Source organism: Pseudomonas sp. W17, assembly GCF_040268305.1.
GTDB classification, from domain to species: Bacteria; Pseudomonadota; Gammaproteobacteria; order Pseudomonadales; family Pseudomonadaceae; genus Aquipseudomonas; species Aquipseudomonas protegens.
Genome location: NZ_CP158490.1, coordinates 3,218,693 through 3,276,363 on the forward strand (window position 1 = coordinate 3,218,693; position 57,671 = coordinate 3,276,363).

Below are 57,671 nucleotides of genomic sequence, written 5' to 3' on the forward strand. Positions count from 1 at the left end.
GCGCTGCCGAAATGGCTCAGGGCGTCGCGGATCTGGCTGGCCATTTCCTGGGGCGCAGGGCCTTGGGGGCGGGCCTGGCTGTGTTGCCAGTGCTGCTCCATCAGCGGCAGTACCCAGGCTGAAAAGGTGGTGAGTAGGCCGATCTCGTCGTGGCTGAAGACGCGCTGGCTGCCCAGGGAAAGCGACAGGGTGCCAGCCTCGGGCAGTTGCAGAATCAACTGCACTTCGTCTTCCAGGACGTTGTCGTGGAAGTAGCTGAGAAAGTATTCGCTCTGGCGGAAATGGTCCGGGGCCACCTCTTCCAGGCGGTACAGGCCGCTGGGGTAGCCTTCGCGACAGGCCTGGAAGAAGGGGTCCAGCAGGTACAGGCCGTTGAGGTAGGTGAGCATGGACGCCGGTTTGCTGCTGGGTTCGGCGTCATATTCCTCCAGGGCCCGGGGCGGGCCGTCCAGCGGGTAGAAGATCGCCAGGGCGTTGTCGAACGGCGTAGCCTGGTGCAGCAGCAGGATCAGCTGTTTCCAGAAGCGTGGATTGCCGATCAATGTGAGGGTGCGGCCCAGGCCGGCATGCAGGCCCACTTCCCTGAACAGGTTACTCAAAGGCGTTGCTCCGTTGATCCGCTGAAATGTCGTGGCCCGGTTTCGTCGATTTAACCGCCGTCGTCAAGGGGAGTACTCCAATAGGGGAATTGGGTGATGGTCTGCATCTGCCTAGAGTAGCTCCCAGCAAGTGCGCCCCAGAACGCACCCGCCCGATGAATTTCGTTTCTGCCTCAGACCAACAATAAACACGAGGATAACGATATGAGCTCTCCCTCTGCGCCCGACGGTGCGCTGAAACCTACCTTGAGTGTGTTCGATGTGGTGGCCATCACCGTGTCCGGTGTGACCCCCGCCAGTTCAGTGTTCGTGATCGCCCCCTTCGCCATCCATCAGGCCGGTAGCGGGGTGTTCCTGGCCTTCGTCATGGCCGGGTTGCTGGCCCTGATGTTCGCCTTTTGCTACGCCGAGCTGGGCCGCGCCCACAACAGCGCTGGCGGCGAGTATGTATACGCCAAGCGAGTGTTCGGCGGCATGGCCGGTTATGCCACCTTCCTCACGGTGCTGGTGATGCTGCTGTTCATTCCGCCGGTGCTGGCCACTGGTGCCGCCACCTACCTGAACAACGCCCTGGGCACGAACTTCGATTCCCAGACCGTGGCCCTGGTGATCGTGGTCTGCAGTTACCTGCTGGGCATCCTCAATATCAAGCTCAATGCCTGGATCACCGGCACGTGCCTGCTGCTGGAAGTGGCGGCCTTGCTGGTGATTGTCTGGCTCGGCTTCGGCAATGCCTCGCAGCCGGTGAGCATTCTGCTGCAACCGCAGATCGTCGATCACGGCGCCTTGCAACTGGCGCCCTGGGCACTGGTGATCGGCGCGGTGGGCATCGGCCTGTTTTCCTACAACGGCTACGGCCCGGCGGTGCTGCTGGCCGAAGACATGAAATGCAAGGGCCGCGGGGTGCACAAGGCGGTGCTGTGGTCCCTGGTGCTGGTGGTGATCATCGAACTGGTGCCGCTCACCGCGCTGCTGATCGGCGCGCCATCCTTGAGCGCGATGCTCGCCAGCCCCGACCCCATCGGTTACCTGCTCACCAGCCATGGCAACGAGACCCTGGCCCGGGTGGTCAGCGGCGGGATTTTCCTTTCGGTGTTCAATGCCATTGTCGCCATCGTCATCCAGATCGGTCGGGTGGTGTTCAGCAGTGGCCGCGATGCGCTGTGGACGCCCACTGTCAATCGCCTGTTCACCCGCATTCACCCGCGCTGGGATTCACCCTGGCTGGCGACCCTGTTCCTGGCCATTCCCTCGGCGGTGCTGAGCTTCAGCTCGAACCTGGCGGACCTGACGTCCTTCAGCGTGCTGCTGATCATGCTGGTGTACCTGATCGTCGCCCTCAGCGCGCTGATGAGCCGGGTACTGCTGCGCGACCGCGAGCATCCCTACCGCATGCCGCTATGGCCGCTACCGGCCTTGCTGGCGGTGCTCGGCGCGGGTTACCTGCTGGTCAATCTGTTCCTCGAAGCGTCCCTGCGGGACATCATGGTCATCATCGGGCTGCTGGCGCTGTCGGTGATTCTTTATGGCACCAACGGCCGGTACAGCCCGGCGTTTCAGAAACTGTAAGGAGTGGTTATGCGAGCACGTCAATTGGGCATCCGCCTGGGCCTGGGGACGCCAGGCCCGTTCAATGCGATCACCGATGTTCCCGGGGTGCGGGTTGGCCACAGCACCTTGAATACCAGCGTGGACGGCAAACAGGTGCGCACCGGGGTTACCCTGGTCCAGCCCCGCGCCGGGCACGCCCGCCAGCAGCCGTGCTTTGCCGGTTGCCATGTGCTCAACGGCAATGGCGATGCCACGGGCCTGGAGTGGATTCGCGAGGCCGGCACCCTGACCACGCCGCTGGCGATCACCAACACCCACAGTGTGGGCGTGGTGCGCGATGCCTTGATCGCCCTGGAGCGCGAGGCGTTGCAAGACCCGGCGGTGTACTGGTGCATGCCAGTGGTGATGGAAACCTACGACGGCCTGTTGAATGACATCTGGGGCCAGCATGTGGGGGTGCAGCAGGTGCGCGAAGCCATGGCCTGCGCCGAGTCCGGGCCGGTGGCCGAGGGTGCGGTCGGCGGCGGCACCGGGATGATCTGCCATGAGTTCAAGGGCGGCATCGGTACGGCGTCGCGGCGGCTGACGGTCGAGCAGGGCGGCTACACCGTCGGTGCCCTGGTCCAGGCCAACCACGGCAAACGCGAGGAACTGCGGGTCGATGGCTATCCAGTGGGGCGCCGGCTGGGGCATATCCCTTCGCCGTTTGCCGAGCGCGGGACCCCGGGCATGGGCTCGATCGTGGTGATACTGGCCACCGATGCGCCGCTGTTGCCGCACCAGTGCCAGCGCCTGGCCCAGCGCGCATCCATCGGCATCGCCCGCACCGGCGGAGGCACCGAGGATTCCAGCGGCGATATCTTCCTGGCCTTTGCCACGGGAAACCGGGACTTGCCGACGGCGGACTACGGGCGCAAGGGCCTGGGTTTCAGCACGCCGCTGGCGATGCTCAACAACGATCACATCTCGCCCTTGTTCAGCGCAGCCGCCGAAGCGGTGGAGGAAGCCATCATCAACGCCCTGCTGGCGGGGGTGCCCATGACCAGCACCGACGGCGTGCAAGTGCCGGCCCTGACTGCGCAAGTGTTGCTGGAAACATTGGAACTAACTGGTTGGAACAGAAGTTAACGGACTAAGAAGTGCGACGCGGTCGACATAACTGTTTATATGGATATTTAATAATTAAATTGTAGATTGTCGGACAATGACTGCCGTTAATCAGTTGGAAAAGAATCTTTCGACTGTACAGTCATTGTTTGCTGGAGTTCGCTGGAACAGTGAGATTTGACGTCAAAAAAGTAGTGGACGCCTGATTTCAAATTGTGTCAGTTTTCTTGCGCCTGCTTAGGGCGAGTGATAGGACGATCTCGCCAGGGATTGTCGCTATCTGACAAAAACTGTTCCATTGATTACAAGGAAGTGTGTTTATGTCGAAAGTAACAGAGAACGCTATTGCATCTGCCGAACAACAACTGGTGCCTTTGGCCGCAGCAAGTTCGGCGTATAACCAGATCAATAGCTTCAGCCACCAATACGATCGTGGCGGCAATCTCACGGTCAATGGCAAACCTTCGTTCTCGGTCGATCAGGCCGCCACGCAACTGCTGCGTGACGGCGCTGCCTACAAGGACCTGAACGGTAACGGCAAGATCGATCTGACCTATACCTTCCTGACCTCGGCTTCCTCGAGCACCATGTATAAGCATGGCATCTCCGGGTTCAGCCAGTTCAGCGCCCAGCAGAAGGCCCAGGCAGTCCTGGCCATGCAGTCCTGGGCTGACGTGGCCAACGTCGTGTTTACCGAGAAAGCCTCGGGTGGCGACGCCCACATGACCTTCGGCAACTACAGCGGTGGCCAGGATGGCGCGGCGGCATTTGCCTACCTGCCAGGTACCGGCGCCGGCTACGACGGCACCTCGTGGTACCTGATCAACAGCAGCTACACCCAGAACAAGAACCCCGACCTGAACAACTATGGCCGTCAGACCCTGACCCATGAGATCGGTCACACCCTGGGCCTGGCTCACCCTGGCGACTACAACGCCGGCGAAGGCAACCCCAGCTACAAGGACGCCAGCTACGGCCAGGACACCCGTGGCTACAGCGTCATGAGCTACTGGAGTGAAAGCAATACCAGCCAGAACTTCAGTAAGGGCGGGGTCGAAGCCTATTCGTCCGGCCCGCTGATGGACGATATCGCGGCTATCCAGAAACTCTACGGTGCCAACTACAGCACCCGTGCCGGCGATACCACCTACGGCTTCAACTCCAACACCGGGCGTGATTTCTACAGCGCCAGCTCGTCTTCCGACAAGCTGGTGTTCTCGGTGTGGGACGGTGGCGGCAACGATACCCTGGATTTCTCCGGTTTCACCCAGAACCAGAAGATCAACCTCAATGAAGCCTCGTTCTCCGACGTTGGCGGCATGGTGGGTAACGTTTCCATCGCTCAGGGCGTGACCGTGGAGAACGCCATCGGCGGTTCGGGCAACGACCTGTTGATCGGCAACAACGCCGCCAACGTGCTCAAGGGTGGTGCCGGCAACGACATCATCTACGGCGCCGGCGGTGCAGATCAGCTGTGGGGCGGCTCGGGCTCGGACACCTTCGTGTTCGCCGCCAGCACCGACTCCAAGCCGGGTGCGGCCGACCAGATCATGGATTTTGTCAGCGGCCTGGACAAGATCGATCTGACCGGGATCACCAAGGGCGCCGGCCTGCACTTCGTCAACGCCTTCACCGGCGCGGCGGGTGACGCGATCCTCACCACCTCCGGGGGCGTGAGCACCTTGTCCGTGGACTTCTCCGGGCATGGCGTGGCGGACTTCCTGGTCAGCACCGTGGGCCAGGCAGCGGTCAGCGACATCGTCGCCTGAGTGAAATGAGCACAGGGCCGCGCAGTCGAGCGGCTCTGCGTTCTTGCTTTGGGCCCTGGCCTGAGCGAGTCTACCGGGCGAACGGAGCACCCTATGACCCTGCATATTTCCTGTTGCCGGGCGGCCCGATGGCTGCTGGCGACACTGATGATCTTTTATGGAGCAATCACCATGGCAAGCAGCCTGCGCTTGGCGGACCCCTCGGAACTGGTTGGACATTGGCAACTGCAACAGGCAGCCGCACCCGCTGAAGGTTGCACCCTGGACCTGCTGCACAACGCCGCCCTGGGCGACGGCGCCGACTGCCTGTCGAAATGGCTCGGGGAAGCCGCGGTGGGCTGGTTCCCGGAGCCCGATGGCATTGCCATTACCGGCCGCGAAGGCTCGAAAATCATTTTCTTCAGTCGCCAGAAAGAGGGCCTCTACGAAGCCCGCCTGAAAGCCGACGGTCTGATTGTGTTACAACGCGCCGCTAATTAAACGATGAGTGTGTTCGTCTAATAAACGACGGCCATTATATCGCCACTCTCTTGGCCGGCAGGAACATGTTCGGGCTGCTGTTGGATACAGCTGTCCGAATTATTCGTGTCCGCAGGATTCAGCAACTAAGTAGTGCGGGTTGTTAGTTGTAGGCTACATTGGTTCCACGCTAGCGGGCGCGGATTAACAGCTCAGGGAAAATGTTAGAAATGGTGAAGAACAATCATCCTGCACCACTGTTCAAGGCACTGGGCGAATATAAGGGCATCCTCATCAGTGTCGGTTGTTTCACTGCGTTGATTAACGTGCTGATGCTGGTGCCTTCCATCTATATGTTGCAGGTCTACGACCGGGTACTGTCGTCGCAGAATGAAACCACCCTGGTGATGCTGTCGTTGATGGTGGTGGGCTTCTTCGTCTTTATCGGTCTTCTGGAAGTGCTGCGCAGCTTTATCGTGATCCGCATCGGCAGCCAGCTGGAGCGCCGCTTCAACCTGCGGGTCTACCAGGCCGCGTTCGAGCGCAACCTGTCGCGGGGCGAGGGCCATGCGGGGCAGTCCCTGGGGGATTTGACCCATATTCGCCAGTTCCTCACCGGGCCGGCACTGTTCGCCTTCTTCGATGCACCCTGGTTCCCCATCTACCTGCTGGTGATCTACGCCTTCAACGTCTGGCTCGGAGTGTTCGCCACTGTAGGCGCGTTGTTGCTGATTGCCCTGGCGTACCTCAACGAAGCGATGACCAAGAAGGACCTGGCCGAGGCCAGCGGTTTTTCGCAGCGTTCCACCCAGCTGGCTACCAGCCACCTGCACAACGCCGAAACCATCCAGGCCATGGGCATGCTTGGCGCCTTGCGCAAACGCTGGTTCGCCGTGCACTCGCGCTTCCTCGGCCTGCAGAACCAGGCCAGCGATACCGGCTCGGTGATCAGCTCCCTGAGCAAGACCTTGCGTCTGTGCCTGCAATCCCTGGTGCTGGGCCTGGGTGCCTTGCTGGTGATCAAGGGCGACATGACCGCCGGGATGATGATTGCCGGTTCGATCCTCATGGGCCGGGTGCTGAGCCCCATCGACCAGTTGATCGCGGTGTGGAAACAATGGAGTTCGGCCAAGCTGGCCTATGGCCGCCTGGATGCACTGCTGCGCGAGTTCCCGCCCAGCGATACGGCGATGTCCTTGCCGGCGCCCAAGGGCCAGGTGAGCTTCGAGCAGGTCAGCGCCGGCCCACCCGGACGGCGGATGGCGACCCTGCAACAGGTGAACTTCAGCATCAATGCCGGCGAAGTGCTTGGCGTGCTGGGGGCCTCCGGTTCCGGCAAGTCGACCCTGGCCCGGGTACTGGTGGGCGTATGGCCGACCCTGGGCGGCACCGTGCGCCTGGACGGGGCCGATATCCATCGCTGGAACCGCGACGAACTGGGGCCCTACATCGGCTATCTGCCCCAGGATATCGAGCTGTTTACCGGCAGCATCGCCGAGAACATCGCACGCTTTCGCCAGGCCGACCCGGAGCAGGTGGTCCAGGCCGCGCAGATGGCCGGGGTGCATGAGCTGATCCTGCGCCTGCCCCAGGGCTACGACACCGTGCTCGGCGATGACGGCAGCGGCCTGTCCGGTGGCCAGAAGCAGCGGGTGGCCCTGGCCCGGGCGCTGTATGGCAGCCCGAGCCTGGTGGTGCTGGACGAACCCAATTCCAACCTCGATACCGTGGGCGAAAGTGCCCTGGCGGCAGCCATTGCCCAGCTCAAGGCCCGGGGTACTAGCGTGGTGCTGGTGACCCACCGGTCCTCGGTGCTGGCCCTGGCCGACAAACTGCTGGTACTCAACGAAGGCCGCTTGCAGGCCTTCGGCCCGAGCCAGGAAGTGCTCAAGGCCCTTGCCGGCGGCCAGCAAGCCCAGGCCCAGGAGGCGCCCAAGCCCGTTGCAGCGGCACCCGGCGGCCTCAGCATGAGCCGGCAATACCAGGCTCCGACACGGAATTCAGGCGCATGAGCAAGGACAGCAACATGATGATCGAAGAGGGGTACGCGCCGGAACGGGTCGAGCGTGACGCGGGCTTTTTCGCCCGCATGGGCTGGATCCTGGCCCTGGTGGGGGCGGGCAGTTTCTTCGTCTGGGCGGCGCTGGCGCCCCTGGACCAGGGCATTCCGGTGCAAGGCACGGTGGTGGTGTCCGGCAAGCGCAAGGCGGTGCAGTCCATGAGCAGCGGAGTGGTCAGCCGGATCCTGGTGCGCGAGGGCGAAAGCGTGAAGCAGGGCCAGCCGCTGTTTCGCCTGGACCAGACCCAGGTGGCGGCGGACGTGCAATCGCTGCAAGCCCAGTACCGCATGGCCATGGCCAGCCTGGCGCGCTGGCGCAGCGAGCGCGACAACCTCAAGCAGGTGGATTTCCCCGCGCCCCTGAGCGACAGCGACGATCCGCGCCTGGCCCTGGTGCTGGAAGGCCAGCGCCAGTTGTTCAGCAGCCGGCGCGAGGCATTCTCCCGGGAGCAGGCGGGCATCCGTGCCAATATCGAAGGCGCCACCGCGCAACTGGCCGGCATGCGCCGGGCCCGCACCGACCTCGGTAGCCAGGCCGAATCCCTGCGCCAGCAACTGAGCAACCTGCAACCCTTGGCGGACAACGGCTACATCCCGCGCAACCGCCTGCTGGAATATCAGCGCCAACTGTCCCAGGTGCAGCAGGAACTGGCGCAGAACACCGGGGAAAGCGGGCGAGTGGAGCAGGGCATCCTCGAATCCCGGCTCAAGCTGCAACAGCACAGCGAGGAGTACCAGAAAGAGGTGCGCAGCCAGTTGGCCGAAGCCCAGCTCAAGACCCAGACCCTGGAGCAGCAACTAACCTCTGCCGGTTTCGATTTGCAGCACAGTGAGATCATCGCCACCGCCGACGGCATTGCGGTCAATCTCGGGGTGCACACCGAGGGCGCGGTGGTGCGCCAGGGCGAGACCCTGCTGGAAATCGTGCCCCAGGGCACTCACCTGGAGGTGGAAGGGCGGCTGCCGGTGAACCTGGTGGACAAGGTCGGCACCCACTTGCCGGTGGACATCCTGTTCACCGCCTTCAACCAGAGCCGCACGCCACGGGTGCCGGGCGAAGTCAGCCTGATTTCCGCCGACCAGATGCTCGACGAGAAAACCGGCATGCCCTACTACGTGCTGCGCAGCAGTGTCAGCGACCAGGCCATGGAGAAGCTCAACGGCCTGGTGATCAAGCCCGGCATGCCGGCGGAAATGTTCGTGCGCACTGGCGAGCGTTCCCTGCTCAATTACCTGTTCAAGCCACTGCTCGACCGGGCAGGTTCTGCACTGACCGAAGAATAAGGATGTCGCGTCGTATGAGTAAGCTTTCCATTCTCGCGGCGGCTCTGGCGCTGTTGGCCTGCCAGACGGCCCAGGCGGTGGGCCCGTTCCAGATCTACGAACAGGCCCTGCGCAACGACCCGGTGTTCCTCGGCGCCATCAAGGAGCGCGACGCCGGCCTTGAAAATCGCGCCATCGGCCGTGCCGGGCTGCTGCCCAAGGTCGGCTACAGCTACAACAAGGGCCATAACAACTCCAAGGTCAGCTACCTGGATACGGTGCGCGGCACCATTACCGAAAAACGCAACTACGACAGCTACGGTTCGTCCCTGACCCTGCAGCAGCCGCTGATCGACTACGAGGCCTACGCCAATTACCGCAAGGGCGTGGCCCAGGCGCTGTTTGCCGACGAGAACTTTCGCGGCAAGAGCCAGGAGTTGCTGGTGCGGGTGCTGAGCTACTACACCAAGGCGCTGTTCGCCCAGGACCAGATCGACATCGCCCTGGCCAAGAAAAAGGCCTTCGAGCAGCAGTTCCAGCAGAACCGGCACATGTTCCAGCAGGGCGAGGGCACCCGCACCGACATCCTCGAAGCCGAGTCGCGCTACGAATTGGCCACCGCCGAAGAGATCGAAGCCCGGGACGAGCAGGACGCGGCCTTGCGCGAGCTGGCGGCCCTGACCGGCGAGCCGAACCTCGATGTGCGGGATCTGGACCCCTTGCAGGAAGACTTCCAGTCCTTCTCCCTGACCCCGGCCAACTACGACACCTGGCACGAGATGGCCCTGAGCAACAACCCGGTGCTGGCTTCCCAGCGCCAGCGGGTCGAGGTCGCGCGCTACGAGGTGGAACGCAACCGCGCCGGGCACCTGCCCAAGCTCAGCGCCTACGCCACCCTGCGCCAGAACGAATCGGAAAGCGGCAACACCTACAACCAGCGCTACGACACCAACACCATCGGTATCGAAGTCAGCGTGCCGCTGTATGCCGGGGGCGGGGTCTCGGCCTCGACCCGCCAGGCCAGCCGCTCCATGGAACAGGCCGAGTACGAACTGGACGGCAAGACCCGGGAAACCCTGATTGAACTCCGCCGCCAATTCAGTGCCTGTCTATCGGGGGTGAGCAAGTTGCGGGCCTACCAGAAAGCCCTGACTTCGGCCGAGGCCCTGGTGGTCTCGACCAAGCAGAGCATCCTGGGGGGCGAACGGGTCAACCTCGATGCACTGAACGCCGAACAGCAGCTCTACACCACCCGCCGCGACCTGGCCCAGGCGCGCTATGACTACTTGATGGCCTGGACCAAGCTGCACTACTACGCAGGCACTCTGCGGGAAGAGGATCTGGCCAGGGTCGACGAGGCTTTCGGCCAGCGCGCGCAGCCTTAGGAGGCCTTGCCGACCGCAGGCTCAGGGACAATAAAAAAGAGGAATGAGCATGAGTATCTTCGATTACAAGACCGCCCTTGGCGGTGACGGCAAGGCCCTCTACAGCGAAGCCATTACTCTGGCGCTGTACGCCTCCACACCCACCGGCGAGGCGCTGCCGGGCACCGCCTGGCGCCCCATCAGCGCCAGCCAGCTGGGCTACCAGGGCAACGTCAGCGCCCAGGGCACGATTTCCGGCGAGCAGGCGATTGTCAGCGACGCCCAGGTCGAGGTGCTGGGCAAATACGACGCGGCCGGGCAACTGCTGTCCATCGGCATCAGCTTTCGCGGCACCGACAGCCTCAAGGACGGTATCAACGACCTGCAGGCGGCCTTTGTGTCGGGCTTTGCCGACAACTACAGCCGCCTGGCCTTCGACAACCTGCTGGGCAAGGTGGCGGCCTTTGCTGCGGCCCAGGGCTTGAGCGGCAGCGATGTGCTGGTCACCGGCCACAGCCTGGGCGGCCTTGGGGTCAACAGCCTGGCGGCCATGAGCAGCGATCACTGGGGCGGCTTCTACCAGGACGCCAGCTACGTGGCCTTCGCTTCGCCGACCCAGAGCGCCAACAGCTCGCAGGTGCTGAACATCGGTTATGAAAACGACCCGGTGTTCCGCGCCCTGGACGGCACTCATTTCAACGCCTCGTCCCTGGGCACCCACGACAAGCCCCAGGAATCGGCGACCAACAACATCGTCAGCTTCACCGATCACTATTCATCGTTCCTGGGCAAGTTGATTCCCCAGAGCATCCTCAATCCGCAGTCCTGGTCGGCCCACAGTGCGGTGGACTACGCCGGCGGCCTCAACCGCCTGATCAACTCGGATTTCTATGACCTGACCAGCCGCGACTCCACGGTGGTTATTTCCAACCTGTCCGAGGGCAAGCGCGATCAGGTCTGGGTCAAGGACCTCAACCTGTACGCGGAAAAACACACCGGCAGCACCTTCATCATCGGCACCCAGAGCAACGACCTGCTGCACGGCGGCAAGGGCAACGACTACCTGGATGGCGGGGCCGGCGATGATCGCTTCCGCGATGACGGCGGCTACAACATCATCCATGGCGGGCAGGGCCATAACGTGCTGGAACTGCAACAGCCGCTGAAGAACTTTTCCATCGCCAATGACGGCGACGGCACCCTGTATATCCGTGATGCCTACGGCGGCATCAGCATGACCCGGGACGTCGGCGCCCTGGTCAGCCACGAGACCGGAAGCTGGTGGCAACTGTTTGGCAAGGACGTGAGCCACAGCGTCACCGCCGACGGCTTGCAGAACGGCAACCAGTGGACCGCCTACAACCATTCCCTCAACGGCGATGCCTACGGCAATGCGCTGGTAGCCAGCGTCGATGGCGACTGGCTGTTCGGCCATGGCGGCGATGACCTGCTGAGCAGCGACAAGGCCAACGTGACCTTCGTCGGCGGCACCGGCAACGACGTCATGCACTCCAGCGGTGGCGGGGGCAATACCTTCCTGTTCAGCGGCAACTTCGGCTTCGACCTGATCCACGGCTACCAGAACACCGACAAGCTGGTCTTTATGGGCGTGCCCGGGGTCGACGCCCATTACGACTACAGCCAGCATTTGTCGCAGAACGGCAACGACACCCTGCTCAGTGTCGGCGAGTTCTCGGTGACCCTGGTGGGGGTCGGCATGGACAGCCTTTCGGGCTCGGGCCTGGTCTTCGCCTGACCCTCACCGATATCCAGCGCTAGAGGCCCCGCAGCCCCCTGAAAAGGGCTGCGGCGGCGACAGCTTTGCCCGCAGCAGGCGCCCCTGGGCGTGGGGCGCGAACCCTCAAGGAGCCAGTCCCATGAAGTAAGCCGTGGTTGCTGATCGGTTACGGAAAGTCGATCCCAGAACAACAACAAGAGAAGTCATCAACATGGATGTGAATGTTCATCAGCTCAATGTGCTGGCGGCCGGGGTGTTCCTGGCGTTTGCCGTGAACCTGCCGGTTGGGGCCCAGGCGGCCTACCAGGAAACCGGTCGCCCCGGTGATGCCGCCAGCTGGCGCTCCGCCGAATACCTGCAGGACTGGGGCCTGGACCGGATGCAGGCGAACCAGGCCTACGCCGCCGGCCTTACCGGTAGCGGGGTCAAGATCGGTGCCCTGGATTCGGGCTTCGATGCGGCCCATGCCGAAGCCTCGTCCCTGCGCTTTCACCCGGTGATCGCCAGCGGCAGCTACCAGGACGGCAGCGGGTTCCAGGTCTCCGGGGTGCTCAACGCCAACAACGACACCCACGGCACTCACGTCACCGGCACCATGGGCGCCGCCCGCGACGGCAATGGCATGCACGGGGTGGCCTTCAATGCCCAGGTCTACGTCGGCAACACCAACGGCAATGACAGCATGCTCTTCGGCCCGGGCCCCGACCCGCGCTATTTCCAGGCGGTGTACGGTGCCCTGGCCGACGCCGGGGTGCGGGTCATCAACAACAGCTGGGGCAGCCAGCCCAAGGACGTCAGCTACCAGACCCTCCAGGGCCTGCACGCCGCCTATGCCCAGCACTTCGGCCAGGACACCTGGCTCGACGCGGCGGCGCAGGTCTCGCGCCAGGGGGTGATCAACGTCTTCAGCGCCGGCAACAGCGGCTATGCCAATGCCAGCGTGCGATCGGCACTGCCGTATTTTCAGCCGGAGCTGGAAGGGCACTGGCTGGCGGTCTCGGGCCTGGACAAGAACAACCAGCAGAAATACAACCAGTGCGGGATCGCCAAGTACTGGTGCCTGGCCACGCCCGGCGCGGCCATCACCAGCACTGTGCCCGGGGGCGGCTACGCCACCTACAACGGCACTTCGATGGCCGCGCCCCATGCCACCGGGGCCCTGGCCCTGGTGATGGAGCGCTACCCCTATCTGGACAACCAGCAGGCCCTGCAGGTGCTGCTGACCACCGCCCGCCAGCTCGATGGCTCGCTGACCCAGGCCCCTGGCAGCCTGGTGGGCTGGGGCGTGCCGGACCTGGGCCGGGCATTGCACGGGCCCGGGCAGTTGCTGGGGGCATTCAAGGTCAACCTGGAGGCCGGGCAGGGCGATGTGTGGAGCAACGGCATCTCCGACCAGGCCCTGGCCCAGCGCCAGGTGGAGGATGCCGCCGAGCACCAGGCCTGGCAACAGACTCTCAAGGATCGTGGCTGGGAGCAGGGCCCGGGGGCCCAGGCCAGCCAGCAGGAACTGACCGACTACGCGGTCGGCATGGCCCGGGATGCGGCGGCCGCGCAGCGCCTGTACCAGGGCAGCCTGGTCAAGTCCGGGGCCGGCTGGCTGTTGCTCAGCGGTGACAGTAGCTATCGCGGGCCGACCACGGTCGATGGCGGGCTGCTGGTGGTCAATGGCAGCCTGGCATCCGCGGTCACGGTCAACAGTGGCGCGAGCCTGGGTGGCAGCGGGCAGGTCGCGGCGCTGACCGCGACCCGCGGCGCGCGCGTGGCCCCGGGCAACTCCATCGGCACCCTGAATGTGGCCGGCGATGTGAGTTTCCAGCCAGGTTCGACCTACGCCGTGGAGCTGTCGCCGACCGCCAGCGACCGTATCGTCGCCGGCGGCCGGGCGCATCTGGAGGGCGCCCAGCTCAGCCTGAGCCTGGAACACAACGCCAACCTGCTCAGCGCCGGGCAGGTCCGGGGGCTGGTCGGGCGCCAGTTCGACATCTTGCAGGCCGCGGGCGGTATCGATGGCCAGTTCGCCCTGGTGCAACCCAACTACCTGTTTCTCGGCGCGGTGGTCGATTACTCCGCCAGCGGCGTGCAACTGGGCCTGGTGCGCAGCGCCGCGACCTTTGCCAGCGTGGCCGCCAGCCCCAACCAGCGCGCGGTGGCCTCGGCGGTGGAGCAGTTGGGCACGGCCGACCCGGTCTACGAAAGCCTGCTGCTGTCGGCCTCGCCGGCTTCGGCTCAAGGGGCGTTGCAACAGTTGTCCGGGGAGATCTACCCGGCCCTGGAGCAGACCCTGCTCAATCAGGGCCGCGACCTGCGCGAGGCCTTTGGCCAGCGCTTGCAGCGCCCGGGGCCAAATGCCGGGGAGGGCGAGGCGAGTTTCTGGATCAAGGGCCTGGGTGGGCAGGCGCGCACTGACGGCGACTCGGGCCACAGTTCCTACCAGGGCAAGGGCAGTGGGGTGCTGCTGGGGCTGGACCGCGACCTGGACGCGGACACGCGGGTCGGCCTGGCCGCCGGCTACAGCGACACCTCGCTGCGCATGGGCGGCGCCAGCCACTCCAGCGCGCAGATCGACAGCTACCACTTGGGCGCCTATGCCGGGCGCGACCTGGGCGACCTGCGCCTGAGCCTGGGGGCCAGCCACAGCTGGCATAGCGCCCAGGTGCGCCGCGACCTGCAATACGCCGAAGCCAGCGCCAAGCAGAAGGCCCGGATCGACGGCCGCAGCAGCCAGCTGTTCAGCGAGGTAGCGTATCGGCTGCAGCTACCGGCCCTGACGTTGGAGCCCTTCGCCAACCTGGCCTACCTGCACCTGCAGCGTGACGCCTTCCACGAGAAGGGCGACGCCGCGGCCCTGCGCGCCGGGGAGGACAGCGCCGAGGCCCTGCTGGGCAGCCTGGGGGCCCGGGGCCTGAAGCGGCTCAGCCTGAGCCGCGGCCAGCCCCTGGAGCTGTCCAGCAGCCTGGCCTGGCAGCACCGCCTGGGGCATGACACTTCCAGCCAGCACCTGGCATTCGCCAGCGGCGGCCCGAGCTTTGCCGTGGACAGCGCAAGCGCGTCCCGGGATGCGGCGCTGCTGGGGCTTCAGGCGCGCCTTGGAGTCACCGCCCAGCTGGACCTGAGCCTGGATTACCAGGGCCAGCTGGGCAATGCCGAACAGTTCCACAACGTGGGGCTGAACCTCGACTGGCGCTTCTGAAGCGCCGGTCGCCATACCCCGGCGCAGAGCGTCGTCGCGCCGGTCGATTGCCCATACAACTAAGGATGGTCGTAGTGAAGCAGTTTCAACCTGGACAACCGCATCTTCGCAATACCCGCTCCGGATGGCCTCGCTGCCGGCAGCTACCCTGGGCGTACAGCCCGCTGGCCAGCGCCCTGGCCGGTTGCCTGGCCCTGGCCACTGGTGCCCAGGCGGCGCCCTATGTGGAAACCGGCAAGCTCGGCGACGCCGCCAGTTGGCGCAGCGCCGAATTCAAGGCCGACTGGGGCCTGGGGGCGATACATGCCGACAGTGCCTATGCCGCCGGCTACACCGGCCAGGGCATCAAGCTGGGGATCTTCGACCAGCCGGTGTATGCCCAGCACCCCGAGTTCGCCGGCAGCGACAAGGTCATCACCCTGGTGACCAGCGGCATCCGCCAGTACACCGATCCCTACATTCCGGTAAAGGCTGGAGACGCCTTCCGTTATGACGGCACGCCCTCGGTAGGCTCGGACGGCAAGCTCGGTTCCCACGGCACTCACGTGGGCGGTATCGCCGCCGGCAGCCGCGATGGCGGCGCCATGCATGGGGTGGCCTTCGACGCCCAGATCATCAGTGCCGAGAACGGCGACCCCGGCCCCGAGGACGGCATCATCCTGGGCAACGATGGGGCGGTGTACAAGGCCGGCTGGGACGGCCTGGTAGCCAGTGGCGCGCGGATCATCAACAACAGCTGGGGCATCGGCATCACCGACGCATTCGCCAAGGGCGGGCGCGATCCGGCGTTCCCGCACTTCGGCCTGAGTGACGCCCAGGCCCAGTTCAGCCAGATCCGGCCCTTGCTCGGCACCTTGCAAGGCGGTGCCTATGACGGTGCCATCAATGCGGCCCGCAGTGGCGTGCTGACCATCTTCGCCGCCGGCAACGACTACAACCTGAACAATCCGGACGCCATCGCCGGGCTGGGCTATTTCGTCCCGGAAATCGCCCCGCAGTGGCTGACAGTGGCGGCCTTGCAGCAGAACCCGGACACCAGCAGCGCAGAGCCTTACACCATCAGTACCTTTTCCTCACGCTGCGGCTACACCGCGAGCTTCTGTGTCTCGGCCCCGGGTACACGGATCTACAGCGCCGTGATCGGCGGCACCAGCCTGGAAGACATGACGGTCGGCTACGCCAACAAGAACGGCACCTCGATGGCCGCGCCCCATGCCGCCGGTGCGGCAGCGGTACTGATGGAACGCTTTCCCTACATGGATGCGGCGCAGATCGCCGGGGTGCTGCGCACCACCGCCCGGGACATGGGCGCGCCGGGCATCGACGAGCTGTATGGCTGGGGCATGATCGACCTGCAAAAGGGCATTCGCGGCCCGGGCATGCTGGTCACCGAGCAGGACATCCCCCAGGAACTGCGGATCGATGGCGCCTATGGCTCGTCCCAGTGGCTAGCCAACCTGCCGGGGGTGGGAGCGCTGCTGGACGCCGGCAAGCCCACCCAGCGGCGCTGTACCCAGTTCAACTGCGGCTTCGACATCTGGAGCAACGACATCAGCGGCCATGGCGGCCTGACCAAGGAGGGCATCGGCACCCTGGTGCTCAGCGGCAACAACAGCTACGCCGGCCCGACCCTGGTCAACCAGGGCCGCCTGGCGGTCAACGGCAGCCTGACGTCGGCGGTGACGGTGAACCAGGGCGCAACCCTCGGCGGCAATGGCCGGATCGGCGGGCTGACGGCCAACGCCGGGGCCACGGTAGCCCCAGGCAACTCCATCGGCACCCTGAACGTGGCCGGCGACGTGACCTTCCAGCCGGGCTCGACCTACGCCGTGGAGGTGTCGCCGACCGCCAGCGACCGGATCGTCAGCAGCGGCCAGGTGACCATTGCCGGGGCCAACCTGGCCATGGTCCTGGAGCCTTCGGGCACTGGCAGCGGCAGCGTGCTGGGGCGCCAGTTCGACATCCTCGATGCGGCGGGCGGGGTCCAGGGCAGCTTCGGCACGGTGTTGCCCAGCTACCTGTTCCTTGCCGGCAGCCTGGACTACTCGGCCACTGGTGTGCAGTTGGCGGTACAGCGCAGTGCACGCTCGTTCGCCAGTGTCGGCCTGACCGACAACCAGGTGGCGGTGGCGGCTGCCGCCGAGCAACTGGGGGCCGGCAGCCCGCTGTTCGAAAGCCTGCTGCTGGCGCCGACTGCCGCCAGTGCCCAGCAGGCCTTCCAGCAATTGTCCGGGGAGATCCACCCGGCGGTGGCCAGTGTCCTGATCAACCAGGGCCGTCACCTGCGCGACACCATGGGCGAGCGCCTGCGCCAGGACGCCGGGGCTGTCGGCAACGGCACCCAGAGCCTTGATGAAGGCGCCTGGTTCAAGGTCCTGGGCGCCTGGGGCAAGGCCGATGGCGGGCATTCCCAGGCCGGCTACAACACCTCCATCGGCGGCTTGCTGGCCGGGGTGGATGGTGAAGTGGGCGAGGGCCGGCGCCTGGGGCTGTTCGGTGGCTACAGCGACAGTTCCCTGAACATGGGCGACGGTACCCATTCCTCGGCCAAGGTCGACAGCTACCACCTGGGGGCCTATGTCGGCCAGCAACTGGATGCCGTGCGCCTGAGTGTGGGCGGTTCCTACAGCTGGCACCGCATCGACGTCAAGCGCGAGTTGCAGTTTGCCGGGGAATCCGAGCGGCTCAAGACCAAGCGTGACGCCCAGAGCGCCCAGCTGTTTACCGAGGCCGCCTGGAGCCTGGACCTGCAACCCCTGGCGCTTGAACCCTTCGCTAACCTGGCTTATGTCAATGTGGCCAGCGACAGCTTCAAGGAGAAGGGCGGCGACGCGGCCTTGAGGGGCGCGGCTGACCACCGCGAGGCCTGGCTCACGACCCTGGGCCTGCGCGCTGGCCAACGCCTGCAACTGAGCTCGACCCGAAGCCTGGAGCTGTCGGCTACCCTGGGTTGGCAGCACCACCTGAGCCCCACCGACGCCACGATGAACCTGGGGTTCGTCGAGGGCGGGCAGGGCTTCAAGGTGCAGAGCCTGTCCCTGGATCGCGACGCCGCGGTCATTGGCGCCCGGGCCGGCATGGCCGTGGGCCGAGGGACTCGGGTCAACCTGGATTACAACGGGTTGCTGGGGGCCCGGGACAAGAGTCATGGGGTCGGCTTGACCCTGGACTGGCAGTTCTGAAGGCCGGGTAGCCAGCAGTCCCCCGGCCCTTCACCGAGTTGCCCGAGTCCCGCCATGGGGCTTGGGCGGCATGCGTTTGCTCTGACAATTCCAACAACAGAAGAGGCAATACCATGGGTGTGTTTGACTACAAGAACTTCACTGCAAGTGACTCCAAAGCGCTGTTTTCCGATGCGCTGGCGATCACCCTGTACTCCTACCACAACATCGACAACGGCTTTGCCGAGGGCTACCAGCACAACGGCTTCGGCCTGGGCCTGCCGGCGACCCTGGTCACGGCGCTGATCGGCAGCGGCAATTCCCAGGGGGTAATCCCCGGCATTCCCTGGAACCCCGACTCCGAGAAGGCCGCGCTGGATGCCCTGCACCAGGCCGGCTGGTCCACCATCAGCGCCCAGCAACTGGGCTACGACGGCAAGGTCGATGGCCGGGGAACCTTCTTTGGCGAGAAGGCCGGCTACGGCACGGCCCAGGTGGAAATCCTCGGCAAGTACGATGCCCAGGGCCACCTGGAGTCCATCGGCATTGCCTTTCGCGGCACCAGCGGGCCACGGGAATCGGTGATCAGTGACACCATCGGTGATGTGATCAACGACCTGCTGGCGGCCCTGGGGCCCAAGGACTATGCGAAGAACTATGCCGGCGAGGCGTTCGGCAAGCTGCTGGGAGATGTGGCGGCTTTCGCCCAGGCCAATGGCCTGTCGGGCAAGGATGTCCTGGTCAGCGGCCACAGCCTGGGCGGGCTGGGGGTCAACAGCCTGGCGGACCTGAGCAGCGAGCGCTGGTCGGGGTTCTACAAGGACTCCAGCTACATCGCCTACGCCTCGCCGACCCAGAGCGCCAGCGACAAGGTGCTGAACATCGGCTATGAGAACGACCCGGTGTTCCGCGCCCTGGACGGCTCAACCTTCAACCTGTCGTCCCTCGGGGTGCATGACGCCCACCAGGACTCGGCGACCAACAACATCGTCAACTTCAACGACCATTACGCCTCGACCCTGTGGAATGTGCTGCCGTTCTCGATCCTCAACATTCCCACCTGGCTCTCCCACCTGCCCACCGGCTACGGCGACGGCCTGAGCCGGGTGCTGGAGTCGAAGTTCTACGACTTCACCAGCAAGGACTCCACCATCGTGGTAGCCAACCTGTCGGACCCGGCCCGGGCCAGTACCTGGGTCCAGGACCTCAACCGCAATGCCGAGACCCACAAGGGCAGCACCTTCATCATCGGCAGCGACGGCAACGACCTTATCCAGGGCGGCAGCGGCAACGACTACCTGGAAGGCCGTGCCGGCAACGATACGTTCCGCGACAGCGGCGGCTACAACATCATCCTCGGCGGCCAGGGCAGCAACACCCTGGACCTGCAGCAGTCGGTCAAGAACTACAGCTTTGCCAGCGACGGCGCCGGGACCCTGTACCTGCACGACGCCAATGGCGGTATCAGCATGACCCGCGACATTGGCGCGATCCAGAGCAAGGAGCCGGGCTTTCTCTGGGGCCTGTTCAAGGACGATGTGATCCACCAGGTCACCGACCAGGGCCTCAAGGCCGGCGGGCAGGTTACCCAGTACGCCTCGTCGGTCAGGGGCGATGCGGGCGACAATGTGCTCAAGGCCCATGCCGGCGGCGACTGGCTGTTCGGCCTGGACGGCAACGACCACCTGATCGGCGGCCAGGGCAATGACGTGTTCGTTGGCGGTGCCGGCAACGACCTGATGGAAGCCGGAGGCGGCAACAATACCTTTCTGTTCACCGGGCATTTCGGCCAGGACCGCATCCTCGGCTACCAGGGTGGCGACAAGCTGTTGTTCATGGGGGTGAGCGGCGTGCTGCCGGACCAGGACTATCGGGCTCATGCCAGCAGCAGTGGTAACGACACGGTGCTGACCTTCGGCCAGGACTCGGTGACCCTGGTGGGGGTCAGCCTGGAGCACCTCAACGGTTCCGGCATCGTTCTCGCCTGATGCCGGCGCGGCGCGAGGCCTGCAATGGGCCTCGCACCGTTCATTGCCGGGGGGGAAGTGACCTGCCAGTCGATTTGCGACTCCAATAGCGGTAAAGCTGAAACGTGTCAGCTCGTTAGTACAGGCAGGCATTCACGCTACGGCAATGACAGGAGAGTTTTGACGGTGAGTAACAGCAAGAGGTATGCGAGCGGTGTGGTGCTGGCCCTGTGGGTGGTCATGGCATCCGCCGAGGAATTGCCTCACAGCTCGATTTTGAAGCGCTATGGGGTGACCCCGGACCAGTTGCCGGCCGGCCAGCCGGCGCCTGAAGTGAAGGAGGAGCCGGCCCCGAGCCGCTTCCATGTGCAACCCGAACAACCCTGGGCCCAGGTGCGTCTGGGGGACGACAAGAGGCCGGATACCACCGGCAACATCAGCATCGACAACGCCGAGGCCCGGGAGCGCGAGCGTTGCCAGCAGGTGCGTAACGAATTGTCCAGGCGCGGCAAGCCCCTGGGGATTTTCTGCGAGCCAGGGCAGGGGCCCTTTCCCTGGTCGCACTGACTTCAACCGCAGCGGATCATTTTTCCTGGCGGACGGTGGCCACATCGTCCGCCTTGACCCGGATGGTCTTGCCGGAAATGTCCTGGAATTCATAGAAGCCGTCGGCGGTCTTGGTCTTGGGCTGGTCCCGGGTCAGGTATTGGGTGCCGTTCTGCAGGGTCACCACAGTGGGCGAGGCGCAACCGGCCAAGGCCATGGCGCCGCAAGCGGCCAGAAACAATCCCAGGTTCTTCATTTTCATACAGACCTCTCATCAATGATGCGTACGCGCATTGGCGCCGGACACTATAGCCATGGGCCCTTGGTGTAGTGAAGACGACGAAAGTTCGCCAGGGAATTGTAAAAAACTTCGCTGTGCCATTTATCCAATAGTGTTTGCCAGACCCGGTCGCCGGCTGTTATCTGTATGCATAACCAGTATCCGATCAGCCGTGGCGCTTGCGTTCAGTGACTTCCAATCCCCTCGAAAACCCCCTCTATTACCTGCACAACTTCCGCCAGGTATTGAACTGGCTGCAGCTGCGCTATGCCGATGTGCTGAGCGCCGATGAACAGCGCTTCATCCTTGATTTCGCGCAACTGGCCGAGCCTTCCCAGGCCTTGCTGGTGCGCATGGTGATGCGCAAGGGCCGGCACTTTCGCCTGAGCAAGCTCAGCTACCCGGAGATCGGCGACAGCGCCGTGGCCCTGGAGCCGTTGCTGGCGCTGGGCTGGGTCGATGAGCAGGCGCCGCTCTGCCTGGAAGAGCTGTTCGGCCTGCTGCAAAAGGCCGAGATCCTGCAGTGCTTCACCGGGCTTGCGGCCAAGGCCAGGAAAGACCAGTGGCTGGAAGAGCTGACCCAGCAGGGCCTGGCGCCCCAGGCATTCGCCCAGTGGTGCCCGGCGCTGCCCGACCGGCTACTGAGCCTGACGCTGATGCCGCTGTGCGATCGCCTGCGCCTGATGTTCTTTGGCAACCTGTATCAGGACTGGTCGGAATTCGTCCTCGCGGACCTGGGCATCTACAGCTACGAGAAGGTCGAGATCAGTGCCGATGCCCGTGGCCTGCGCAGCCGCGAAGACGTGGACGGCTTCCTCTATCTGCATGAGTGCCAGGAAGCGTTCGAGGCCGGTGCCGAATTGCCCGAGGTGCTGGCGCACATTGCCCGCTTCCAGACCCTCAACCCCTGGCTGGAAAAACGCCGGGCCAAGCTGCTGTTTCAGCTCGGCCAGCAGTGCGAGCGCCTGGCGCAGTGGGCGCTGGCCCGGCAGATCTACCAGGAGTGCGCCTACCCGGGCGCGCGATCGCGATTGATCCGGGTGCTGGAGCGCAGCGCCCAATACCAGGCCGCCCTGGCGCTGGCCGAGCAGGCCGCTGCCGCGCCCGAGAGCGCCGCCGAGGCCCAGCATCTGCTGCGGATCATGCCCCGGCTGCGGCGCAAGCTGGGCGGGCCGCCGGCGCCCCGGGCGGCCAACCGCGAGGTGCAGCGCCTGGACCTGTGCCTGGCGCGTGACGCCGACGGCCTGGCGGTGGAACTGCATGTCCAGGCCCATCTGCACCAGCCCCAGGCGCCGGTGCACTACGTGGAGAACAGCCTGATCAATTCGCTGTTCGGCCTGCTGTGCTGGCCGGCGATCTTTGCCCCCTTGCCCGGTGCGTTTTTCCACCCGTTCCAGCGTGGGCCGGTGGACCTGTTCAGCGAAGACTTCTATCAGCGGCGCAGCGAACTGTTCCAGGCCTGCCTGGCAGAACTCGACGATGGCCGTTACCGGCAGAGCATCCGCCAGCGCTTCGTGGCCAAGTGGGGGTTGCAGTCGCCCTTCGTGTTCTGGGGTGCGCTCAGCGAAGAGTTGCTCGATCAGGCCCTCGACTGCCTGCCCGCTGAGCACCTGAAGCACTGGTTCCAGCGTCTGCTGCTGGACATCAAGGCCAACCGCGCCGGCATGCCGGATCTGATCCAGTTCTGGCCCGAGCAGAAGCGCTACCGGATGATCGAGGTCAAGGGCCCGGGGGATCGCTTGCAGGACAACCAGCTGCGCTGGCTGGATTTCTGCCAGGAACACCGGATGCCGGTGGCGGTGTGCTACGTGCAGTGGCAGGACTCCAGCGCGTGAGTTATCGCATCGCGGTGCGCGCCCTGTGCGAATTCAGCGCCAAGGTCGGCGATCTGGACCTGCGCTTCACCCCATCGCCCACGGCGCTGGAGGGCATTGCCGGGCACCGTACCGTGGCTTCGCGACGCAATCCCGGCTACCAGAGTGAAGTGGCCCTGGAGGGGCAATACGCCGAGCTGCTGGTCAAGGGCAGGGCGGACGGCTACGACCCGGCGCAGAACCTGCTGGAGGAGATCAAGACCTACCGTGGCGACCTTGAGCGCATGCCCGACAACCATCGGCAATTGCACTGGGCCCAGGCCAAGGTCTATGGCTGGCTGCTGTGCCAGCGCCTGCAACTGCCGAGCATCCGTGTCTCGCTGGTGTATTTCGATGTGCTCAGCGAAGGCGAAACCGCGCTGGTGCAAGAGCACAGCGCCGAGGCGCTGGAAGAGTTCTTCAATCGCCAGTGCGCGCTGTTCCTGCACTGGGCGCAACAGCAAATGCACCATCGCGCGACCCGGGACCAGGCCACCCGGGACCTGCGCTTTCCCCACGCCGAGTTTCGTCGCGGCCAGCGCCCGCTCGCCGAGTCGGTGTACAAGGCGGTGAGCACCGGGCGCTGCCTGCTGGCCCAGGCCCCCACCGGCATCGGCAAGACCCTGGGCACGATCTTTCCCATGCTCAAGGCCATGGCTGCGCAGCAGTTGGACACACTGCTGTTTCTCACCGCCAAGACCCCGGGCCGACAACTGGCCCTGGATGCCGCCCGGGTGCTGTTCTCCGGGGTGCCGGGGTTGGCGTTGCGGGTGCTGGAGCTGGTGGCCCGGGACAAGGCCTGCGAACACCTGGACAAGGCCTGTCACGGTGAGTCCTGCCCGTTGGCCAAGGGCTTTTACGACCGCCTGCCGGCGGCACGCCAGGCCGCCAGCCTGGTGCCATTGCTGGATCGTCAGGCGCTGCGCGAGGTGGCCCTGGAGCATCAGGTCTGCCCCTACTACCTGAGCCAGGAAATGGCTCGCTGGAGTGACCTGGTGGTGGCCGACTACAACTACTACTTCGACTTCAGCGCCTTGCTCTTCGGCCTGGCCCAGGCCAACCAGTGGCAGGTGGCGGTGCTGGTGGACGAGGCCCACAACCTGGTGGAGCGCGGGCGTGGCATGTACAGCGCGAGCCTGGACCAGCAGCAATTGGCCAGCGTGCGCAGCAGCGCGCCCCAGGCCTTGAAGAGCCCGTTGCAGCGGCTCAATCGCGAGTGGAATGCCTTGCACAAGGAGCAGGTGGTCGAGTATCAGGCCTATGCCCAGCTACCTGCCGCGCTGCTCAAGGCCCTGGCCCTGTGCGTAGCGGCCCTGGGGGACTATTTCAACGAACAGCCCCGGGGCCTGGACAGCGGTTTGCAGGGCCTGTATTTCGACCTGCTGCAGTTTGCCCGGGTGGCGGAGCTGTTCGATGAGCAGCAGTTCATCTTCGACATCAGCAAGCGCGCCCTGGGCGCCAAGCGCAGCCTGTCGCGCCTGAGCCTGCGCAATGTGGTGCCGGCGGCGCTGCTGGGGCCACGCTTGGCGGCGGCCCGCAGTACGGTGCTGTTCTCCGCCACCCTCACTCCCCGGGGTTACTACGCTGACCTGCTGGGGCTGCCGGACAACACCGTGTGGCTGGATGTGGAATCGCCGTTCGACGCCGGGCAGTTGGAGGTGCAGATTATCAGCCGCATTTCTACCCGCTATGCCCACCGGCAGGCTTCCCTGGCGCCGATTGTCGAGCTGATGGCCCGGCAGTTCGCGGCGCGCCCGGGCAACTACCTGGCGTTCTTCAGTAGCTTCGACTACCTGCAACAGGTGGCCGGGTTACTGGCGCGCGAGCACCCGGACATTGTGCTCTGGTGCCAGTCCCGAGGCATGGACGAGGCTTCGCGCCAGGACTTTCTCCAGCAGTTTCGTCCAGAGGGGCAGGGTATCGGTTTTGCCGTACTCGGCGGTGCTTTCGGCGAGGGTATCGACCTGCCGGGGTCGAAACTCATCGGGGCCTTTGTCGCGACCCTCGGCTTGCCCCAACTCAACCCGCTGAACGAGCAGATGAAGCAGCGCATGGCGGCGCTGTTCGGCTCCGGCTATGACTACACCTACCTGTACCCGGGCCTGCAGAAAGTGGTGCAGGCGGCAGGGCGGGTGATCCGTGGCCAGTCCGACCGTGGGGTGCTGATGCTGATCGATGATCGCTTTGCCGAACCCAGGGTCCGCCAGCTGCTGCCGAGCTGGTGGGCCCTGGATGCGCCGCCGGCTGGCGGCTAGGGGGCAGGAGGGTTGCGCCGGTTCAGGCCTGGCGAGCGCGGACAAAGCGGCGCAGGGTCTGGCCCGGGCCCGTGTGGAAATGGCTTGGCCGGGGTTGGCCGGCATCGGCGGCGATGAATACGAACTCATCGTCGCTCAGCTGGTAGCTGGCCGGCAGCGCCTGGCCGGCGTCCGCGCCCATGGAGTCGGTCCAGGTGATCGACTTTGGATGGGTGCTGCTGTCGAGGGTAAAGGTGCCGGCCAGCAGCAGTTCACCGGCCGGGGTCACCACGCGAAAATCCTGCCCTTCGATAAAGGTCAGGGCGCCGGGGGCGCTGTGTTCGTCCGGTGGGTTGAGCACGCCGCTGTCTTCCATCGCGATCTGTTCCCAGGCCCCTTGCAAGCGTTGCAGCTCCAGCAGGTCGGCGGCTTCGGGTGAAATCAAATCCATTTTCAGGCAGTTCCTTGGGCTGGAAATCAGTTGAATATATTGCGGCCAATGCAGTAGGTCAGGAGATCCTGGTCGCTCTGCACCTCCAGTTTACGCATGGCGGAGATCTTCTGCGCGCTGATGGTCTTGGCGCTGCGGTTCTGGCTGCGGGCGATCTCGCTGACACTCTTGCCGGAAACGAACAGGCGCAGAATCTCGAATTCCTTGGGCGACAGGGTGGAGATGCGCTCGTCGATGGCGACATTGGATTCCAGCACCGAATTGGGGGCCGGCTCCAGGCTGCGATACACGGCTTTCTGGGCAATGGCCTTGAGGGCGACCTGGATTTCCTCGTGCAACTGGCTCTTCTGGATCACCCCGACCACGCCCAACTCCCGCAGGCGGGTGAGGATCAACTGATTGGAAATCATGGTCAGGATCAGGACCTGCACGTGCGGGAAGTTGCGCTTGAGGTATTCCACCAGCTTCAGGCCATCACCGTAGGGCGAGTCCCCGGGCATGTTGTAGTCGGTGATGACCACATCCACCTGGCAGCTTTCCAGCTTCTGGATCAGGCCTTGGGAAGACAGGGTTTCGCCGACGATCTCAAAGCGATCATCACGCTCCATCAGCTCACGCACACCGAGCAACACGATAGGGTGATCGTCAGCGATGACTACTTTCAGTTTTTCCATGGCAAACACACCCTTGCAATACGCAAATTAGTAAAGGAGCTAGGGACCGTCGGTACATTAAACCCAGCAGGTCATTATTCAAGGGGCAACAGGAGTCTGGACAAGCGTTGCATCAGTTGCCTGGCCTGGGCTTGCAAATCCGCAGTCAGAGCACCTTCCAGCAATCGGCACTCCAGTTCGGCGCACGCCTTGGCCAGTGGGGCTGCCTGCACCGCCCCCATGGCGCCGGCGATGCTGTGCAGCCGCGCGGCGGCGATCTTGCCGGCGCCGCTGTCCAGCGCCTCGGCCAGCCGCCGCAGATCCTCGTGCATGGTACTGAGAAACAGCGGGCGCATTTTCTCGGTGACTTGAATCCGGTCGCCTTGCGCTGTGTCGGGGGGAGGCCGGGACGGTGCGGCCGGCGGAATGCTGGGCGGTGCGGTCGCGGTGCCGGTCGGGCACAACTTCGACAGATGCCCCCGTAGGGTCTGCAGGTTCATGGGTTTGACTATCCAGGTGTTCATGCCGGCGGTGAGGCAGCGGATGCCTTCCTCGCGCAATGCGTTGGCGGTGACGCCGATGATCGGCAGTTGCGGGTCACGGCGACGCAGCTCCCGCGCCAACTCGTAGCCGTTCATGAGTGGCATATTGAGGTCGGTGATCACGATGTCGAAGCGCTGTGGCTGCCAGTGTTCCAGGGCCTGCCTGCCATTGGCCGACAGGGTCACCTGGCAGCCCAGGGCCTGCAGTTGTTCCTTGATGATTGCCTGGTTGATCGGGCTATGTTTGGCCACCAGGATGCGCAGGTTCAGTTGGCCCATGCGGCCGGCTCTCTGCTGCGTCTGACACAGGGGCAGGCCCTGGTGGGCCAGCACCGCGGCCTGGGCGATGGCGCGAATATCATGGGCGTCGACTTGCCAGGAGGTGGCCTGCGGCAGGCGACCACTACGGCCCCCGGAGACGGCACTGACGCATGGGCCAGGCCAGGAGGCCAGGCCATCCCGGGGCAGCATGTCGATGAGCACGCCAGTCTGCGGCTCGTCGTTCCAGCCGAGGGGGGCTGGATAGGCCGGCACTCCCAGGCGGCCGAGCCAGTCACAGGTGTTTTTCAGCAACTCCGGCACCGGAGCCCTGACATACACTGGCGCACCTTCGGGCCATGGCAGCAATGGCGGCAGCCCTCCTGGCAGGCAGCGCAGCGTCAGGCGCAAAGAGAAACTACTGCCCAGCCCCGGCTCGCTGGTCACCTGCATCTGCCCACCCATCATCTGGCACAGGCGCTCGCAGATCGCCAGCCCGAGGCCGGCCCCGGCTTCGTTGGAGGCGTCGCGTACCTGGAAGAAGGGGACGAACAGCTGGGGTTGCTGCTGGGCTGAAATGCCGATCCCGGTATCGGTGACCTGCCATTCGATACGGGCTTGCTGGTCGCGCAATTCCAGCACCCGGACCCGCAACACCACTCGGCCGCTGTCGGTGAACTTGATCGCATTACTCAGCAGGTTGTTGAGAATCTGGCTGATTCGCGCGGCGTCCCCCAGCAACAGGTCCGGCAGGTTGGGGTCGATGCAGGCATAGAGCAGCAGGCCGCGCCGCTGGGCAGAGCCAGCGTGGGCGTGCAAGACATCCTCCAGCATGTCCAGCGGGCAGAACTCCAGCGGATCGATGCTCATCTGCCCGGCCTCGATCCTGGAGACGTCGAGCACGTCGCTGATCAACTGGAACAGGGTGCTGGAGGAGCGCTGGATGGTCTGCAGGTAGTCGCTCTGGCGGCTGTCCAGGCGGGTCAGGCCGAGCAGTTCCAGGGTGCCGAGCACGCCGTACAACGGGGTGCGGATTTCATGGCTCATGGTGGCCAGGAACAGGGTCTTGGCGGCATTGGCGGCGTCCGCCGAGCGCCTGGCCCGGTCCAGCGCCTTGGCATCTTCCACATGCCGGGTGACATCGTTAAAGGCACACACCAGCACATCCTGGCGTTGGTAGCGGGTCGAGACGAACTCTACCTGCAGGTAGCGCCCGTCGATGTCGAGGCTGGTTTCGCCGCCGTCGATCAGGCTGCGGTCCTGGGCCAGCCGAGACAGCAGTTGCGCCGTGCCTTGCCATTGCTCGGCCTGACGGTTCTGCAGGATTACCTGGAGGTTGTCGCGGCTCACCACGCATAGCCCCGAGGGAAGGGTGTCGATGACCACACGGTTGAAGTCTTCGCTTTCATTGAGGCATTGCTGCGCCCGTTGTGCCGGGACCACCACCTTGTTGCGGTACCAGCGGCTGGTGGCCCAGCCGCAGGCGATGCTGCCTACCCCGAGGGCCAGCAGGCTCAGCATGGCCCACAGCGCGTAGTCGAGGTAGTTCCTGTAGCTGATTGCATAGAGCCCGGTCCACAGCTGCGGAGTCTGGCTGGTCACCTTGACGATCATCCCCTGGATGCCGAAGTTGAGGCCTTCACCCAGCACGTCGGCAGGCGCCGGGTCGCCGGTGAGGGCGGTGCCGGAAGGCTCGATGAGGGTGAAGTCGTCGTAGATCGACCAGTGTCTGGTGTGCTCAAGGTGATTGAGGTCATCCAGGCTCAGCAGTGACGCGACCACGCTCCAGTCGTTGCCTCCCTGAACATCCAGCGGTGCAGCCGGCTCATGCAGGTTGGTGTACGCCAGGAACCTGGTCGGTGGAGCTTCCGACGCGGGCGGCCTGTACTGTTGCCAATGGATCTGGTGGTCGGCAAAGCCGTCGCTCTTCACGAACTGCTGGTGCAGCACCTGGTTTGCCACCTTGGTGTCGGGCGTGGTGTTTTCCCCGGGGTGGCTGATGTCGAAATGGCCGAAGGTGTTGAACACAAAGGTTCGCGGAGCGACATGGTGCGAGCCTGACCAGAAGGCGCTGTAGAAGCTCGACAGTTGTAGCTCCAGGGCGAACATCCTGGGCAGCTCGCCAGCCGCCGGCTGTTGGGGGCACAAGCTCGGGCTGAAGGGCGTTGCGAAGGGGGATTGCTGGCCTGCGGTGGGCGGGAAGGCTTGCAGGTTCAGGTGATGAGGGGCGTGGAGGCTCAGGGCGTCGATCGAATAGCGCGCGGCCAGGCGTTTGAGAAACAGTTCCTGCTCCTGGATGTTCTCCATCAGTTGGGCGAAATGTAAGCGCACGTTGCTGTTATGTTCATCGAACAGACGCTCGAGGGTCCAGTACAAGGTGGCGAACAGCAGCAGCGCCAGGCCCAACAGTATGCCCATGTTCAATCGAGGCAAGCTGCGAGCCAGGTTCTGCAGCAAGGTGCTGCTTTCTTTCATCACTGATTTCCCAAACACATATAAGGGCCCTGCCGAGATTCCTATCTCTGGGGCAGGACCGTCAGCGATGAGTGACTGTTGCGCGGGCAGGCAATGGGTTCATCGGTTAATACACCGTGGCCGGCCCGTCTTGGGCCAGCAGTTGCTGAAACTGTTGCGAGGAGACCGCATGGGAAATCAGGAAGCCCTGCACCTGGGTGCAGTCGATCTTGCGCAACAGAGCCAGTTCGTGAGCGCTTTCCACGCCTTCGGCGACGACCGTCAGGCCCAGTTGCCGGCCCAGGGCGATGATGCAGGTCAGGGCCTGGGCTATTTCTTCATTGTTGTGGCAGCCCTGGACCAGCCCTCGGTCGATCTTCAATTCGGTGAAGGGTGTCGACACCAGGTTCATGTAGGAGCTGTAGCCCTTGCCGAAGTCGTCCTGGGACAGGCCGAAGCCCTTGATGCGCAGGCGGCAGGCTCCGGCGTAGAAGTTGCTGATGTGCTCCGGGGTCGAACATTCCATGAGTTCGAAGCAGATCCTGGCCGGCACACCGTTGTGCTGGATCACGAAGTCGTACAGGCGGTCGGCCAGGTCGGCGCTGTTGAGCAGGTGGGTCGGCAGGTTGATGGACACCGGGATGTCATAGCCGTCTTCGCGCCAGTGCACCTGGGCTTCCAAGGCCTGTTCCAGGATCAGCCACAGCAGATCTTCTTCGAGGCGGGCCACGGTGAGTGCCGGCAGGAAGTCGCAAGGCAGGAGCATGCCGTGTTGTGGGTGGATCCAGCGCACCAGGGCTTCGGCGGCGGCGATGCGACCGTTGTTCAAGGCTTTCTTGGGTTGGAACCAGGCCTGGATCTGCCCGTTGCGCAGGGCTTCACGCAGGGTCTCTGGGCTGCATTCGACCCCGATCTGTGGGGGGCTGCTGTCATTGGCGAGCCCTGGCAACTGAGCGGTGAGTGCACGCAGTGCAGCCAGGTTCACGGGTTTGGAAATCAACCCGATGACCTTCAGCCCCAGGTTGCGGGCCACCAGGCTGGCGCCCATCAGCATGCGCCGGGATGACGCACTCATGATGGCCAGGGCCGGGCGCACGCGATGGGTGGCCAGGCTCTGGATAAACTGCACGCCATCCATGCCGGGCATCAGCAGGTCTGTCAGTACCAGGTCGAAGTGCCGCTGCTTGAGGCGTTCCAGGGCTTCTTTGCCGCTGCTTGCCACCTCCAGCTGGTAGGGTCCCAGCTCGTTGAACAAGTGTTGCAGGTACATGTACTGAAACGGCTGATCTTCGACGATCAAAATGCTACAGGACTTCATGGGGGGCTCTTTCATAGGGCGCCAGATAGTTGAACAACGCTCTTAATGCAAAGGGCTTCACCAGGCAGTGGTTCATCCCGGCTGCAAGACAGAGCTCTTCTTCTCCGCGCATTGCATTGGCCGTTGCCCCGATGATGGGGATCGAACAGCCTTGACGCCGAAGCTCCTGGGCCAGTTCATAACCGTTGAGTTTCGGCATGTTCACATCGGTCAGCACAACGTTGAAACGACCGGCCTTCCAGATGCAGAGGGCCTCTTCACCGTTCGAGGCCAGCTCCACGCTGCACCCCAGTTCTTCCAGTTGATCCTTGAGGATCAACTGGTTGATCACGTTGTCTTCGGCCACCAGGACATGCAGGCTGAGCTTTTTCAGCTCGCGGTGATCGGAGTGATCCTCGCTCTGGGCCACCCAGACCCCCTGGGCCTGGCTGACGGCCTGATGGATCGCCCGCAGGTTGTTGGTGTTGATCTGCCAACTGCCGCCGTCGATCCGCGGTTCGTTATGGCCATCGCCGCTGGCGAGCACCAGGGGGCCCTGCCAGTCGGGTTCCAGGCGCTGCTCCACGCTGCCGGGGTGTAGTTCGATCAGTACATTGCCCCGGGCCCGGTCGGACGGGCTCGGCAGGCTGAACTGGGCCCGGGCACCCCAGCGGCGCAGCCAGCCCGCCACCGATTCGGCCAGCTCACGCACCGGGGACACCACATAGACCATCTCCGGCAGCAATGGGCTTATCAGCGGGGTGTCGCCCTGCACTGCCGAGGCCTCCAGCGGCAGAGTCAGGGTGAAGCTGCTGCCCAGGCCGAGCTCGCTGACCATGCGGATATTGCCGTTCATCAATTGGGTCAGGCGCTGGCAGATCGGCAAGCCCAGGCCGGTGCCGGCGATCACGTTGGTGTTGCCTTCGGTCTGGTAGAAGGGCTCGAAGATCAGTGTCTGGTCGTCCTGGGCAATGCCCCGGCCGGTGTCGGAAACCTGCCAGAGGATGTTGCTGCGCTCGCCATCGCGGCTTTCGGTGCGGACCCGCAGGACAATGCGCCCGGTATCGGTGAACTTGACCGCGTTGTTCAGCAGGTTGCTGAGGATCTGGCGGATCCGGGTGACATCGCCGAGCAGGATCTCCGGCAACTGCGGGTCGACACAGGCATAGAACTGCAGGCCCTTGGCCTGGGCGGCCGCCGCGTAGCCCTGGATGATCTCGTGCACCAGATCCAGGGAGGAGAATTCGCTGAGCTCCAGGGCCAGTTGCCCGGCTTCGATCTTGGACACGTCGAGCACGTCGCAGATCAACTGCAGCAGCGTACCGGAAGAGCCTTCTATGGCTTGCAGGTAATCCTTCTGCTGGTTGTCCAGCTGGGTCCGCGACAGCAGCTCCAGGGTGCCGAGCACGCCATACAGTGGCGTGCGGATCTCGTGGCTCATGGTGGCCAGGAACAGGGTCTTGGCTTCATTGGCGGTATCGGCCAGGCGCTTGGCTTCTTCCAGCGCCGCCTCGATCTGCTTGCGAGCGCTGATATCGCTGAAGGCGCAGAACAGCACGTCCTCACCGTTGTAGCGAGTGGGGGCGGAGCTGAGGTACAGATGGCGCCCGTCGGCGGTTTCAAAGTAGTCCGAGCTGTTGGGGCGGGCCGGGTCGAAGGCCTGCTCGATCCACCCGGAACACAGCTGGTCGCGTTCGCTGCCGTTGCCCAGCCATTGCTGGGACAGGGTGTTTTCCAGCACCACCCGGCCATCGCTGCGGCGCAATACACAGAGTGCCACCGGGGCGATCTGGATCACGTCGCGGCTGAAGGCCTCGCTTTCGACCAGGGCCTGGATCCGGTGCAGGGCGGGGGCGATCAGGCGCACTTCGACCCAGTGGGTCAGCAGGCCGATCAGAGCCATGCCGGTCAGGCTGATGAGCAGCGCCGCCAGCAACTGCGGCCAGAGGCTCTTGAGCAGGTTCTGCAGGTCGAAGGAGTACACCAGCTGCCAGTCGGTGGCCCCCAGCTGCTTGCGGATCACCAGATGGTCGGGCCACCAGCGGCCGCCGAGAAAGCCGAAGAAACTGCCGCCCTGGATCTGCTGCACTTCGGCGCTCAGCTGGGCGCTGGGCACGCTGCTGAAGATCAGCCCGCCCTGGGAATTGAACATCATGAAATCCCCGGCGCTCTGGTCGCTGAGGGCGGCGGAGACGCTCTTGCCGTCCATCTCCAGGCCGAGCCAGCCGGAGTGGGTGAAGCGTTCGTCGAGGCGCGTGAAGATGTACAGATGGGCGCCCGCCGCGGAGTTGTCCATCAGCCAAAGTTCTACGCCGACAGGGATCTGCTCAGGCTTCAGAGCGATCAGCTTGTCCAGCAACCCGCCGGGCAGATCGCTGGTTTGCGGCCGGGTGCTGAACAGGCGTTGCACCTGCAGATCGCGGGTGCCGGGAATGTAGAGCAGGTTCAGTTGCTTGTTTCGCAGGTAGTTGCGCATGCGCAGGGTTAGCCAGATTCCCCACTGGTTGCCTTGCGGTCCACCCAGTTGCAGGTACGTCTCTTCTTGGGAGACGCCGCTGGCGCTCGGGGGGCTGATGTGTTTCCCAGGGTTGTAGACCGCCGCCAGGCTCAGGCTTTCCAACAAGGCCGAGCGGCTGGTGAAGAATGCCTGGGCCTCGGCAATGGCGCTGCTCATGTAGCTTTGCCGTTGTGAGAGTTCGTTGTGCAGGCTGGAGCGAAGAAAGTTGTAGACCGCGCCGAACAGGCCGACCAGAAAAATCAGCGCCACGACACGAAGCAGCCGGCGGGCTGCTTCAGGACTGGAAAATAGGGGATTGATCTGATGCAGGTAGCTTTTTAATCTCATGCGCCAACTGTAATTGGGGGCATGCCAAGCAGGGATCAGACAATTCTTAAATCGCCGGGTACACAGTAGGTTTGTGGCACTTACAGTGTTCAGGCACTTCCTTATCCGTCGAACCTCGCAACTTTCCTCGCCTGTTCATTTTTTCAATGACTATCGTGCAGCCTTCGCGGTTTGAAAAATGCTCGTTGCGTCGGTGTTGTGCCTAGACCATTTCCAGGCGCTGCTTGCGCCGTGGCGGAGCAAACACCTGATCCAGGGCCTGCAGGTCCTCGTCGGGCAATTGCAATTGGCCGGCCTGGGCATTCTGACGGATGTGTGCCGGGCGCACCGCCTTGGGAATCACCAGCACGCCGTCCTGGCGCAGCAGCCAGGCCAGTGCCACCTGGGCCGCGGTGACCCCATGGCGCTGGGCGACCTGCAGCAGCACCGGTTCGGCCAGCAAGGCGCCACCCTGGCCGATCGGGCAATAGGCCATGAGCGGCATCCGCCGTTGCTGGCAGGCGGGCAGCAGGTCGAACTCGATACCCCGGGACTCCAGGTTGTACAGCACCTGGTTGGTAGCGCAGGCCGGGGAGTCGAGTTCGTCCAGGTCGGCCACATCGAAGTTGGAGACTCCCCAGCGGCGGATCTTGCCGGCTTCGCGCAGGCGCTCCAGGGCGTCCACGGTTTCCGCCAAGGGATACTGGCCGCGCCAGTGCAGCAGGTACAGGTCGATGAAGTCGCTGCCCAGGCGTTTCAGGCTGCGCTCGCAGGCCAGGGGCAGGCCTTTGCGACTGGCGTTGTGGGGGTAGACCTTGCTCACCAGGAACACCTGGTCGCGGCGCCCGGCAATGGCCTGGCCGACCACTTCCTCGGCGCCTCCTTCGCCGTACATCTCCGCGGTGTCGATCAGGGTCATGCCCAGGTCGATGCCGGTGCGCAGGGCCGCGACTTCCTGATTCCGCAGGTGGCGGTCCTCGCCCATCCGCCAAGTGCCCTGGCCAATCACCGGAACCTGCGTGTCTGCCAGCATCAACGTGCGCATGCTTACCTCCTGGTATCTGTCGAGAGTGATCAGTGCAGGGCACAGGGAAGCAAAGCCGGCGGGCAGGGTCAAGGCTGCGCGAGGGCGGGAGGCTGGATCTTTCATATTCAAAAAAGAAATAACTATCTAATTATTTATTCCTTTTAAGGCTTTTGCCAAAGGCGCATGTTTAGCCCCAGCCGCTCAACTCCTGAGCCCGGTGCCAGCAAAGGACTTTTCAGCATGACCATTCAAGCGATCAACGTACGCAACCAGTTCAAGGGCGTGATCAAGGAGATCCACGAAGGCCAGGTGGTTTCGGAAATCGACGTGCAGACCGCCTCGGGCATTGTCACTTCGGTGATCACCACCCGCTCGGTGCGCGACCTGGAACTCAAGGTCGGCAGCGAAGTGATCGCCTTCGTCAAGTCCACCGAAGTCTCCATCGCCAAGCTCTGAGCCGCACCTGCGGACATCGTCCATTCACAGGGGAGTGAAGCATGCCGCACTCGCTGGATATCACCGCGCTGCCGGTCCTGGACCTGAGCCAATTGCAGGGCCACCCGGAGCAGCGTCGGATCTTTCTCGACGGCTTGCGCCAGGCGGCGCGGGACGTGGGTTTCTTCTACCTGACCGGGCACGGAGTCGACAGTGGCCTGCTGCGCCGGGTGCAGGACCAGGCGCGGGCGTTCTTTGCCTTGCCCGAGGCCGACAAGGCGGCCGTGGGCATGATCCACTCGCCGCACTTTCGCGGCTATAACCAGGCGGCTTCGGAGATCACCCGGGGCCAGCCGGACCTGCGGGAACAGTTCGACCTGGGGGCCGAGCGCCAGGCCTTGCCCCTGGATCCCCACAGCCCGCCCTGGACCCGATTGCAGGGCCCCAACCAATGGCCGGCGCAACTGCCGGCGTTCAAGCCCGTGCTGCTGGAGTGGCAGCAGGCAATGACCGGCATGTCCCTGCGCCTGTTGCGCGGCTTTGCCCAGGCATTGTCACTGCCGGAACAGGCCTTCGATGGGCTGTACGGCGAACGGCCCAACGAGCACATCAAGCTGATCCGCTACCCTGGCCGCGCGCCGGGGCAGAGCAACCAGGGCGTGGGAGCCCACAAGGATTCCGGGTTCCTCAGCTTTCTGCTGCAGGACCAGCAGGCCGGCCTGCAGGTGGAAGTAGAGGAGGGCCGCTGGATCGACGCGCCGCCCCGGGACAACACCCTGGTGGTGAACATCGGTGAGCTGCTGGAACTGGCCACCCACGGCTACCTGCGCGCCACCGTGCACCGGGTGCAGTCGCCGCCCGCGGATCGCCAGCGGCTGTCCATCGCGTTTTTCCTCGGTGCCCAACTCGATGCCCGGGTGCCGCTGTATCCCTTGCCCGAAGCCTTGTTGCGCGAAGCCCGGGGCCCGGCCAGCGATCCCGAAAACCCGCTGTTTCGCGAAGTGGGCTGGAACTACCTCAAGGGCCGCCTGCGTTCGCATCCGGACGTGGCCCGGCGTTTCTACCCCGATGCCCTGGTGCCCAAGGCACTGAGTGCCTGACCTTCATCCGCTGCTCAAGGACACTGCCATGCTGAAGAACACCGTCTTGACCCTGGCGTTGCTGGCCAGCCTGGGGGCGGCCCTGCCGACCACTGCGGCGCAGCCGTTGCGGGTAGCCGCCGACCCGGTGCCCCATGCCGAGATCCTCGCCTACGTACAAAAACTCGACCCGCAATTGCAGCTCAAGATCATCGAGATTCCCAATGGCGTGAACTCCAACGAACTGCTGGCCCACGGCGATGTGGACGCCAACTACTTCCAGCACCTGCCGTACCTCAAGTCTCAGGAACAGGCCCTGGGCCAGCCCTTCGCCGTGGCTGCCAGCGTGCACATCGAGCCCCTGGGGATCTATTCCAAGCGTCACCAGCGCTTCGAGCAGTTGCCCCAGGGCGCCAGCGTCGCGGTGCCCAACAATGTCACCAACCTCAGCCGCGCGCTGTACCTGTTGCAGAGCTACCAGTTGATCCGCCTCAAGCCCGGTTTCACCGACCCGGCCCGGGATCAGGCGACCCCCAGGGACATCGCCGACAACCCGAAACAGCTGAAGATCCTGGAGATCGAATCGCCGCAGATCCCCCGGGCCCTGGACGACGTAGACCTGGCGGTGATCAATGGCAACTACGCCCTGGAGGCCGGGCTGGTGCCGGCCAAGGATGCCCTGGGCCTGGAAAAGGCCGAGCACAATCCCTACGCCAACATCCTGGTGACCACCCCCAAGCTGCAGGATGACCCGCGCATCCGTCAGTTGGCCAAGGACCTCAACTCGCCGGAAGTAGCGGCGTTCATTACCCGCACCTACTCGGGCTCGGTGATTCCCGTCACGGACCGCCAGCCATGATCGAGGTCCAGCAGCTTTGCAAGGTCTACGGCGAAGGCCAGCCCGCGGCACTGGATCGGGTTTCGCTGACGGTTCCCGACAGGGCGGTGTACGGCATTCTCGGGCGCAGCGGCGCCGGCAAGTCGACCCTGTTGCGCTGCCTGAACCTGCTGGAGCGGCCCAGCAGCGGGCGCATCCTGATGGACGGCCAGGACCTTGGCGCCTTGTCCGCGAGCGAGCTGCGCCGGCAGCGCCAGGGCATCGGCATGATCTTCCAGGGCTTCAACCTGCTGCATTCGCGCACGGTTGAGGACAACGTCGCGGTGCCTCTGGAAATTGCCGGCCTGGGCAAAAGCCAGCGCCGCGCGCGGGTTCTGGAACTGCTGGAACTGGTGGGTCTTGGCGACAAGGCCCAGGCCTATCCTTCGCAACTGTCCGGTGGCCAGAAGCAGCGGGTGGGCATCGCCCGTGCCCTGGCCGCCGGGCCGCGTTACCTGCTGTCGGATGAGGCCACCAGCGCTCTGGACCCGGAAACCACGGCGTCGATCCTGCAACTGCTGGCGCAGATCAACCGCGAGCTGGGGCTGACCATTGTGCTGATCACCCACGAGCTGGAAGTGGTCAAGGCCATTTGCAGCCACGCCGCGTCCCTGGCGGGCGGCCGGCTGATGGAGAGCGGGGCGGTGGCCGAGCTGCTGAGCAACCCGCAGTCGGCCCTGGGCCGGGCGCTATTGCCGGGCTACAACCTGCCGTTCAACGGCAGCCAGCCCCAGGCCGAACTGACCTTTTTCGACAACCAGCGCGCGGCGCCGCTGCTGGAACAACTGAGCCGCCAGCAGGCGCTGGAGCTCAAGGTCCTGGCCGGTGGTGTCGAAGCGGTAGGCGGCCGGCGGGTAGGGCGCCTGCGCATCGCCGCCGCCCCCGCCGACGCCGGCAAATTCCAACAACTGCTGACGGCCCTGGCCCAGCGAGGAATTCGGAGTGAACGCCTGTGAACCGCAGCCTCGATTGGCAGGAACTGGCGCAGCTGCTGCTGACTGCCACGGGTGAAACCCTGTACATGGTGCTGTTGGCCTCGCTGTTCACCCTGTTGATCGGCCTGCCCCTGGGGGTGCTGCTGTTCATCAGCCGCAAGGGCGGCCTGTACCCCATGCCAAGGCTCAACCGGCTGTTGGGCGGGCTGGTCAATCTGGGGCGCTCGCTGCCCTTCGTGGTGCTGCTGATTGCGCTGATCCCCCTGACCCGGCTGGTGGTGGGCACCACCCTGGGCAGCACTGCGGCGGTGGTGCCCATCACCATCGGCGCCTTTCCGTTTTTTGCGCGAATCGTCGAGAACGCCCTGGATGAAGTGGACCGCGGTCGGGTCGAGGCGATCCTGGCCATGGGCGGGCACATCGGCCATGTGATCTTCAAGGCCTTGCTGCCGGAGGCCTTGCCGGCCCTGCTGGCAGGGCTGACCCTGACCCTGGTGATGCTGATCGGTTTTTCCTCCATGGCCGGCGTCATCGGCGGTGGCGGCCTGGGGGACCTGGCGATCCGCTACGGCTATCAGCGGTTCAACAACCAGATCATGGTGGCCACGGTGCTGGTCCTGGTGCTGCTGGTACAGGGGGTACAGAGCTGCGGCGACCGCCTGGTGCGGGCCCTGGCCCATCGCCGCTAAGTACATTCGGGGCGCGTTTCAGCGCCCTTCGTGTTGCTTGCGATAGGCCCCGGGCTGCAGGCCCACGGCCTTGGTGAAGGCCCGGGTGAAGGCGGCGATCGACTGATAGCCCACGGCGGCGCCCACTTGCTCCACTGTCTGGTTGGCCTTGAGCAACTGGCAGGCGTGGCGCATGCGCAAGGCCAGCAGTACCTGCCCCGGGGATTGCCCGGCCAGTTCATTGAACCGCTTGAAGAACGCCGAGCGCGAAAGCCCGGTCAGGGCCGCCATGCTTTCCAGGGGCCAGGCTTCTCCGGGGCGCTGGATCAACTGCTCCAGCAGCGGTGCAAACCCCGGGTGGCGGGCCAGGGCCACCAGGCCGCCGAGGTCCTGGTTGGCGTTGACCTGTTGGCGCAGCACATACAAAAACAGCAGATGGCTCAGGCGTTCCAGCAGCGCCGAGGAGGGCGCCGGGGTGCGCTGGCATTCTTCGAGAATCAGCTGGAACAGCGCCCGGGCTGCGCTCAGGGACGGGTCGCCGGCCCTCAGGATGAGCCAGCCCGGCAGGCTGTCGATGATCAGCGAGGACAGCCCGGGCTTGAAATGGAAAAAGCCGCAGACCAGCCCCACCCCGTCCTGGGCTCCAGGCTCCAGGGGCGCCATGGGCGTGCGCGGCAGTTGCAGCGCCGCTTCAGCCTGCTGGGCACTGGACAGCCGGTAGCCCAGGTCCTGCAGCAGGAATACCGCGTCCCCGGCATCCAGGCGCAGGGCCTGGGGCGCGCCGTCGATATGCAGCCAGCAATGGCCCTGGACGATCAGGTGGAAACTGGCCCGGGCCAGGCCCTGGGTGCTGGCGTGCCAGCCTCCGCAGTAGCGTCCGACGTGAAAGAGGCTGGCATCGAGTTCCAGGCCTTCTAATAACCAATCAACCAGTGGGCTTGACGAAATCATCTAAGGGAAACACTCAGAAGCAAGTAATCGCTACTTTAGAATATGGATCGGAATTCTTATAACCAACAGACTTGACGCACACCTACACAGCAGGAGTCCACTCCATGTCCCGCGTCACTCTACACACCTTGCACACGGCTCCAGAAGCCGCCCGGCCCTTTCTTGAGAACGCGCTGAAGAACTCGGGCTTTATCCCCAATCTGCTGGGCATCCTGGCCAATGCCCCGGCGGCCCTGGAAACCTACGTCACGGTGTCCGCCCTCAACGGCAAGGCCGAGTTGAGCCTGGCGGAGCGTGAAGTGGTGCAATTGGTGGCCGCCACCACCCATGGCTGCGATTTCTGTGTCGCAGGTCATACCTCGGTGGCCCTGAACAAGGCCAAACTTGCGGACCCGGTGGTCAGCGCCCTGCGCGAGCAGAGCACCTTGCCCGAAGCCCGGCTGGAAGCCCTGGCGGCATTTGCCCGGGAAGTGATCGCCACCCGGGGCAAGGTCAGCGACGCCGGCTATGCCCAGTTCAAGGCGGCAGGATACAGCGAAGGCAATGCCCTGGAAGTGATCCTGGGCATCAGCCTGGCCACCCTGTGCAACTTCGCCAACGTGTTCGCCGGCACTGAACTGAACCCCGAGCTGGCCAAGTATCGCTGGTCAGTGCAAGGTCAATGAGCCAGGGCGCCGGCGGTTGCGCGGCGCCCCCTTTCAAGGAGAAAACCACATGCTCGATGCGCAATTGAGTGAATGGCTGGATGCCCAGGCCCAGGCACTCGACCAGGGCCAGTGCGACCCGCAGCAGGTCCTCGCCCGGCTGGCGGGCGCCGAGGTACTGCGGGTCGGTATCGACCCGGCTCAGGGCGGCAGCGGCGGCGACCTGACCGATGCTCTGGAAGTCATGGCCAGCGTGGCCAGCCATTCCCTGGCGGCGGCCTTTGTCTGCTGGGGCCAGCGAGCCTTTATCGAATACCTGCTGCACAGCCCCAATGCCGGTTTGCGCCAGCGCCTGCTGCCCTCGTTGCTCAGCGGCGAGCTGGCCGGTGCCACCGGGCTGTCCAATGCCATGAAGTTTCTCTCGGGGATCGAGGCCTTGCAGGTCCGGGCCCGGGAACAGGAGCAGGGCTGGAGCCTCAACGGTCGTTTGCACTGGGTCACCAACCTGCGCAAGAGCGGGTTCGTGGTGGCGGCGGCCATCGAGCGCGAGGAGGGCGGCGCGCCGTTCATCCTGGCGATCCCCGATGCCTTGCCCGGGTTGCAGCGCTCCGATGACCTGCAACTGATGGCCCTGCAATCGAGCAACACCGCTGCCCTGGAACTGAACCAGGTGGCGGTGGCCCGTGACTGGCTGCTGCACGAGGATGCCCGAGTGTTCCTGCCGGCGGTGCGCCCGGCCTTTCTCGGCCTGCAATGTGCCCTGGCCATCGGCCTGGCGCGCCGGGCCCTGAGCGAGGTGGAAAAGCACGTCGAGGGCGCCCGTTCGATCCTCCACGAACCCTTGCTGGAACAACGCCAGCACCTGGAACAGACCGTCGGCGAACTCAAGAGCGGCCTGCTCGACGGGCGCTTCCTGAGCCAACCCGGGGCGCTGTTCCGGGTGCGCATCGCCCTGGCGGAAGCCACCGCCAACGCCGTGCAACTGGAGCTGCAGGCCAGCGGCGGCAAGGCCTACCTCAGCGAGTTCGGCAGCGGCTTTGCCCGGCGCTGGCGGGAGTCGGCCTTCGTGCCCATCGTCACCCCGAGCCTGGTGCAACTGCGCGCCGAACTGCAACGCCAGGCGCGGAATGCGGCAGCATGAGCGGCCTGTTGAACGCACAGGCGATCAGCCTCGGCTACCCCGCGGCGCAAGGCTGGCACACGGTGCTGGAGGATTTCGACCTGCACCTGCAGGCCGGCGAAGTGGTGTCCATTCTCGGCCCCAGCGGGGTCGGCAAATCCAGCCTGCTGCGGGTCCTGGCCGGCCTGCAGAAGCCCCACGCCGGGCAGGTCAGCCTGTTGGGTGAGCCCCTCGACGGCCCTCATCCGCGGGTCGCGGTGGCATTCCAGGACCCCAGCCTGCTGCCCTGGCTGAACCTGGAGCACAACGTCGCCTTTGGCCTGGATTTTGCCCGCCAGCCGCACCTGAGCCCGCGCCAGCGCAAGGAACGCATCGACCAGGCGATTGCCGCAGTGGGCCTGGAGCACGCCCGCCAGCGCTATCCGGCCCAACTGTCCGGCGGCATGGCCCAGCGCACCGCACTGGCCCGCTGCCTGGCGCGCCAGCCCCAGGTGCTGCTGCTGGATGAACCCTTCGGCGCGCTGGACGAGGTGACCCGCGCCGACATGCAGCAACTGCTGCTCAAGGTGATCGGCCAGCACCGAACCGCGGCGCTGCTGATCACCCACGACATCGACGAAGCCCTGCTGCTGTCCGATCGGGTGCTGCTACTGGGTAACAGCCCGGCGCGCACCCTTGGCCAGTGGCACATCGACCTGCCGGCGCCGCGTGCCGAGCGGATCGAGGAACTGGGCGCGCTGCGCATCGAGATTCTCAAGACCCTTCGGCGGGCGAGCCGCAACCCCCACACTTCCCCTTTGCCTGCACCGTCGGAGATTGACCATGTGCCTGGACGACTTCACTCATACCCGTCGTGACTTTCTCAAGCTCAGCGCGCTGCTGACTGCCGGCGGCGCCTTGCCGCTGCTCAACAGCCTGCAGGCCCGCGCCGCCCAGGAACCGGACGCGCCGGTGCGCATCGGCTACCTGCCGATCACCGACGCCACGCCCTTGCTGGTGGCCCACAACAACGGCCTGTTCGAGGCCGAGGGCATCAAGGCCGAGCGCCCGGTGCTGCTGCGCAGTTGGGCCCAGGTGATCGAGGCGTTCATTTCCGGGCAGGTCAACGTGATTCACCTGCTGTCGCCGATGACCGTCTGGGCCCGCTACGGCAGCCGGGTGCCGGCCAAGGTGGTGGCCTGGAACCACGTCGGCGGTTCCGGCCTGACCGTGGCCCCGGGCATTACCGAGGTCAAGCAACTGGCGGGGCAGTCGGTGGCGATCCCGTTCTGGTATTCGATCCATAACGTGGTGGTGCAGCAACTGTTTCGCGACAACGGCCTGGTGCCGGTGAGCAAGGCCGCCGGCAGTGCCCTGGGGGCCAACGAGGTCAACCTGGTGGTGCTGCCGCCTTCGGACATGCCGCCAGCCCTGGCCAGCAAGCGGATTGCCGGCTACATCGTCGCCGAGCCGTTCAATGCCCTGGCCGAGGAACTCAAGGTGGGCCGGGTGCAGCGCTTTACCGGGGATGTGTGGCGCAACCACGCCTGCTGCGTGGTGTTCATGCACGAGCATGACCTGGACAACCGTCCCGAATGGTCGCAGAAGGTGGTCAACGCCATCGTCAAGGCCCAGCTGTGGACCCGCGACCACCGCGCCGAGGCCGCGCAACTGCTGTCCAAGGATGGCGCCAACCGCTACACGCCCCATGCGCCCCAGGTGCTCAACCGGGTGCTGGCGCCGGCGGTGGCCGACCGCGAGGCCTACCTGGCCAGCGGCGCGATCCAGCACAACCACTGGGACGAGCAGCGCATCGACTTCCAGCCGTATCCGTTCCCCAGCTACACCGAAGAATTGGTCAAGCGCCTCAAGGACACCCTGATCGAGGGCGACAAGGGCTTTCTGGCCGGCCTTGACCCGGCACACACCGCCAAGGACCTGGTGGACGATCGCTTCGTGCGCAACGCCATCGCCTCGGTGGGCGGGCTGAAGGCCTTCGGCCTGGCGGACAGCTTCGAGCGCAGCGAGGAGTTCGGTCTTTGATGGGCAAGCAACCTTCTTCCCTGAGCCATTGGCTCCTGGGGCTTGCCGGGCTGTCGGGCCTGCTGCTGGGCTGGTGGCTGGGGGTGCACCTGCTGGGTGATGGCAACGGCCTGGCGGCGCGTTTTTCTCCCGAGGCGACCTTCGCCAGCCTGCTGGAACTGCTGGGGCGTGGCGAGCTGTACGAGCATGTGCTGGTGAGCCTCAAGCGGATCCTGGTGGGTTTGCTCCTGGCCTTGCTGATCGGCGTGCCCCTGGGCCTGCTGGTGGGCAGCTACCGGCACCTGGAGGCAGCCACCACCCCGGCGTTCCAGTTTCTGCGGATGATCTCGCCGCTGTCCTGGATGCCGGTGGTGGTGATGCTGATGGGGGTAGGGGACCAGCCGATCTACTTCCTCCTGGCGTTCGCCGCGCTGTGGCCGATCCTGCTCAACACCGCGGCCGGCGTGCGCCAGCTGGACCCGCGCTGGCTGCAACTGAGCCGCAGCCTCAGCGCCACCCGCTGGGAGACCCTGCGCAAGGTGATCCTGCCCGGGGTGCTGGGGCATGTGCTGACTGGGGTACGGCTGTCCATCGGCATCTTGTGGATCGTCCTGGTGCCCTGCGAAATGCTTGGGGTCAGCGCCGGCCTGGGCTACTTCATCCTCGACACCCGGGACCGCCTGGCCTATTCGGAACTGATGGCCATGGTGCTGCTGATCGGCGTGTTGGGTTTTGCCCTCGACGCCCTGGCCCGTGGCCTGCATCGCCGCTGGTCCCACGCCTGAGGCCCGCCGGTGGGTCCGGCGCGACACCGGTGGCGCCCCCGTAGGAGCCGGCTTGCCGGCGAAGAGGCCCGCAAGCCTTGCACCGCCCCAGCGGGCGCCTTCGCTGGCAAGCCAGCTCCTACGGCCCCGGCGTAATCGCGACGCTACCTGCGTAGGAGCCGGCGCAGCGCCGGGGTGCCTGGACGATCAATGCCCCACCAGTTCCTCCAGCAACTGCTCTTTGTAGCCTTGCAACACGGGTGAAGAGCGGTCCCGGGGATGGGGCAGGTCGACGCGGATCTCATGCTTGATCCGCCCCGGATGCGCGTCCATCACGATTACCCGGTCCCCCAGGTACAGGGCTTCTTCAATGTCATGGGTGACCATGATCACCGTGCAGCGCTGCTGCACCCAGATACGTTGCAGTTCGTGCTGCAGGCGCACCCGGGTCAGGGCATCCAGCGCCCCCAGGGGCTCGTCCAGCAACAGCACCTTGGGCTGGTTGATCAGCGCCCGGGCAATGGCGCCGCGCTGGGCCATGCCGCCGGAGAGCTGATGGGGGTAGGCCTGCTCGAAGCCTTGCAGGTTGACCAGGGCGATGTGCTCGGCCACCCGGCGCCGTTTCTCGGCTTCGGACAAGGGGTGGTTTTTCAGTGCCAGGGCGATGTTCTGGGCCAGGGTCATCCAGGGAAACAGCCGATGGTCCTGGAACACGATGCCCCGCTCCAGGCTGGTGCCGGTCACTGGCTTGCCGTCCAGCAGCATCTGCCCCTGATAGTCACCCTCCAGGCCGACGATCAGCCGCAGCAGGGTGGATTTGCCGCAGCCGCTGGCACCGACAATGCTGACGAACTCCCCGGGCTGGACGTCCAGGTCGATGCCTTGCAGCACCGGCAGGGCCTGGCCCTGGATCCGGTAGCTCTTGTTCAGGCCGCGGATCTGCAGGGCCCCGGTCCGGGCGTGGAGATGAGTGGGGAGCGGGGCGTGTTGGGCGATCGCATTCATGGGGAGGCCTTAACGGGTAGGGCGCCAGCGCAGCAGGCGGCGGCTCAGAAGGGTCAGCAGCAATGTCATCAGGTAGCCGCACAGGCCGATGCACAGCACGCAGAGCACTATCACTTCCATGCGTGAGCCGGCTTCGGCGTTCATCATCAGGTTGCCCAGGCCGGCCCCGGAGGACAGGAACAGCTCGCTGCCCACCGCTGTCACCCAGGCAAAGGCCAGGGCCTGCAACAGGCCGGTGGCAATGCTCGGCAGGGCCGCCGGCAGCAGAATGTGCCGCAGCCGCTGCGCCGGGTTTAGCACCAGCACCTGGCCGACCTCGCGGTAGCGCCGTTCCACCTGGCAAAAGCCCTGGTAGGTGTTGAGCACCATGGGGTAGAAGGCCGCGAGGCTGACGATCAGCATCTTGGAAAACTCACCGTTGCCGAACCACATGGCAATCAGCGGAATCCAGCCGAGCATCGGCACCTGGCGGATTGAATGGAACAGCGGGCCGATCAGGCGGTTGGCCAGGGTCGAGAGGGCCATCAGGGCTCCCAGCATGACCCCGGCCAGGGTGCCCAGCAGCAGGCCGCCGCTGGCCCGGCCCAGGCTGGCCAGCAGGTTGACCGGCAACTCGCCGTTGCCCAGCAGCTCCAGCAAGGCGCTGGCGATGGTGGAGAGCGGCACGAAGGCGTAGGCCCCGGCGGCATCCTGGCGGGACAGGTATTCCCAGCCGCCGATCAGCAGCAGGGGCAGCAACAGACCGCGAAACTTGGCCAGTAAAGTGGTCATGCAAGGGCTCCTAGCGGGTTTGCCAGCGCAGCACGCGCTGTTCCAGGCGGCGGAAGGAAAAGTCCAGGGCAAAGCCGATCACACCGGTGACCACTATCCCCACCATCACCACATCGATGCGCAGCATCTGCCGGGCCATCTCGATCATCTGCCCCAGGCCGCTGTCGGCGGCCAGCAGCTCGGTGGCCACCAGCACCACCCAGCAGCGGGTCAGGCCGATGCGCAGGCCGGTGATGATCGGTGGCGCCGCGGCGGGCAGGGCGATCTGGCGCACCAGGGTCGGCCAGCGCAGGCGGTAGACGTCGGCCACCTCGAAGTAACTGCGGGGAATGGCCTTGACCCCCTCGCTGGCGGCCAGGGCCACGGGGAAGAACGCAGTCTTGGCGACGATGACGATCTTGAAGGTTTCATCGATGCCCAACAGCAGCACGAACATCGGGATCAGGGCGATGCTGGGGATCTGCCGCAGGGTATGGAACAGCGGCGCGCAGTACGCCTCGACGGTCTTGGACAGGGCCATCAGCACCCCGAACACCAGGCCGCCAAGGGCCCCCAGGGCAAAGCCCAGGCCCAGGCGCGACAGGCTGTTGTGCAAATGCTCCAGCAACTCGCCGCTGGCCAGCAGGGTTTCGAAGGTGTGCAGCACCTGGGCCGGCGGTACCAGCAGGTTGCGCGGAAAGATCCCGGCCTGGGCCACCAGGGTCCAGAGCAGCAACAGGGCCAGGGGCGAGACCAGCCAGGTCAGGGAGGTGATCGTGCAGCGCAAGGAATGAGCCATGGCGGTTCTTATATCGGCGAAGTACCCGATGCCTATCGCAAGACCTGTGCCATCGCGCGCTCGTAGGAGCTGGCTTGCCAGCGAAGGCGTCGGCCGGGGCGATGCAAGGCTTACGGGCCTGTTCGCCGGCAAGCCGGCTCCTACGGGGCGGGCGGGCCTGCGGGATGTATCTGGCGGCTGTAGGAGCTGGCTTGCCAGCGAAGGCGTCGGCCGGGGCGATGCAGGGCTTGCGGCCTGTTCGCCGGCAAGCCGGCTCCTACGGGAGGAGCGGCGTGTGAGTGGGTTGTGGGCGCTGGAGTGCCAGCGAAACTGATGCCTGGGCAGCAGCCACTGCTGCCAGGGCAACACCCCGGCAGCAGTCAGGTCTCAGAAGTCGTAACTGACGCTGGTGTAGTAGAACGCGCCCTGGGCGCCCTCGGGGCTGGTGATGGAGTATTTCGGCACGCCATACAACTGCGCCCCGGATGCCTTGTCCGGGTGGGTATCGAACAGGTTGATGGCGCCCACCGACAGCTTCAGCGACTTGTCGAAGCTGTAGGAAATGTCCAGGTCAGTGACCCATTGCGCGCTGAAGGTCTGGTCCAGGGTCGGGTTGCTGGCGTTGAGGCTCTTCCATTGCCCGTACCTGCGTTGTGCCAGGGTCAGGCCCCAGCTGTCGTACAGCCAGTTGGCGCTCAGGGTCAGCTTGTTCTTCGGGGTGCCGTCCTCGATCAGGCCCTGGGTGGTGCGGCCGACAATCTGCGAGCCGGCGATGTTGCCCACGTCCCGCAGGGCGGTGATCCTGGTGTTGTTCTGGCTGTAGCCGCTGGACAGGTTCAGGCGCCCCCATTGCTGCAGGTCCAGCTGGTAGTTGCCGGTCAGCTCGACGCCATCGGTGCGGGTGTCGGCGACGTTGGTGTAGAACGCCGCGCTCTGGATGTTGGCGTAAGGGGTGCCGGCGAAGATCGGCGTGACCACCGAGGCCGGCAACTGGTCGGACAGGGTGATGCGGTTGTCGATGTTGATCCGGTACGCATCCAGGGTCACCGAGGCATTGGCCAGCGGCCGCCAGACCAGGCCCAGGGAGTAGTTGGTGGATTCTTCGGGTTTCAGCGCCTTGCCCCCCAGCAGCTTGGCTTCCGGGCTGTCGGCGCGCAGGGTGCGTTGCTGCACCTCGACGTAGTTGCCGCTGCCCGGCGGTTGCTCCACCACTTGCACGCTGAACGAGGACAACCCGCTCTGCACCAGGGACGGCGCCCGGTAGCCGGTGCTGGCGGTGGCCCGGGCGGCGAGCTGCGGGGTGAAGTCGTAGCGCAGCGACAGCTTGCCGTTGGTGGTGTCGCCGAAGTCCGAGTAGTGCTCGGTGCGCACCGCCACCCCGGCCTGGAATTTCTCGGTGACCTGGCCTTCGACGTCGATGTAGGCGCCCCAGACCTTGCGCTCCAGAGTGGCGGCGTCGACCTGGGTGATTCCTGAGTAGTAGCCGGGAATGCGCCGCCCGGTGACCGGGTCCACGGTATTGAACAGCGGCCCGTTCTGCCAGCCCGCCGCTTCGCCGGCGCTCAGTTCGTAGTTCTCCTGGCGCCAGGCCAGGCCCGCCGACAGGGTCAGGGGCTTGAACAGAAGGTCGGTGGGGAAGTCCCGAACCCAGTCCAGGGTCAGGTTGGTCTGGTCGGCCTCGCGCTTGCCGGTGTAGATCTTCGCCGGGCTGGCCTCGCCCCAGCTGGGGTTGATGGCGTTGCGGTCGGCGGATTTCAGGCTGTTGTCGCCATGGTTCAGCGCCAGGTCGAACTTGCCCAGGCGCTCGTCCTCGTAGCGTAGGCCACCGGTCAGGGCATAGTCCTCCAGCGAGTAACGGGTGATCGGCAGGCGGCCGTCGGGGTAGCGTTGCAGGGTGTCGCTGCCGTAGTTGTTGCGCAAGGTGGTGGGCGGGTCGAAAAAGCCTTCGGCGTCGGTGTTCTTGTGGGAGTAGGTGGCAAAACCGTAGGCGGTCAGCCCCTCGCCCAGGCCGAACTCGCTGTTGGCGGCGAAGTTGTACTGGTCCGAGACATTGCCCGAGCCCCAGCGCCAGGTGCGGTAGCGGTTGTTCTGTTCCCGGGGGGTGTTGGTGCTGGTGGAGCCGGGGTAGAAGATCCGGTTGTCGGGGTTGGTGTCACTGGCCGGGTCCTGGCTGCCGGCATCGAAGCTCAGGGTCAGGAAGCCATCGTTGGGCAGGCTCAAGCCCTTCCAGCCGCTGAGCTTGCGCTGCAGGCCGTCGCCCTTGTCGTAGCCGCCGAAACGGTAGCCGAGGTTGCCGCCGTCGTCCTTTTCCTTGAGCACGATATTGATCACCCCGGCGATGGCGTCGGAGCCGTACTGGGCGGCCGCGCCGTCGCGCAGGATCTCCACTCGCTCGATGGCGCTCAGGGGGATGAGGCTCAGGTCCACCGCGGCGGCGCCGCGGCCGTTGACCAGGCTCTGGCGGGTGACGTTGGCGCTGGTGTGGCGGCGCTTGCCATTGACCAGCACCAGCACCTGGTCCGACGCCAGGCCGCGCAGGGAAGCACCCTGGGCGATGGAGCCGGCGAAGGCGCCCTGGGGCGACTGCGGGTAGCTGAACGAAGGCGAGAGGGCGGTGAGGGCGCCGGACAGGTCGCTGGCCCCGGTCTGCTGCAACTGCTGGGCGGACAGCACGTCCACCGGTGCGGCGCTTTCCAGGGCCGTTACATCACTGCGCCGGGTGCCCAGCACCACCACCGTGTCCAGGTGATCGGCGCTGGCGCCGGGGGCATTGCTTGAGGTCTGGGCAGCGAACGCGGGCACGGCAAGGCTGCCGACGACCAGCGCCACGGCGCCGGCCAACGGATTGCGATGGAACATCTTTGATTCCTTCTGAAATGAATGACCCCAACCGCCCCTGTAGGCGCTGGCTTGCCAGCGAAGGCGTCGTCATGGACGGTGCAAGGCTTGCGGGCCTCTTCGCCGGCAAGCCGGCTCCTACAGGGTGGGTGCGGTGGTGGGCGATACCGGCGGCCCGGAAATCAGGGTTCGGGTGGCCTGCCGCGGGCGTCAGAAGCGGCTGGTGACGCTCAGGCCCACGGTGCGCGGGTCGCCGTAGGTGATGACGTATTGCCCCAGGGTGCCGTTGGGCCGGCCATGGACCTGGTAGCGGCGGTCGGTGAGGTTGTTGACGAAGCCGGTGACGCTGAGCTTTTCATCCGGGCTGAACCAGGTCAGGCGGGTGTTGGCCAGGGTGTAGTGGGGCTGGCTCAGGGTCTTGTCGGCGCTGCTTTGGCGGTCGGCGAGGAAGTATTCCTTGTCGCGGAAACTCACGTCGCCGCCGGCCACCAGCTTGCCGCCGATCTCCAGGGGAATGGTGTAGTCGGCCCCCAGGGACACCACGTTGCGCGGCGAGCGCACGAAACTGTTGCCGCTGTAGTCGCCGGTGACCGCGCCGGTGTTGGGGTTGGTGTTCTTGAAGTCGGTGTACTCGGTATCCAGGAACGAGATCGCCGCCCGCAGGTGCAGATAGTCGGTGGGCTGGCCTTCGAGCTCCAGTTCCGCGCCCTTGACCTTGCCCTTGGCGCCATTGGTCAAGGCCGTGGTGAGCACGCCGTTGTTGACCGTCAGCAGGTTCACCTGGATGTCCGAGTAGTCGTAGTAGAAGACGTTGGCGTTGGCGGTCAGGCGATGGTTGAACCATTCCGACTTGAGGCCGATCTCGTAGGCGTCGAGTTTCTCCGGGTCCACCGTGGTCAATTGCGCCAGGCTGGTGGACAGCCCGGTATTGAAGCCCCCGGAACGGAAACCGTGGGCGTAGCGCAAGAACACCCGGACGTTGTCGTTGATCCGGTATTCCGGGGTCAGATCGTAGGTCCAGGCTTCCCAGGTCTTGCTCTCGTCGCGGCTGCCGTTGCTGCCGGCGGCGCCCAGGGGGATCAGCGGGCCGTTGGCCGTGGCCCGGGTGAGCTGGGTCAGGTCCAGGTCGATGTCTTTCTTTTCCTGGGTCCAGCGCAGGCCGCCGGTCACGGTGAAGTTGTCGGTGAAGTCATAGGTCAGGTTGCCGAACAGCGCGTAGCTGTCGGTGGTGTGCTGGTAGTTGAGGTCGCGAAAGTCGGTGGCGCCGCCGGTCTGGTTGGAGCCGGTGCCGTTGGGCGTGGGGCCCGGGGTGATGAGGCGCTTGGCCGAGCTGTCCAGGTCCTCATGGAAGTAGTGCACCCCCGCCAGCCAGCGCAGGGTTTCCTGCTGCGGCGAGGCCAGGCGCAGTTCCTGGGAGTACTGGTTGTAGCGGTTGTCGCTGATGGCCGCGCCGTTGACCTCGTAGGGGGTGTAGTCGGCGTCGCTGGTGGACTGCCCGCGAATGTAGTCGTAGGCGCTGATGGAGGTCAGGGTGTAGTCCCCCAGGTGCCAGTTCAGGGTCAGGGACGTACCGTCGTGATCGAGCTTGGCATCCTCGTTGACGTTGAGGGCGATGTTGCGTCCGTCGGGCCGCTGGTAGCCGACGTTGTAGTAACGGCCCACCGGCAGCGAGCCGTTGCTGCCGTCGCCCTTGTATTCCCGGGCGTGGATCTTCAGCAGGGCGTCCAGGTCCGGGTTGAGCTTGGCCAGGAACTGCAGGCGCACGGCCTTCTTGTCGACGTCGCCGTAGGTATGGTCGTCGGTGAGGTTCTTCTGGAAGCCGTCGCGTTCTTCCGAATACAGCGACAGCCGCGCCGCCAGCCGGTCATCCACCAGGGCGCCGCCGATGGCGCCATTGAGGATGCGTTCGCTCTTGCTGCCGATGCCCAGGGTGCCGTAGCCGTCGGTGTCGAAGGTCGGCTTCTTGGATATCACGTTGACCGCACCGGCGGTGGTGTTCTTGCCGTACAGGGTGCCCTGGGGGCCGCGCAGAATCTCGATGCGTTCCAGGTCGAACAGCGGCCCGCCGCCTGCGATCGGCGCGTTGAGGTAGACGTCATCGGCGTAGATGCCCACCGGGAACACCGTGGCCGCCCCGGTATCACCGGTGCCCAGGCCGCGGATGTACCAGCGCGGGCGGCCGTCGCCGTCGGGGTTCTTGGCCGAGGCATTGGGGATGAAGGTGGTGATGTCGCCCATGTTGCGCACCCCGTCGGTCACCAGGCTGGTGCCCTGTACGGCGGACACCGCCACCGGAACCTCTTGCAGGGTTTCCTCCCGGTGCTGAGCGGTGACGGTGACGGTCTTCAGGGCGGGTTCGCTGCTGTTCCCGGTGGTGTCGGTGCCTGTGGTTTCAGCGGCCAGCAGGCCTTGGCTGAATGTGCCCCCGGTGAGCGCCAGCGCCAGCCATAGACTCTTGGTGATCGGATTAAGCTTATGCATGTTGAACTCCCCCATTTAAAGTTTCGCTAAGAGGGCTAGAGCAGAGAACGTGCCAAGAGGCTTAGTGGGTTTTATGGGTAAGCGTTAGTTTGATCAAGTCATTGAAAAACAAGGCTTAATTTAAATTCGTTTGAGTGTTTTAGAGAGGGGTTTGGCAGGCGTGAAAAGTTGCGGGCCAGAGGTTTAAAACATCCTGCGCAGGATTCAGCAGAAGTTGCTTGGCTGGTGCTGCTGGAGCAGCACCGATTGCCCGCTTGACTGTTGCTGCACCAACACCGGCCCAGCCCCGTCAACCCCAACTCGTAGGGGGGATGCGGTGCACCTGCTTGTGTAGGAGCCGGCTTGCCGGCGAAGAGGCCCGTGAGACATGCACCGCCTGGGCTGACGCCTTCGCTGGCAAGCCAGCTCCTACGCAGGGATGCGGTGTACCTGCTTATGTAGGAGCCGGCTTGCCGGCGAAGAGGCCCGTGAGGCATGCATCGCCTGGGCTGGCGCCTTCGCTGGCAAGCCAGCTCCTACGGGTTCCACCGTCAGTTCGTGGGGTTATACCGCCACGCGGGAGGTGGAGCCGATGACCGTCTCCAGCACACTGAAGTCGATCCACTCGCGCACGTCGAAACGCCGTGGAATGAACTGCCAGCGATGCAGGAAATCGGTGAAGTCCTGCAAGGCCTCGATGGATCGCGCATCCAGGGTGGTGCGCAGGCGTCGGTGGGCATCCTCGCCATAGGCGGCCGCCACCCAGTACTCGCTGGTGTTCAGTTCCCGGGCCAGGAAGCGCCGGGTTTCCTCGGGGTTGGCCCAGGCCCATTGTTCGGTGCGCAATACGGTGTCGACGATCTTCACGCTGGCGTCGAAGTGCTCGCGCAGCAGGTGGGTGTCCACGGTCAGGGTACGCGGGGTGCCGTTGTTGGAGCGGATCAGCGGGTCGGGGTGGGAACCGGTGTCCACCACCACCTGCAGGCCGAACTCGTTGGCCAGGTGCACGGCGTGGGCGCCCTTGAGGAAGATCGCGTCGATATCGCCCCGCAGCAGGCCGATCAGTTCGTTGTTGCGCCGGCTGAAGCGGGTCACCCCAAGGCTCACTTCGGAACCGTACAGGTGCTGCTTCTGCTCGTCGCTGTAGGTGCCGCCGTAGGGGTAGTCCACCAGTTCCACGTCGGCCACTTCCAGGCCTTCGAGCCTGAGGGCGTTTTCCAGGCCGCGCAGGGCCTGGGCCCGGGTGAAGTCGATCTGCACGTTGGCCCACTTGGGCAGGCCGAAGCGCCGGTTCTTCAGGTCGCGGATGCTCTTCACGCCGCTTTCCGCGGTGGTCAGGATCAACTGCACCTCGTCGCTCCAGGACAAGCCCAGGACCCGGGTCTGCACGCCGCTGGAGTAGGCCCAGATGGCCGGGATGTTGCCGCCGTGGCGCACCGAGTTCTGCAGGTGGTGGTCGTAGTGGGCCTCGCGCACTTCGCGTTCGCTGGATTCGCGCAGGGACTGGATATTGGTGCCGAACGGCAGGAAGGCCTCTGCCAGGCGTCCGGACTGTACCGCGATGCCGAGCCCGGTGGGCACCGGGCTGTGGGTGTACCAGAGGGTATCGAGTGATTTGCTCATAAGGGTCTTCAGTTCGAATCCATGAAACCTGGCGCGGTCAGCCGGCCAGAGCGGTAGGGGTAGCCAGCAGCGCATCCAGCGGCCGGCGGTCGATCCATTGGCGCACATCCACCTGCTGCGGGATGAAGCGCCAGCGCCGCAGGAAGGCGCTGAAATCCTGCAGCGCGTCGATGGCCTGTTCTTCCAGGCCGGTGCGCAGGCGCAGGTGGGCATCCTCGCCATAGGCGGCGCTGGTCCAGTACTCGCTGCTGTTGGTTTCCCGGGCCAGGTAGCGGCGGGTGTCTTCCGGGTGGTGGCGGGCCCAGTCTTCGGCCCGCAGCACCGCGCCGAGAATCCCGGTGGCGACATCCAAGTGCTGCTCCAGCAGATGACTGTCCACCGTCAGGGTGCGCGGGGTGCCGTTGTTGCAGCGGATCAGCGGGTCGGGGTGGGCGCCGGTGTCGATCAGGGTGCGCAGGCCGAACTCATGGGCATGGCGGGCGGCACTGGCGCCCTTGAGGAAGATCGCGTCGACTTCGCCTCGCAGCAGGCCCTGCAGTTCCAGGTTGCGTCCGCTGCTGGGCTGGGCGCTGACCGGGGTGTCGGCCAGGGTCTGCACCTGGGGGTCGCTGAAGGTGCCGCCGTAGCGGTAGTTCACCAGTTGCAGGTCGCCCACTTGCAGGCCGTCCAGGCCCAGGGCGTTTTCCAGGCCGCGCAGGGCCTGGACGCGGGTGAAGTCGATCTGTGCGCCGGCCCAGTCCGGCAGGCCGAAGCGTCGGCCCTTGAGGTCCTTGATGCGGTGGATGCCGCTGTCGGCAGGGGTCAGGATCAGTTGCACCTCATCGGCCCAGGACAGGCCGATCAGCCGGGTTTCCCGGCCCTGGGCCCGGGCCCAGAGGGCCGGGATGCTGCCGCCGTGGCGCACCGAGTTGCGCAGGCTGTGATCGAAGTGCGACTCGCGCACGGCCTGGTCGCTGGACTCGCGCAGCGACCGCACCTGGGTGCCGAGGGCGCCGAGGCTGTCTTGCAGCCAGCCTTTCTGCACGGCAATGCCCAAGCCCGTGGGGACCGGGCAGCGGGTGTACCAGAGGGTATCCAGAGGATGGGACATAAACGGGCTCCTTATAGGCTCAGGCGCGAGCCTGTAGCGGCGTCGCCTGGGCGACGGGGCGTTGCTGCACCAGGGGCAGGACTTCCTGGCCGATGCGCAGGGCTTCTTCCAGGTGCGGGTTGCCCGCCAGGATGAAGGTGGAGAAACCGGCATCGCGGTACTCCGCCAGGCGCTCGGCAACGTTCTGGTGGCTGCCCACCAGGCCCACGGTGGGCCCCGGCTTGGCCTTGGCGAAGCCGGCCCAGAGGTTGGGGCCCAGGATCAGGTCGTCGAAGCGGTCGACGTTCTGGTGGTAGGCGGTCTGCCGCGCAGCGCCCACCGAATCCGAGCCGCTGGTGAAGTTCTTGGCGATCAGGCTGCCCTTGCCTTCGAGCTTGTCGAACTGGCGGCGCAGGTCGGCCCAGGCCTGCTCTTCGGTTTCCCGGGCGAACAGATCGACCCGCAGGCCGAAGCGCACCGTGCGCCCCTGTTTGTCCGCCAGCTCGCGAACTCGCTCGATGTGGGGCTTGAGCTGGTCGATGGGCTCGGCCCAGTTGAGGTAGACGTCGGCGTGCCGCGCCGCCACGTCCAGGGCCGCATCGGAGAAACCGGAAAAATACACCCCCGGCTTGCGCTCCTGCTGCAGGCCCGGGGGCAGGGCGCCGTTCTCCAGTTGGTAGATATCGCCGTCATAGGAGAAGCGTTCGTTCTGCCACAGGCCCTGGATGATGTCGAGGAACTCGCCGGTACGCTGGTAGCGCCGGTCGTGGTCCAGGTAATCGCCATTGGCTCGCTGGCTGACCGGGTTGCCGCCGGTGATGATGTTCCAGTCCAGGCGGCCGTGGCTGAGGTTCTGCAGGATCGCCGCCTGTTGGGCGGCGTAGGCCGGCAAGGTCCAGGTGGCCTGGAAGGCGATCAGAAAGCGGATGCGCCGGGTTTCCCGGGCCAGGGCCGCGGCCACCACCCAGGGCTCGGGGCCGGTAGGCAGCAGGGCGCCTTCGAAGCCCGCCAGCTCGGCGGCCTTGGCCACCTGGGCGATGTAGTCGATGTAGGTGAAACCGTCGGGCTCGCCGTTGGCCAGGCGCCCGGGGGCGATATGCCCGGCACGGGGGTGGGGGTTGCCGCGATTGTGCTTGTCGGTGCTCAACTGCGGGCCGTCGGTGCCCAGCGGCAGGCGCCAGAAAAATTCAGTGCTCATGGGTGCTCCTGATTCAGTAACCCGTTGCGCCGCGCGGGTGCGAAGACGCCTGTCAGGGGGGTAATTGCAACGGCCATGCCATGGCCGTCGCAGCCCCGCATGGCGGGGGTTCGGGGGCTTCAGCCGGCCTGGCACAGGGCCCTGGTGCTGCTGTAGCAGCACCCCGGCAGCAACCGCTGCTGAGCGCGCAACAACCCAGCGCCTCCTTGCCGGCGAACAGGCCCTTGAGCCTTGTGCTGTCCTTGCGGGCGCCTTCGCTGGCGAGCCAGCGCCTACAGCTGGCGCGATACCGGCGGTGCTGTTGCAGGAGCCGGCTTGCCCGCGAAAGGGGCCGCGGGGTTTGCGCCGCCGGGTTGGTCGGCGCTACGCAGATAGGCCTGGTACAACGCCGCATAGGCGCCGTTCTGCCGGATCAACTGCTGATGCGGTCCCTGTTCCACCAGTTGGCCGTGGCGGATCACCGCGATCCGGTCGGCGTCGCGGATGGTCGCCAGGCGGTGGGCGATGATGATCGCCGTGCGCCCCTGGCACAGCCGGCGCAGGGCGCGCTGGATGCGCCGCTCGGTGTGGATGTCCACCGCCGAGGTGGCTTCGTCCAGTACCAGCACCGCCGGGTTGGCCAGGTAGGCCCGTACCAGGCACACCAGTTGCCGCTGGCCATGGCTCAGGTGCCCCCCCAGGGGGCCGACCTCGCTGTGGTACTGGTGGGGCAGGCGTTCCAGCACCTCGTCGGCCCCCAGCTCTCGGGCCGCGGCAATCAGCGTTGCATCATCGGCGCCGGGGGCTGCCAGGCGCAGGTTGTCGAGGATAGTGCCGCTGAACAGCACATTGTCCTGCAGCACCACGCCCACGGCCCGGCGCAGTTCGTGCTGGGCCAGGTGCCGGATGTCCACGCCGTCGAGCGTCACGGCGCCGCCCTGAACGTCGTAGAAACGGGTCAGCAACTGCACCAGAGTACTTTTGCCATGGCCCGAGGGGCCGACAATCGCCAGCACTTCGCCGGCCTTGATCTGCAGGTCCAGGTTCTGGATCACCGCGTTTTTGCTCCTGGGGTCGTAGGCGAACCGCACCTGTTCGAAGCCGACCTCGCCCCGGGCCCGCTGCATGCGCTGGGGCTGGGCCGGGTCGAGGACCTGGGGCCGGGTGTCCAGCAGCAGAAAGATCCGCTGCGCCGAGGCCGAGCCGGTGGCGTAGCGTTCGAACAGGTCAGAGAGCTCCTGCAACGGGCCCAGAAACAGAAACACGTAGAACAGGCTTTCCGCCATCTGGCCAACGCTGATCTGGTTGTCGGCCAGCCCATAGCTGCCCACCAGCAGCAGCGCGGCCATGCCGGCGGTGCTGAGCAGCGCGGTGAATGGGGCGAACCAGCTGGAGCGCAGGCTGCCGCGGATCAGCGCCTGGTTGAAGTCATCCAGCAGGCCGCGATAGCGCTGCAGGTTGGGTTCCTGCTGCCCGCATTGCTGGAGCATGCGCGCGCCGCTGACGCTTTCCACCAGGTGCGCGGTGAAGCGGCTGCGGTTCTCCGCGACCCTGGCCCAGTTGCGCTGGGAGATGCGCTTGAAGCCCCAGGTCGCCAGCGCCAGCAGCGGCACCGTGGCCGCCAGGCTGAGGAAGAAGCGCGGGTCGATGCGCCACAGCATCAGCGCCGCCAGGCCGCAGCGCAGCAGGGCCCCCAGCAGCTCCGGCGGGCCCTGGATCAGCAGCGGCTCCAGGCTGTCGACGTCGCGGTCGGCGCGGGAAATGATGCGCCCGGCGCGGGTCTGGTCGAAGTAGCTGACGCTCAGGGCCTGGATATGGGCAAAGACCTTGACCCGCAGGTCGTTGAGCACC

42 protein-coding genes (2 of these 42 running past the window's edge) are annotated in these 57,671 nt (G+C 65.2%); 24 read left to right on the forward strand and 18 right to left on the reverse strand.

What is annotated here, in order from left to right; translation table 11 throughout:
• On the reverse strand, window positions 1-599 hold the 5' portion of the coding sequence (locus ABCR88_RS15040; RefSeq protein WP_015635760.1) for a helix-turn-helix transcriptional regulator. Its footprint begins 205 nt before the window's first position; the window shows 599 of its 804 coding nt (coding positions 1-599); the start codon lies at window positions 597-599; its stop codon lies beyond the left edge, outside the window.
• 204 nt (window positions 600-803) lie between these two features.
• Here ABCR88_RS15040 and ABCR88_RS15045 point away from each other — a divergent pair, with 204 nt between their 5' ends.
• The 12 genes from ABCR88_RS15045 to ABCR88_RS15100 all read left to right on the forward strand — a co-directional run bounded on the left by ABCR88_RS15045 (window position 804) and on the right by ABCR88_RS15100 (window position 20,794).
• Complete coding sequence (locus ABCR88_RS15045; protein WP_019095316.1) at window positions 804-2,168, forward strand: APC family permease; 1,365 nt, start codon at window positions 804-806, stop codon at window positions 2,166-2,168.
• A gap of 9 nt (window positions 2,169-2,177) precedes the next feature.
• On the forward strand, window positions 2,178-3,278 hold the full coding sequence (locus tag ABCR88_RS15050) for a P1 family peptidase (RefSeq protein WP_212805364.1): 1,101 nt from the start codon (window positions 2,178-2,180) through the stop codon (window positions 3,276-3,278).
• Window positions 3,279-3,577: 299 nt separating this feature from the next.
• Window positions 3,578-5,026, forward strand: coding sequence for a serralysin family metalloprotease (locus tag ABCR88_RS15055; RefSeq protein WP_011061494.1), 1,449 nt, complete (start codon window positions 3,578-3,580; stop codon window positions 5,024-5,026).
• A gap of 93 nt (window positions 5,027-5,119) precedes the next feature.
• Window positions 5,120-5,506: an AprI/Inh family metalloprotease inhibitor gene (locus ABCR88_RS15060; protein WP_011061493.1), complete on the forward strand. Its 387-nt coding sequence runs from the start codon at window positions 5,120-5,122 to the stop codon at window positions 5,504-5,506.
• A 209-nt stretch (window positions 5,507-5,715) separates the two neighbouring features.
• Window positions 5,716-7,497 (forward strand): type I secretion system permease/ATPase, encoded by a 1,782-nt coding sequence (locus ABCR88_RS15065; RefSeq protein WP_011061492.1) that lies wholly within the window; start codon window positions 5,716-5,718, stop codon window positions 7,495-7,497.
• Window positions 7,494-8,828, forward strand: coding sequence for an HlyD family type I secretion periplasmic adaptor subunit (locus ABCR88_RS15070; protein ID WP_015635758.1), 1,335 nt, complete (start codon window positions 7,494-7,496; stop codon window positions 8,826-8,828). Before ABCR88_RS15065 ends, ABCR88_RS15070 begins: the two co-directional genes overlap by 4 nt.
• A 2-nt stretch (window positions 8,829-8,830) precedes the next feature.
• On the forward strand, window positions 8,831-10,192 hold the full coding sequence (locus tag ABCR88_RS15075) for a TolC family outer membrane protein (RefSeq protein WP_011061490.1): 1,362 nt from the start codon (window positions 8,831-8,833) through the stop codon (window positions 10,190-10,192).
• Between the two features lie 49 nt (window positions 10,193-10,241).
• Complete coding sequence (locus ABCR88_RS15080) at window positions 10,242-11,927, forward strand: lipase (RefSeq protein ID WP_015635756.1); 1,686 nt, start codon at window positions 10,242-10,244, stop codon at window positions 11,925-11,927.
• A 193-nt stretch (window positions 11,928-12,120) separates the two neighbouring features.
• Window positions 12,121-15,099 carry an autotransporter domain-containing protein gene (locus ABCR88_RS15085; RefSeq protein ID WP_350404783.1) on the forward strand — a complete coding sequence of 993 codons (2,979 nt, stop codon included), beginning with the start codon at window positions 12,121-12,123 and terminating at the stop codon, window positions 15,097-15,099.
• A gap of 65 nt (window positions 15,100-15,164) precedes the next feature.
• Window positions 15,165-18,281, forward strand: a complete 3,117-nt coding sequence (locus ABCR88_RS15090) for an autotransporter domain-containing protein (protein WP_350404785.1) — start codon at window positions 15,165-15,167, stop codon at window positions 18,279-18,281.
• 113 nt (window positions 18,282-18,394) lie between these two features.
• Window positions 18,395-20,248 carry a polyurethanase gene (locus ABCR88_RS15095; RefSeq protein WP_350404787.1) on the forward strand — a complete coding sequence of 618 codons (1,854 nt, stop codon included), beginning with the start codon at window positions 18,395-18,397 and terminating at the stop codon, window positions 20,246-20,248.
• Window positions 20,249-20,413: 165 nt separating this feature from the next.
• Complete coding sequence (locus tag ABCR88_RS15100) at window positions 20,414-20,794, forward strand: hypothetical protein (protein ID WP_041118378.1); 381 nt, start codon at window positions 20,414-20,416, stop codon at window positions 20,792-20,794.
• A 16-nt stretch (window positions 20,795-20,810) separates the two neighbouring features.
• Here ABCR88_RS15100 and ABCR88_RS15105 read toward each other — a convergent pair whose 3' ends face one another.
• Complete coding sequence (locus ABCR88_RS15105) at window positions 20,811-21,035, reverse strand: YgdI/YgdR family lipoprotein (RefSeq protein WP_041118376.1); 225 nt, start codon at window positions 21,033-21,035, stop codon at window positions 20,811-20,813.
• Window positions 21,036-21,241: 206 nt separating this feature from the next.
• On the opposite strand from ABCR88_RS15105, the gene ABCR88_RS15110 reads away from it, so the two are divergent.
• Window positions 21,242-22,888, forward strand: coding sequence for a VRR-NUC domain-containing protein (locus ABCR88_RS15110; RefSeq protein WP_350404789.1), 1,647 nt, complete (start codon window positions 21,242-21,244; stop codon window positions 22,886-22,888).
• Entirely contained in the window at window positions 22,885-25,161 is a 2,277-nt protein-coding gene (locus ABCR88_RS15115) for an ATP-dependent DNA helicase (RefSeq protein ID WP_350404790.1), read from the forward strand. Before ABCR88_RS15110 ends, ABCR88_RS15115 begins: the two co-directional genes overlap by 4 nt.
• Window positions 25,162-25,183: 22 nt before the next feature.
• Here the strand turns inward: ABCR88_RS15115 and ABCR88_RS15120 are convergent, their stop codons facing one another.
• The 6 genes from ABCR88_RS15120 to ABCR88_RS15145 form a co-directional block, all read right to left on the reverse strand.
• Window positions 25,184-25,591, reverse strand: coding sequence for a TIGR03067 domain-containing protein (locus tag ABCR88_RS15120; RefSeq protein ID WP_350022736.1), 408 nt, complete (start codon window positions 25,589-25,591; stop codon window positions 25,184-25,186).
• Between the two features lie 26 nt (window positions 25,592-25,617).
• Complete coding sequence (locus ABCR88_RS15125; RefSeq protein WP_015635748.1) at window positions 25,618-26,265, reverse strand: response regulator; 648 nt, start codon at window positions 26,263-26,265, stop codon at window positions 25,618-25,620.
• 74 nt (window positions 26,266-26,339) lie between these two features.
• Window positions 26,340-29,519, reverse strand: a complete 3,180-nt coding sequence (locus ABCR88_RS15130) for an ATP-binding protein (protein WP_350404791.1) — start codon at window positions 29,517-29,519, stop codon at window positions 26,340-26,342.
• 106 nt (window positions 29,520-29,625) lie between these two features.
• The gene (locus ABCR88_RS15135) at window positions 29,626-30,816 is read right to left on the reverse strand and encodes an EAL domain-containing response regulator (protein WP_337153095.1); all 1,191 of its coding nucleotides are present in this window, start codon (window positions 30,814-30,816) and stop codon (window positions 29,626-29,628) included.
• Entirely contained in the window at window positions 30,803-33,640 is a 2,838-nt protein-coding gene (locus ABCR88_RS15140; RefSeq protein WP_041118364.1) for an ATP-binding protein, read from the reverse strand. Before ABCR88_RS15140 ends, ABCR88_RS15135 begins: the two co-directional genes overlap by 14 nt.
• Before the next feature lie 202 nt (window positions 33,641-33,842).
• Entirely contained in the window at window positions 33,843-34,664 is an 822-nt protein-coding gene (locus tag ABCR88_RS15145) for an aldo/keto reductase (protein WP_123473437.1), read from the reverse strand.
• 222 nt (window positions 34,665-34,886) lie between these two features.
• On the opposite strand from ABCR88_RS15145, the gene ABCR88_RS15150 reads away from it, so the two are divergent.
• The 5 genes from ABCR88_RS15150 to ABCR88_RS15170 are packed head-to-tail and all read left to right on the forward strand — an operon-like array spanning window position 34,887 to window position 38,661.
• Window positions 34,887-35,102 (forward strand): TOBE domain-containing protein, encoded by a 216-nt coding sequence (locus ABCR88_RS15150; RefSeq protein ID WP_011061476.1) that lies wholly within the window; start codon window positions 34,887-34,889, stop codon window positions 35,100-35,102.
• A gap of 41 nt (window positions 35,103-35,143) precedes the next feature.
• The gene (locus ABCR88_RS15155) at window positions 35,144-36,181 is read left to right on the forward strand and encodes an isopenicillin N synthase family oxygenase (protein ID WP_350404794.1); all 1,038 of its coding nucleotides are present in this window, start codon (window positions 35,144-35,146) and stop codon (window positions 36,179-36,181) included.
• 28 nt (window positions 36,182-36,209) lie between these two features.
• Window positions 36,210-37,019 (forward strand): MetQ/NlpA family ABC transporter substrate-binding protein, encoded by an 810-nt coding sequence (locus ABCR88_RS15160; protein ID WP_011061474.1) that lies wholly within the window; start codon window positions 36,210-36,212, stop codon window positions 37,017-37,019.
• Entirely contained in the window at window positions 37,016-37,993 is a 978-nt protein-coding gene (locus tag ABCR88_RS15165) for a methionine ABC transporter ATP-binding protein (RefSeq protein ID WP_350404796.1), read from the forward strand. Before ABCR88_RS15160 ends, ABCR88_RS15165 begins: the two co-directional genes overlap by 4 nt.
• On the forward strand, window positions 37,990-38,661 hold the full coding sequence (locus tag ABCR88_RS15170) for a methionine ABC transporter permease (protein ID WP_015635740.1): 672 nt from the start codon (window positions 37,990-37,992) through the stop codon (window positions 38,659-38,661). Before ABCR88_RS15165 ends, ABCR88_RS15170 begins: the two co-directional genes overlap by 4 nt.
• Window positions 38,662-38,679: 18 nt before the next feature.
• On the opposite strand, the gene ABCR88_RS15175 is transcribed toward ABCR88_RS15170, so the two are convergent.
• A complete protein-coding gene (locus ABCR88_RS15175) occupies window positions 38,680-39,591 on the reverse strand; it encodes an AraC family transcriptional regulator (protein ID WP_350022731.1) in 912 nt (303 codons plus the stop codon).
• A gap of 104 nt (window positions 39,592-39,695) precedes the next feature.
• Here ABCR88_RS15175 and ABCR88_RS15180 point away from each other — a divergent pair, with 104 nt between their 5' ends.
• Genes ABCR88_RS15180 through ABCR88_RS15200 form a run of 5 tightly spaced genes read left to right on the forward strand, consistent with a single transcriptional unit; the run spans window position 39,696 to window position 44,141 of the window.
• Window positions 39,696-40,256 carry a carboxymuconolactone decarboxylase family protein gene (locus ABCR88_RS15180; protein ID WP_015635738.1) on the forward strand — a complete coding sequence of 187 codons (561 nt, stop codon included), beginning with the start codon at window positions 39,696-39,698 and terminating at the stop codon, window positions 40,254-40,256.
• 49 nt (window positions 40,257-40,305) lie between these two features.
• Entirely contained in the window at window positions 40,306-41,376 is a 1,071-nt protein-coding gene (locus ABCR88_RS15185; protein ID WP_011061470.1) for an acyl-CoA dehydrogenase family protein, read from the forward strand.
• On the forward strand, window positions 41,373-42,212 hold the full coding sequence (locus ABCR88_RS15190; protein ID WP_236184256.1) for an ABC transporter ATP-binding protein: 840 nt from the start codon (window positions 41,373-41,375) through the stop codon (window positions 42,210-42,212). The genes ABCR88_RS15185 and ABCR88_RS15190 overlap by 4 nt, the downstream gene beginning before the upstream one ends.
• Window positions 42,178-43,377, forward strand: coding sequence for an ABC transporter substrate-binding protein (locus ABCR88_RS15195; protein WP_350404798.1), 1,200 nt, complete (start codon window positions 42,178-42,180; stop codon window positions 43,375-43,377). Before ABCR88_RS15190 ends, ABCR88_RS15195 begins: the two co-directional genes overlap by 35 nt.
• Window positions 43,377-44,141, forward strand: a complete 765-nt coding sequence (locus tag ABCR88_RS15200) for an ABC transporter permease (RefSeq protein WP_350404799.1) — start codon at window positions 43,377-43,379, stop codon at window positions 44,139-44,141. Before ABCR88_RS15195 ends, ABCR88_RS15200 begins: the two co-directional genes overlap by 1 nt.
• 186 nt (window positions 44,142-44,327) lie before the next feature.
• On the opposite strand, the gene ABCR88_RS15205 is transcribed toward ABCR88_RS15200, so the two are convergent.
• The 9 genes from ABCR88_RS15205 to ABCR88_RS15245 form a co-directional block, all read right to left on the reverse strand.
• On the reverse strand, window positions 44,328-45,125 hold the full coding sequence (locus ABCR88_RS15205; RefSeq protein WP_053151805.1) for an ABC transporter ATP-binding protein: 798 nt from the start codon (window positions 45,123-45,125) through the stop codon (window positions 44,328-44,330).
• Window positions 45,126-45,134: 9 nt separating this feature from the next.
• The gene (locus ABCR88_RS15210) at window positions 45,135-45,896 is read right to left on the reverse strand and encodes an ABC transporter permease (protein WP_015635737.1); all 762 of its coding nucleotides are present in this window, start codon (window positions 45,894-45,896) and stop codon (window positions 45,135-45,137) included.
• Window positions 45,897-45,906: 10 nt separating this feature from the next.
• Complete coding sequence (locus ABCR88_RS15215; protein WP_350404800.1) at window positions 45,907-46,674, reverse strand: ABC transporter permease; 768 nt, start codon at window positions 46,672-46,674, stop codon at window positions 45,907-45,909.
• Between the two features lie 366 nt (window positions 46,675-47,040).
• Window positions 47,041-49,512, reverse strand: coding sequence for a TonB-dependent receptor (locus ABCR88_RS15220; RefSeq protein WP_350404801.1), 2,472 nt, complete (start codon window positions 49,510-49,512; stop codon window positions 47,041-47,043).
• A 189-nt stretch (window positions 49,513-49,701) separates the two neighbouring features.
• Window positions 49,702-51,972, reverse strand: a complete 2,271-nt coding sequence (locus ABCR88_RS15225; protein WP_053158835.1) for a TonB-dependent receptor — start codon at window positions 51,970-51,972, stop codon at window positions 49,702-49,704.
• A gap of 543 nt (window positions 51,973-52,515) precedes the next feature.
• Window positions 52,516-53,574: an ABC transporter substrate-binding protein gene (locus ABCR88_RS15230; protein ID WP_011061460.1), complete on the reverse strand. Its 1,059-nt coding sequence runs from the start codon at window positions 53,572-53,574 to the stop codon at window positions 52,516-52,518.
• A gap of 37 nt (window positions 53,575-53,611) precedes the next feature.
• Entirely contained in the window at window positions 53,612-54,664 is a 1,053-nt protein-coding gene (locus ABCR88_RS15235; RefSeq protein WP_350404803.1) for an ABC transporter substrate-binding protein, read from the reverse strand.
• Between the two features lie 19 nt (window positions 54,665-54,683).
• Entirely contained in the window at window positions 54,684-55,841 is a 1,158-nt protein-coding gene (locus ABCR88_RS15240) for an LLM class flavin-dependent oxidoreductase (RefSeq protein ID WP_041118346.1), read from the reverse strand.
• Window positions 55,842-56,113: 272 nt separating this feature from the next.
• Window positions 56,114-57,671, reverse strand: partial view of an ABC transporter ATP-binding protein gene (locus ABCR88_RS15245; protein WP_325984711.1) — the 3' portion only. It continues 350 nt past the right edge of the window; 1,558 of the gene's 1,908 nt are visible here — the last part of the coding sequence; its start codon lies off the right edge, out of view; its stop codon occupies window positions 56,114-56,116.

Coding starts and splice junctions, on each gene's coding strand:
- ABCR88_RS15230 (WP_011061460.1), bottom strand. CDS start 53,574: ATGAGCAAATCACTCGATACCCTCTGGTACACCCACAGCCCGGTGCCC.
- ABCR88_RS15045 (WP_019095316.1), top strand. CDS start 804: ATGAGCTCTCCCTCTGCGCCCGACGGTGCGCTGAAACCTACCTTGAGT.
- ABCR88_RS15210 (WP_015635737.1), bottom strand. CDS start 45,896: ATGACCACTTTACTGGCCAAGTTTCGCGGTCTGTTGCTGCCCCTGCTG.
- ABCR88_RS15085 (WP_350404783.1), top strand. CDS start 12,121: ATGGATGTGAATGTTCATCAGCTCAATGTGCTGGCGGCCGGGGTGTTC.
- ABCR88_RS15175 (WP_350022731.1), bottom strand. CDS start 39,591: ATGATTTCGTCAAGCCCACTGGTTGATTGGTTATTAGAAGGCCTGGAA.
- ABCR88_RS15070 (WP_015635758.1), top strand. CDS start 7,494: ATGAGCAAGGACAGCAACATGATGATCGAAGAGGGGTACGCGCCGGAA.
- ABCR88_RS15160 (WP_011061474.1), top strand. CDS start 36,210: ATGCTGAAGAACACCGTCTTGACCCTGGCGTTGCTGGCCAGCCTGGGG.
- ABCR88_RS15225 (WP_053158835.1), bottom strand. CDS start 51,972: ATGCATAAGCTTAATCCGATCACCAAGAGTCTATGGCTGGCGCTGGCG.
- ABCR88_RS15145 (WP_123473437.1), bottom strand. CDS start 34,664: ATGCGCACGTTGATGCTGGCAGACACGCAGGTTCCGGTGATTGGCCAG.
- ABCR88_RS15165 (WP_350404796.1), top strand. CDS start 37,016: ATGATCGAGGTCCAGCAGCTTTGCAAGGTCTACGGCGAAGGCCAGCCC.
- ABCR88_RS15140 (WP_041118364.1), bottom strand. CDS start 33,640: ATGAGATTAAAAAGCTACCTGCATCAGATCAATCCCCTATTTTCCAGT.
- ABCR88_RS15075 (WP_011061490.1), top strand. CDS start 8,831: ATGTCGCGTCGTATGAGTAAGCTTTCCATTCTCGCGGCGGCTCTGGCG.
- ABCR88_RS15055 (WP_011061494.1), top strand. CDS start 3,578: ATGTCGAAAGTAACAGAGAACGCTATTGCATCTGCCGAACAACAACTG.
- ABCR88_RS15060 (WP_011061493.1), top strand. CDS start 5,120: ATGACCCTGCATATTTCCTGTTGCCGGGCGGCCCGATGGCTGCTGGCG.
- ABCR88_RS15205 (WP_053151805.1), bottom strand. CDS start 45,125: ATGAATGCGATCGCCCAACACGCCCCGCTCCCCACTCATCTCCACGCC.
- ABCR88_RS15105 (WP_041118376.1), bottom strand. CDS start 21,035: ATGAAAATGAAGAACCTGGGATTGTTTCTGGCCGCTTGCGGCGCCATG.
- ABCR88_RS15095 (WP_350404787.1), top strand. CDS start 18,395: ATGGGTGTGTTTGACTACAAGAACTTCACTGCAAGTGACTCCAAAGCG.
- ABCR88_RS15195 (WP_350404798.1), top strand. CDS start 42,178: ATGTGCCTGGACGACTTCACTCATACCCGTCGTGACTTTCTCAAGCTC.
- ABCR88_RS15065 (WP_011061492.1), top strand. CDS start 5,716: ATGGTGAAGAACAATCATCCTGCACCACTGTTCAAGGCACTGGGCGAA.
- ABCR88_RS15190 (WP_236184256.1), top strand. CDS start 41,373: ATGAGCGGCCTGTTGAACGCACAGGCGATCAGCCTCGGCTACCCCGCG.
- ABCR88_RS15150 (WP_011061476.1), top strand. CDS start 34,887: ATGACCATTCAAGCGATCAACGTACGCAACCAGTTCAAGGGCGTGATC.
- ABCR88_RS15185 (WP_011061470.1), top strand. CDS start 40,306: ATGCTCGATGCGCAATTGAGTGAATGGCTGGATGCCCAGGCCCAGGCA.
- ABCR88_RS15215 (WP_350404800.1), bottom strand. CDS start 46,674: ATGGCTCATTCCTTGCGCTGCACGATCACCTCCCTGACCTGGCTGGTC.
- ABCR88_RS15220 (WP_350404801.1), bottom strand. CDS start 49,512: ATGTTCCATCGCAATCCGTTGGCCGGCGCCGTGGCGCTGGTCGTCGGC.
- ABCR88_RS15155 (WP_350404794.1), top strand. CDS start 35,144: ATGCCGCACTCGCTGGATATCACCGCGCTGCCGGTCCTGGACCTGAGC.
- ABCR88_RS15200 (WP_350404799.1), top strand. CDS start 43,377: ATGGGCAAGCAACCTTCTTCCCTGAGCCATTGGCTCCTGGGGCTTGCC.
- ABCR88_RS15180 (WP_015635738.1), top strand. CDS start 39,696: ATGTCCCGCGTCACTCTACACACCTTGCACACGGCTCCAGAAGCCGCC.
- ABCR88_RS15050 (WP_212805364.1), top strand. CDS start 2,178: ATGCGAGCACGTCAATTGGGCATCCGCCTGGGCCTGGGGACGCCAGGC.
- ABCR88_RS15090 (WP_350404785.1), top strand. CDS start 15,165: ATGGTCGTAGTGAAGCAGTTTCAACCTGGACAACCGCATCTTCGCAAT.
- ABCR88_RS15235 (WP_350404803.1), bottom strand. CDS start 54,664: ATGTCCCATCCTCTGGATACCCTCTGGTACACCCGCTGCCCGGTCCCC.
- ABCR88_RS15240 (WP_041118346.1), bottom strand. CDS start 55,841: ATGAGCACTGAATTTTTCTGGCGCCTGCCGCTGGGCACCGACGGCCCG.
- ABCR88_RS15135 (WP_337153095.1), bottom strand. CDS start 30,816: ATGAAGTCCTGTAGCATTTTGATCGTCGAAGATCAGCCGTTTCAGTAC.
- ABCR88_RS15120 (WP_350022736.1), bottom strand. CDS start 25,591: ATGGATTTGATTTCACCCGAAGCCGCCGACCTGCTGGAGCTGCAACGC.
- ABCR88_RS15125 (WP_015635748.1), bottom strand. CDS start 26,265: ATGGAAAAACTGAAAGTAGTCATCGCTGACGATCACCCTATCGTGTTG.
- ABCR88_RS15080 (WP_015635756.1), top strand. CDS start 10,242: ATGAGTATCTTCGATTACAAGACCGCCCTTGGCGGTGACGGCAAGGCC.
- ABCR88_RS15130 (WP_350404791.1), bottom strand. CDS start 29,519: ATGAAAGAAAGCAGCACCTTGCTGCAGAACCTGGCTCGCAGCTTGCCT.